This window comes from Dyadobacter luteus, assembly GCF_003383615.1.
Lineage (GTDB): Bacteria > Bacteroidota > Bacteroidia > Cytophagales > Spirosomataceae > Dyadobacter > Dyadobacter luteus.
On sequence record NZ_QNUL01000039.1, the window covers coordinates 1 to 44,668 of the forward strand.

31 protein-coding genes and 1 pseudogene are annotated in these 44,668 nt (G+C 44.4%); 11 read left to right on the forward strand and 21 right to left on the reverse strand.

The genetic code is table 11. The features are described 5' to 3' along the window. Window positions 1–65 precede the first annotated feature (65 nt). The 4 genes from DSL64_RS26800 to DSL64_RS26815 form a co-directional block, all read right to left on the reverse strand. Complete coding sequence (locus tag DSL64_RS26800) at window positions 66–2,429, reverse strand: TraG family conjugative transposon ATPase (RefSeq protein ID WP_115834042.1); 2,364 nt, start codon at window positions 2,427–2,429, stop codon at window positions 66–68. Between the two features lie 43 nt (window positions 2,430–2,472). Beyond that, window positions 2,473–2,787: a DUF4133 domain-containing protein gene (locus tag DSL64_RS26805; RefSeq protein ID WP_115834043.1), complete on the reverse strand. Its 315-nt coding sequence runs from the start codon at window positions 2,785–2,787 to the stop codon at window positions 2,473–2,475. Between the two features lie 68 nt (window positions 2,788–2,855). After that, window positions 2,856–3,125, reverse strand: coding sequence for a DUF4134 domain-containing protein (locus DSL64_RS26810; protein ID WP_374755848.1), 270 nt, complete (start codon window positions 3,123–3,125; stop codon window positions 2,856–2,858). Window positions 3,126–3,224: 99 nt separating this feature from the next. Further along, window positions 3,225–3,965 (reverse strand): hypothetical protein, encoded by a 741-nt coding sequence (locus DSL64_RS26815; protein ID WP_147300427.1) that lies wholly within the window; start codon window positions 3,963–3,965, stop codon window positions 3,225–3,227. 504 nt (window positions 3,966–4,469) lie between these two features. On the opposite strand from DSL64_RS26815, the pseudogene DSL64_RS29620 reads away from it, so the two are divergent. The 3 genes and pseudogenes from DSL64_RS29620 to DSL64_RS26830 form a co-directional block, all read left to right on the forward strand. Then, window positions 4,470–4,781, forward strand: a pseudogene (locus tag DSL64_RS29620) (DUF1016 N-terminal domain-containing protein); the annotation flags it as partial. A gap of 212 nt (window positions 4,782–4,993) precedes the next feature. After that, a complete protein-coding gene (locus DSL64_RS26825; protein WP_115834047.1) occupies window positions 4,994–5,902 on the forward strand; it encodes an Rpn family recombination-promoting nuclease/putative transposase in 909 nt (302 codons plus the stop codon). Window positions 5,903–6,229: 327 nt separating this feature from the next. Next, window positions 6,230–6,472 (forward strand): hypothetical protein, encoded by a 243-nt coding sequence (locus DSL64_RS26830; protein ID WP_115834048.1) that lies wholly within the window; start codon window positions 6,230–6,232, stop codon window positions 6,470–6,472. Between the two features lie 576 nt (window positions 6,473–7,048). Here DSL64_RS26830 and DSL64_RS29625 read toward each other — a convergent pair. The 9 genes from DSL64_RS29625 to DSL64_RS26875 form a co-directional block, all read right to left on the reverse strand. Continuing rightward, window positions 7,049–7,285 carry a T9SS type A sorting domain-containing protein gene (locus DSL64_RS29625; RefSeq protein WP_115834049.1) on the reverse strand — a complete coding sequence of 79 codons (237 nt, stop codon included), beginning with the start codon at window positions 7,283–7,285 and terminating at the stop codon, window positions 7,049–7,051. Beyond that, entirely contained in the window at window positions 7,254–9,548 is a 2,295-nt protein-coding gene (locus DSL64_RS26840; RefSeq protein ID WP_115834050.1) for a M12 family metallo-peptidase, read from the reverse strand. The genes DSL64_RS29625 and DSL64_RS26840 overlap by 32 nt, the downstream gene beginning before the upstream one ends. Window positions 9,549–9,627: 79 nt before the next feature. Next, window positions 9,628–10,053 (reverse strand): hypothetical protein, encoded by a 426-nt coding sequence (locus DSL64_RS26845; protein ID WP_147300428.1) that lies wholly within the window; start codon window positions 10,051–10,053, stop codon window positions 9,628–9,630. A 100-nt stretch (window positions 10,054–10,153) separates the two neighbouring features. After that, window positions 10,154–12,652 carry a zinc-dependent metalloprotease gene (locus tag DSL64_RS26850; RefSeq protein ID WP_115834052.1) on the reverse strand — a complete coding sequence of 833 codons (2,499 nt, stop codon included), beginning with the start codon at window positions 12,650–12,652 and terminating at the stop codon, window positions 10,154–10,156. A 108-nt stretch (window positions 12,653–12,760) separates the two neighbouring features. Next, the gene (locus DSL64_RS26855) at window positions 12,761–14,395 is read right to left on the reverse strand and encodes a T9SS type A sorting domain-containing protein (protein ID WP_115834053.1); all 1,635 of its coding nucleotides are present in this window, start codon (window positions 14,393–14,395) and stop codon (window positions 12,761–12,763) included. Between the two features lie 34 nt (window positions 14,396–14,429). Next, window positions 14,430–16,349, reverse strand: a complete 1,920-nt coding sequence (locus tag DSL64_RS26860; protein WP_115834054.1) for a phage tail-like protein — start codon at window positions 16,347–16,349, stop codon at window positions 14,430–14,432. Between the two features lie 120 nt (window positions 16,350–16,469). Further along, on the reverse strand, window positions 16,470–18,074 hold the full coding sequence (locus DSL64_RS26865; RefSeq protein WP_115834055.1) for a T9SS type A sorting domain-containing protein: 1,605 nt from the start codon (window positions 18,072–18,074) through the stop codon (window positions 16,470–16,472). Window positions 18,075–18,111: 37 nt separating this feature from the next. Next, window positions 18,112–20,049, reverse strand: coding sequence for a phage tail-like protein (locus tag DSL64_RS26870; protein WP_115834056.1), 1,938 nt, complete (start codon window positions 20,047–20,049; stop codon window positions 18,112–18,114). 92 nt (window positions 20,050–20,141) lie between these two features. Continuing rightward, complete coding sequence (locus DSL64_RS26875; RefSeq protein WP_115834057.1) at window positions 20,142–20,765, reverse strand: response regulator transcription factor; 624 nt, start codon at window positions 20,763–20,765, stop codon at window positions 20,142–20,144. Between the two features lie 269 nt (window positions 20,766–21,034). Between DSL64_RS26875 and DSL64_RS26880 the strand changes: the two genes are divergently transcribed. The 5 genes from DSL64_RS26880 (at window position 21,035) to DSL64_RS26900 (ending at window position 27,319) form a co-directional block, all read left to right on the forward strand. After that, on the forward strand, window positions 21,035–21,721 hold the full coding sequence (locus DSL64_RS26880) for a response regulator transcription factor (protein ID WP_115834058.1): 687 nt from the start codon (window positions 21,035–21,037) through the stop codon (window positions 21,719–21,721). A gap of 62 nt (window positions 21,722–21,783) precedes the next feature. After that, the gene (locus DSL64_RS26885) at window positions 21,784–23,859 is read left to right on the forward strand and encodes a sensor histidine kinase (protein ID WP_115834059.1); all 2,076 of its coding nucleotides are present in this window, start codon (window positions 21,784–21,786) and stop codon (window positions 23,857–23,859) included. Window positions 23,860–24,460: 601 nt separating this feature from the next. Next, complete coding sequence (locus DSL64_RS26890) at window positions 24,461–25,321, forward strand: COG1470 family protein (protein ID WP_115834060.1); 861 nt, start codon at window positions 24,461–24,463, stop codon at window positions 25,319–25,321. Window positions 25,322–25,326: 5 nt separating this feature from the next. Beyond that, window positions 25,327–26,334, forward strand: a complete 1,008-nt coding sequence (locus DSL64_RS26895; RefSeq protein WP_115834061.1) for an ABC transporter ATP-binding protein — start codon at window positions 25,327–25,329, stop codon at window positions 26,332–26,334. After that, the gene (locus DSL64_RS26900; RefSeq protein WP_115834062.1) at window positions 26,288–27,319 is read left to right on the forward strand and encodes an ABC transporter permease; all 1,032 of its coding nucleotides are present in this window, start codon (window positions 26,288–26,290) and stop codon (window positions 27,317–27,319) included. The genes DSL64_RS26895 and DSL64_RS26900 overlap by 47 nt, the downstream gene beginning before the upstream one ends. 1,021 nt (window positions 27,320–28,340) lie before the next feature. On the opposite strand, the gene DSL64_RS29375 is transcribed toward DSL64_RS26900, so the two are convergent. Beyond that, window positions 28,341–28,724, reverse strand: a complete 384-nt coding sequence (locus DSL64_RS29375; protein ID WP_229217243.1) for a helix-turn-helix domain-containing protein — start codon at window positions 28,722–28,724, stop codon at window positions 28,341–28,343. A 391-nt stretch (window positions 28,725–29,115) separates the two neighbouring features. Here DSL64_RS29375 and DSL64_RS26910 point away from each other — a divergent pair, with 391 nt between their 5' ends. Genes DSL64_RS26910 through DSL64_RS26920 form a run of 3 tightly spaced genes read left to right on the forward strand, consistent with a single transcriptional unit; the run spans window position 29,116 to window position 35,095 of the window. Further along, a complete protein-coding gene (locus DSL64_RS26910; RefSeq protein WP_115834063.1) occupies window positions 29,116–30,504 on the forward strand; it encodes a TlpA family protein disulfide reductase in 1,389 nt (462 codons plus the stop codon). Between the two features lie 23 nt (window positions 30,505–30,527). Further along, window positions 30,528–33,731, forward strand: a complete 3,204-nt coding sequence (locus DSL64_RS26915) for a SusC/RagA family TonB-linked outer membrane protein (protein ID WP_115834064.1) — start codon at window positions 30,528–30,530, stop codon at window positions 33,729–33,731. Window positions 33,732–33,742: 11 nt separating this feature from the next. Beyond that, window positions 33,743–35,095: a RagB/SusD family nutrient uptake outer membrane protein gene (locus DSL64_RS26920; RefSeq protein ID WP_115834065.1), complete on the forward strand. Its 1,353-nt coding sequence runs from the start codon at window positions 33,743–33,745 to the stop codon at window positions 35,093–35,095. Between the two features lie 55 nt (window positions 35,096–35,150). Here the strand turns inward: DSL64_RS26920 and DSL64_RS26925 are convergent, their stop codons facing one another. The 7 genes from DSL64_RS26925 to DSL64_RS26960 all read right to left on the reverse strand — a co-directional run bounded on the left by DSL64_RS26925 (window position 35,151) and on the right by DSL64_RS26960 (window position 44,270). Then, a complete protein-coding gene (locus tag DSL64_RS26925; protein WP_115834066.1) occupies window positions 35,151–35,411 on the reverse strand; it encodes a hypothetical protein in 261 nt (86 codons plus the stop codon). Between the two features lie 135 nt (window positions 35,412–35,546). Beyond that, window positions 35,547–35,978 (reverse strand): MauE/DoxX family redox-associated membrane protein, encoded by a 432-nt coding sequence (locus DSL64_RS26930; RefSeq protein ID WP_115834067.1) that lies wholly within the window; start codon window positions 35,976–35,978, stop codon window positions 35,547–35,549. A gap of 144 nt (window positions 35,979–36,122) precedes the next feature. Continuing rightward, window positions 36,123–36,677, reverse strand: coding sequence for a Crp/Fnr family transcriptional regulator (locus DSL64_RS26935; protein ID WP_115834068.1), 555 nt, complete (start codon window positions 36,675–36,677; stop codon window positions 36,123–36,125). An 18-nt stretch (window positions 36,678–36,695) separates the two neighbouring features. Then, window positions 36,696–37,898, reverse strand: a complete 1,203-nt coding sequence (locus tag DSL64_RS26940) for a hypothetical protein (RefSeq protein ID WP_115834069.1) — start codon at window positions 37,896–37,898, stop codon at window positions 36,696–36,698. A 1,185-nt stretch (window positions 37,899–39,083) separates the two neighbouring features. Then, the gene (locus tag DSL64_RS26950; RefSeq protein ID WP_158547986.1) at window positions 39,084–40,241 is read right to left on the reverse strand and encodes a sensor histidine kinase; all 1,158 of its coding nucleotides are present in this window, start codon (window positions 40,239–40,241) and stop codon (window positions 39,084–39,086) included. Further along, the gene (locus DSL64_RS26955; RefSeq protein ID WP_115834072.1) at window positions 40,234–41,061 is read right to left on the reverse strand and encodes a LytR/AlgR family response regulator transcription factor; all 828 of its coding nucleotides are present in this window, start codon (window positions 41,059–41,061) and stop codon (window positions 40,234–40,236) included. Before DSL64_RS26955 ends, DSL64_RS26950 begins: the two co-directional genes overlap by 8 nt. 89 nt (window positions 41,062–41,150) lie before the next feature. After that, complete coding sequence (locus DSL64_RS26960) at window positions 41,151–44,270, reverse strand: lantibiotic dehydratase (RefSeq protein WP_115834073.1); 3,120 nt, start codon at window positions 44,268–44,270, stop codon at window positions 41,151–41,153. Window positions 44,271–44,668: the final 398 nt, after the last annotated feature.

Sequence of the window (44,668 nt, forward strand, 5' to 3'; positions counted from 1 at the left end):
TCGGATGTTGATGGGCGTTCTAAACACTTGCCCAGTGGTTGCCAAACCACATTCACTATATGCCCTTATGGGCGCACTAAGTATTCCTCCATGGAGACCTCTGTGCGGTAGACCTTAGAGAGAACACCGCCCAGGCTGATGAAAACTTCCTTGTATTTTCGCAGTGGATCATTGGCCTTGTTAACTGAGAGCACCAGCGCCTTTTCTCTTTCTGTAAGCCCGAGAAGCTGCTGGATCTGATCGAATTTATTTTGATATTTGGATTGGTCCAGTAGAATTTTGCAGTCCGAATTGTTGACAATTGCGTCCTTGACGATAGGTGAGGAGATGATATCATCGACCTCCTGTGTGACCACAATGGCTTCTCCGAAGTATTTTCTAACTGTTTTAAAAATATACTTCAGATACTCGGCCATACCCTGTTTGGCAATCGCTTTCCAGGCTTCTTCCACAAGCAGAATTTTTCTGATCCCCTCAAGCTTTCTCATTTTGCTGATGAAAAGCTCCATGATGATGATTGTCACGATCGGAAACAAAATCCGGTGCTCTTTGATACTATCCAGCTCGAAGACTATAAAGCGCTGAGAAAGAAGATCCAGGTTCTGTTGTGCATTCAGAAGGTAGTCGAATTCGCCTCCTTTGTAGTAGGGCTTTAAAACGTACAGAAAGCTGTCAAGATCAAAGTCCTTTTCTTTGACCCGGTCACTTGCTATGATCTGGGCGAATTGATTTTGCAGAAATTCATAAAAAGTGTCAAAACACGCAAACACCCGCGGGTTGTTAGCCAGATAGATGTAGTAGGAGCTCAGCGCATTGGAAAGTGCGACATACTCGCTTTGGCGGAATGTTTCGTTGTCCTGTTTCCATAGCGCAACCAGAAGAGTTTTAATACTCTCCTTTTTTTCGGTGTCAAGCACCCTGTCATCCGGAATGTAGAATGGATTAAAACGGATCGGATTTTGCTCCTCATAGGTAAAATAGTAGCCGTCAACCATTTGACAAAGGCCCTGGTAGCTATGGCCGACATCGACGAGCACGATATGCGCTCCGGTTTCAAAGTAACTTCTGACCAAATGATTGGTAAAGAAGCTTTTTCCGGATCCTGAAGGTCCGAGTATAAATTTGTTCCGGTTTGTGCAGATGCCCATCCGGATGGGCTCATCTGAGATATCTACATGCATGGGTCTTCCCGTGAGCCTGTCGCCGAGCCTGACACCGACAGGGCTGATAGAGTCCCGGTAGCTGGATTCCAAATTAAAAAAACAGGCAGCCTGTTCGGCGAAGCAGTCAAAAGTTTCATTCAGCGGGAAATCACCAGCATTGCCCGGCATACACGCCCAGAAAAGCTGTGGGGCTGCCGTGATTTCAAGTCTGGCTGTAGCGTCAATCTGGGCCAGCGCTGAACTGGTCATGTTTCTGATCTCTCTTATTTCAGAGGGCTCATCAGTCCAGACCATCACATTGAAATGGGACTTGACCGGAAGGCGCTGGTCTTTGATTGCCTCATTTAAAAACTCGTTGGTTGCATCAAGGGCAAGACTGTTCTCGCGCGAGTGAAGTGAAAGCGACTGCAGTCTCAGCCGTTTGTTTTCAAGTTTTCTAAGCACCGCGTCAGTATCTTCGATGATCACTAGCTGATTGTAGATATGATTGCAGGGCAACAATTGGCCGAGCGGACTGGCAAAGCCGGTTGAAAACCCGGTCAGATCACTGCAATACTTCTCGTAATCACTGGCAGCACTGCATAAAGAAGGCAGATCTGCTGCATCGGCCAGAGCGTAAATCTGACAGATCTGCTCACCGATTTTGATTCCACTGTGAAAACTGATGTCTTTGACGATCGGACGCTTTTGATCAGCATGCAGATAGCAGTAACTTTCTATAAGCCCTGCCTGCTGCTGTGTGCTTAGCATCTGACTTTCTGTGAGCGGTATGATTTTAACAAAGCCTGAATCCTGCATGATTCTTACAAACTGACCGGCGTTGTCTTTGAATTCCTGCAGGCTTTGCTCTGAGAGCTGCTCCTTGGTAAAAAGGCCTGGTCTTAGAAGATTGGAAATCAGAGAACTCGGCGGCTTTCTGCCTGCCGGCTTTTTGGTCAGAAAAACATAGCAGCTATGCTCCAGAAAAGGCCTCTCGTGAAAGAAGCGTTCGCTGCTATGGGAGAGAAAACTCTCATCGCGTTTTTCGTAGTCGGCCTTGTATTTACTTTTTATAAACCAGTCTTGCTTGTGAACTACAGATCCGGCCGGCAGCATTCTGAGCGCTTTAACCCAGGTGCTGTGAAAGGCTGCATACTGCTGATCAGACATAGTGAATATTTCGGGCAGATCTACTTTGAAGGCCATGGTCATGTCTCCTTGTTTTGACAAAAAACACCCATCCGAGCTGTCGAGCACCGGCATAAGTTCGTCCATTAATTTGTGCATTGCATAGGATGGATTTATAGCTTTGATGATCAGTGTGATCCTATTATTTTGACTGAAATACTTTTCTTGAAACGGATCTGATATGCGAAGGTATCTTGCCTTTGGCCAGGTGTTTAATGAGCCCTTTCTCGCCAAACCGCGCATTAAGGTGATAGACAAAAGCGGCCATTAGTCCGCCTGCGGCAAGCGTGATAACCAGTGTTATGTAGGTATTGACGTTGAAGATGTACAATACTGCATAAATGGAAAGGTCTGCCAGTAAGGCAATGCCCATATAACCAATGTACTGAGCCCTGAGCCCTTTAAAGATTATACTTCTGTTAATACCCTTATTGATTTTGAATTGATCTTTTCGCATCGCTAGCGGATATTTTGACTGGTGAATGTGCCTGTAGCCGGCTGACTATGGGTGCTATACGTTAAGGTTTAAACTCCGAAGAAGGATTGAAGCACGGTAGCGACAACAACCAGAAAAATACAGCTTCCAAACCAGGCCGCAGCCACTTTACTTGTATCCTGATCTCCGGCGTTCCATTTCTGAAACACTTTTACTGCCCCCACCAGTCCCAGAACTGCTCCGATGGCATACATCAGATTCGTTCCTGGTTCAAAGTAAGATCTGACTTTGGTGTCTGCTTCAGCGATCCCGGCAGCGCCGTCCTGCGCTCTGGCAATCACTGTACTCATTAAGAGCATTGCGTTGACCAACAAATGTTTGCGTTTAAAGATTGTTATTTTTCTCATCGTGTTTATGATTTAAGTTGAACAATTAAAGGCTTGTATAAGGGCTGGTTTTTAAGAGTACGACTCATCGTCTGATGGAAGCTTTTGCTGATGCTGTCCATCGTTTATCTGCCAGATGTCTGCCCTTTCGTTACTATCGAGTCGTGAAAGGCCGTACTCTTCGCACAGCGCGTCTATGGCCGCATTCACCGAAAGCTGCAATGGCGTTGCTTGCAGCTGGTGATAGTCGACCGTAATCATTTGAAGAATTGTAATCAGATCTTCTCTTTCATAGCCGCGTTCACTGGCGGCTTTGATTGCTACTTTTAGTTTTTCGTTGATCTTTTCAGTGAGCTGCATCAAATGTTCATCTTCTTGTTCGCCGGGCTGCTCACTGTCTTGCTCAGGTGCTTGGAGCAGTTGGATGGATGGGTCAGGTGAAGACTGAAGATGAGCCGGATGCTGTTCATTTTTTTGCACGGCGCGTTCTGGTGCAGATTCCGGTGATATTCTCATCCAGCGGGTCAGATCATGACGGTAGAAGATAAAGCCTACTACAGAGTAGTAAATCAGAAGACAAACAGCGCTCAAAGCTGCGTAGAGCGACCAGGGATCGGATAGTGTAAACATCAGGTTTGCGGGGATAATAGTGATACAGATTGATATTTGATTCGTTTCAGAATCAATATTATTTTGTTTTGATGCAGCAAAGTAAACCAGAGGGTAGGGTAGCAGGAAAGTCCAACTTTTTCTGTACCCAAAAAGGACCCTGATTCTGAAAAGCTGTAGAAAGTAGCTGGTGTCCCTATACACAGGTCTTTAGTCCTGATTGTAGATGGTGGGGCCTGCTTTTAACCTATACAAAGAATAAATAAAATGTATGTTATTTATTATCAATAAATTAGGATATATAAAAATAAATCCGTCTTCTAGTCTCTTGAAAATATCTGGTATTGATAGGACTGTAATATATCATCTCGAACAAGCACGTAAAATGCGATATCAGGCTTCTGCTTCACTTTAGTTACTCACCATGGGGAGTCTACGTACAGGGTAAATTCTTAACTTAGCTTGTTGAATTGTTTTACCTTGCCTTACAACTGGTGAACTAATTTGCCAGCAGGATTTCGAATACATTGTATTCGCATTTGCTCAATTGGCCCACATCTTAGAAATTAAACAATGCAAGTAGTAGTTGATGTCCAGAATATTATACGTGAAGCGAGCTTATCAGAGTATAAACGTTACAATGGTAACTGCGTACTGGCTGATGCGGAACGTATAGTGGATGTGGGCCGGTAAGGTAACGCCCGTGCCGATTATGGGAAAGCGCTAATACAAACACTTTCTGAATCTTTGCAGTCTGAATTTGGCAAAGGATTTTCACGAAGGAATTTGGAACAAACGAGCACGTTTTATCTTCAATATCCAATTCCGCAGACACTGTCTGCGGAATTGGATATTGAAGATAGCCTGGATTCGATCAGAAAAACACCAGTTTTTAGATTGAGCTGGTCGCACTATTTAAATCTGATTTCCATAAAGAACATTGAACAAAGAAGGTTTTATGAAATCGAGTCAATCGAAAACAATTGGAGCATCAGAGAGTTAAAGAGGCAATACGACTAAATGTGAACAATAGCAGCGAGAAGAATGAATTTACAATCAAATCTGCAGTATCCATTCTCAAAATATATCTTCGAAGAATTTTTATGATGATATTAGATAGGTAGTAAAGCAACTCTTTACGACTATCTCAGGCATGAATGTATAAATAAGAGATTTGAACAAACGGCCATTCATCACATTACGGTAACAGGCAAAACGTATATCTTTGCCGCATGAGTGAATATAGATCAAAGCATGATACTTTTTTTCGGGCCATTATGGGCAACCAGCAGATTGCGCTGGATTATTTCCGCTCATGTTTGCCAGCAGCGATTTTTGAAAAGCTAAATCTGTCGACTTTAAGGCAGCTTCCTGACACATATGTTTCAAAAGAGCTGCAGACATCCATCTCAGATATCGTCTATGCTTGCCAAAGAGCAGATGGAGCAGGGGAAGTGAAAATCTCCCTTTTGATTGAACACAAAAGTTATGTCGATAAATATACCCCAATTCAAATCGGCAGCTATATTTTTTCAGGGCTGTTAAAACAAATTTCTGATGGTGAGAATCCGTCATTGATCATTCCGATTCTACTTTACCACGGTAAAAACCGGTGGGAATACAAAACCTTGTCCTCTCTGTTTTATGGTCTAGAGCCCGAACTGCTAGAATTTATTCCGAACTACCAGTACATTTTTCACAATCTGGGCGAAATTTCTGATGAGAAGATTCAGACTTTACAAAATAAATTTCTTGCAGCATCGCTACTGGCAATGAAATATAGTGTGCTCAAGGAACGATTGAGTGAATGGATCCCGACAATATTCGAGCTGGCAGTGGAGACAGAGAAGAACTTGCAAACAAGTTTGATTGTTTATATATTCGTAAATAGTGAGCTAAGCGAATATCAGATTATAGAGTTGGTCACTTCGCTACCGAACCAAATAAAAGAGACAGTTATGAGCACTTTAGATATTTTTGTTGAAAAAGGTCGCAAAGAAGGTGAACTAGGGAAGTCAAGAACCGCAGCTGAAAACCTGATCAAACTATCCTTGCTGACTGATCAGCAGATTGCTTCAGCTCTTGAGGTCACAACCGATTATGTGGCTGACATTCGCCGGCAATTGTCCCAACCGAAGTAGTGTTTGAACTATGTATTTTGACAGGCACTGGTCTGGCAGTTTGCTTAGAAATTGTTAAGCATCTTTTTTAATATAGGTGAAATTCCTGAGGAACAGATCCAGGCTTTACATAATAGATTTCTTTCAGCATCGCAGATGGCGGAAAATGCATTATCCCCTAAGGATCCCGTAGCGAGTCTATCCCGGCGATACCAGTTTTGGCAGCGCAGGATGTAGAAGGACTTGTCAATGAACATAATTGTTTACATACCAGTAAACGTTGGGCTAAGCAAACAGCAAATTCTAAAACTGATAACTTCGCTGCCAGAACAATAAAAGAGACAAGTTATGAGCACATCAGAGGTTTTGGTCGAAATAGCTTGCAAAGAAGGTTCTAGAGATGCTTTTAGCGAAGCTTATAGAAGGGGTTTTAGGGAAGGTTTTAAAGCAGGTTTAATAAGGGCCACTGAAAAAATAGTTAGAAATCTGATCAAACAAACCATTTTGACTGATGAGCAGATTGCTTTAGCTTTTGAGGTCACAACCGATTATGTGGCTGAGATTCGCCGGCAATTGTCTCAAGCCCATTAGCGATTTGAATTATGGATTCTTATAGCTAATGATCGGACAGTGTATTTAGTCCGTGTTAAGCCAACGACTTTGAATTGGCGATATCACATATAAGTTCGCATGCAGTATAGGGCCCACACTGAAAGTTGTAATTACCCCCTATATACTTGATCAAGACATTCCGTACAGCCTTCAATTCAGTAGCCATGCATTGTACTCTCGTTGCAATACTACCTTAGATTATATAGAATGTAAGTATCTGGATTAAGAAAGTGGAAATGCTATAAAAGGGGAGCATTAAAGTGCGTATTAGACTATCATGTGAATTCCCTAGCGCGGCGTATTCAATTGGTCTGGCCACAGGCTATCTTGGCTAGACAGGTGATAAAGTCCAGATCTTAGCAAGGTCTATTGGGCGCGATTTCGCAGAACTCCTTTGATTTGATTCTCGGTATTAAAATGGAAATATTTAGCCAATGAAGCAATACCAGATTGTGCATTTTGATAATATTTTTAAGATGAAAGAATTCTAGACTTGCTGATTGAAAAGTTTGCCGAAAGGGTCTTGTGTAATCGGCGATAGTAGACTTTCGACAACTACTGGGTGAGAATCAAGGTGTGGGTACTTTGTATTCCGGTAGTTAACTTAACTCTAACAAAATAAATCCCTCTTGCTAAATTCCTTACAGCAACGACATTTGAAGAAATAGGCAATTTTTGTGTATAGACAGCTATTCCTGCTAAATTTAAAACAGTGACTTCCTGGATTTTCGAAACAGGAATAGGTCTCCCATCAATATCGCTAATTGATACGGTCTTCAGCCGGATTAGGATGAATCATTAAAACTTTTCCATCAAAAGCTACACTTTGAATAAAACTGTATGCTAACGATCCATCGTGATCTATCATTCTAAGCCGATAGTAAGTTATACCTGAATGCTTGGCGGAATCAATAAACTGATATCGAGTGGGTTCTTTACTCGATCCTTGCGCACGTATGGTTCCTGCGGTTATCCAACTTTGTAAGTCCCTGCTATATTCAACCTCGAAAAGGGCTGAATTTGCCTCAGTGGCAGTTTCCCATTCCAGCCTGGTGATATCTTCCTGACGATGTGCCTTGAAATAGATCAGTTTTACAGGAAGCGCATCCTGTGTTTTAAACACCACCGCGAAATCTTTCACCTGACCTGTTTGCGGAATATGGCAACTGCTGGCCGGAACGACATGATCACTGATCACACGCATCCGCAAAAAGGTATTTTTTATTACCATGGAAGGTGTCGTAAAGTTGAGCCAGGAATTGGAATTCTGCTGATTAATAAGAAGACCTGTTACTTGCAGGCCTGGAGATTTGACTACCAGCTCATCTGCTTCATTGAACAATCCATCATTGTTGTAGTCAATATAAACTTTCACATGCTCACGAAGCTGACTGGACGTTCCAGTTACTCTGGATCCAACCCTAAAGGCAAAATCATAACTGGTCCCAGCTTGCAGGCCGACAATGTAACGACAACTCCGGTTAACATATTTAGGTATAGAATCTTCTTGCGTTGTAAAAATATACATCCCGTTTAAACCAACCATCTTGACGCCTCCCCCTCCTGAATCACCAGTGGGTGTCGAGCAGTTCTGCTGTGTCAGCTTAGCCTGGATACCTACCATAACATGATCGCTCTGCGACAGGCTATTACCCGAGCTAGTCAACTTTACATCGTACACCCCTGCTACGTTGTAGCGGACATTGACCAACGCCAGTGACGAACTGGCAGGGCTTCCTGCTTCAAATTCCCACTGTCGGTCCGAAGTTCCGTTAATCGAACGGTCTTGAAACGAGACTGTATATCCCACACAGGAACCGGCCGACTTGATCTCAAATGCCGGAGTAATCGCCGGTGAACAGCTGGCGATGCACGTAAGTGATGTGGCGGAAAGATAGTTATTAATCGACTCTTTCGAGCTTGTTGACCAGGTATTTGCGAGGCTCAAACCTGACGTCATAATATAACCTTTGACAGGCTCATCGTCGTCATGCTTTGCACCAAAATTATGCCCGAGCTCGTGAGCCAGTTTTTTAATAATAGTGGCGTCGGTATATTCTTGTCTGTCTCTCAATACGTGATAAACATTTGGCTTGTTACAAATCCCATTGGTTGCTACGCCTAACTCGCCCCAACCGTCGGCACCGATGTCGCGCGTAGTCCAAAATTGCCCGATGCTGTGTGCCATACCAAAGCCATTCTGACCGTAGGCCCATTGGCGAAACTGTGAGAGCGGCGATGACCCTGAGGAAACTGTATTAGGATAAAGCGGGTCAGTTGAGGGCGTCTGGCTGATATAGATGGCTACAATATTATATTCAATATTGTTCACAAATTCATGCCTGAACAGAGTTGCTACATTATTCATTATCGAAACAACGTAATTGCGCACCTGTGCTACACTACCGTGCTGGGCATACATCCCTGCATCAGCAGCAATCGCGAGCCGGATACTCAGGCAACTACCTGCCATGGTTCTCGAATCCGAACTTGATGTAATCAATTCTTGTGCACGGTCCTGCACATATTCTGAACCACATTTAAAGGATTCATTTTCGAGCACATCCGTAGCGTTGTAAATTACCAGTAAACCCGGATCTACTTTTATAAAATTGCCCGCTTGCTCTACATACCAGATCTGCTGATCATGGTGTAGTGCTGCAGAAAAGAAGTTGCTGTCGGCAGTAACCGTAATGCGCGATACGCCACCTGTTTGCTGTCCGGTAAAGGTCTTTACTGTAGGCTTGCCCGACTTAGATATTGCATTAGTACTCGCCACCGTCTCTGAGTAATCGTCAGTAAGCAGAGTTGTTTCCGTCAAGATAAATACTGCCGGAATTCCACCCGGAAGAACTAGTTGTAATCTGGGATGCTCATCTTCCAGAAGGTGCGAAAAGGATTGACCAGCCCCAATCCGGCTCAATTGATAGTTTTTGAATTTGAAATGAAGATCGATGTTTTCGATCTCAGACTTTTCAACGTCTGTAATTCTTGTTTGCGCCAACGATAGGTTACTTGTTAACCAGCAAACCATCAGTATAAGAACCTGTTTCATTACAATGGGTATTTTTGAATATGGCGAGCATTTCACTTTTGAAGAATGGTAAGGGATCGCGTTAATATCACTTCGCTGCTCAGTTTTGAATTGAAATGATCTTAGGCTCGTAATAACTCGATAAGCGCTGCATTAAGGGCACAGCAAATGCATACGCCCCATTTGATAGACGGATATCCGAAAGTTGGACCACATATTCCATTTTCGGAGGGTTTCCTTTTTTCGCCAACGGAAATGACCAAATATCGTAGTCATAACCCTCTATGTTCGGCAATAATAGACGCACAGCTTGCCAGGACAAATCTGAGGCAGTATCGGCACGTGCTATCTTTACGACAGCTCTTGATTTATAGTTCTGAAGGGAAATAGAAAATCGGATATTTTGACCTGATATCTGCACTGTAGTCGGCTTACCTAAGAGAAGTGGCACAGTCTCTACCAGATTCTGGGCATTGCAATTGAAAGAAGTCAGATAGAAAAGCACAGCTATAATGTAAAATTTCATGATATCTATTAAAATGAACGGAATTGTATTTGAGGTGAACTTTGACAGTAAGTATTTGCCAAAGCGTGGCTTTGAGATGAGCATAACAGGACTTTAAAAACTACTTGGAGATAATTAACTTGTGAGTGCTCTGTGTCCCATTAGTTGCCGACAGTTTAACAAAGTAAATTCCTTTTGTTAAATTACCCACGGCGATGCCTTTTGAAGAAAGAGGAAATTTTTGTGTATGGACAGTAATTCCAGCCAGGTTTGTAATAGAAACTTCCCGTATTTCAGAAGAGGGTATAGTCACACCATTTACATCACTGATGAATATGTAATCTTGGGCAGGATTAGGGAAAACAATCATGCCTTTTCTGTCAAAACGAATACTTTGTATGCTACTGAATGCAAACGATCCATCCTCGTCTATCATTCGGAGCCGATAATAAATCATACCGGCGTGTCTGGTGGTATCAATTAGCTGATATCTAACAGGCTTATTACTTGTGCTTTGAGCTCGGATCATCCCCGCGTTTTTCCAGTCTCGCAAGTCTGCACTATATTCTACCTCGAAGCGGTTTGAATTTACTTCACTGGCCGTTTCCCATTCCAGATGAGCTGCATTTTCCTGACGAATTACCTTAAAATAAACCAATTTTACAGCAAGTGCGTCTAGTGTTCTGAACACTACTGAAAAATCTTTGACCTGGCCCGTTTGCGGGCTATGACAACTATTTACGGGAACGACATTGTCGCTGATCACACGCATGCGTAAAAATGTGTTTTTGACCACCGTTGTCGGAGTAGTGAAGTTGAGCCAGGGTTTGGAATTGTTCTCATTGATCAAAATATTTGTCGACTGCAAATTGGGTGATTTTATAATAAGTTCATTTGATTCATTGAACAATCCATCATTGTTGTAGTCAATGTAAACCTTCACGTGCTCGCGAACCTGGCTGGTGGTATCCGTTGCTCTGGATCCTATCTTGACCAAAAAATCGTAGCTTGTCCCTGCTTGCAGCCCGATGATATATCTACACGATCTGTTCACATATTTAGGAATCGAATCTTCAGCTGTTGGGAATATATATGTCCCGTTCAATCCTACCATCCTGATCCCACCTCCTGCCGCACTTCCCGTAGGCAATGAGCAATTCTGCAATGTCAGCTTAGGACGCTCGCCTACAAGAACATAATCATTCTTAATGAGATTATTTCCGGAGCTGGTCAGCTTCACATCATATAATCCGGCTGCATCGTAACGGATTATTGGATTCATACCAATAGCCGTTGAAGGATTACCGCCATCCATCTCCCATAAGCTATTCGAACTTCCGTTGATTGACTTATCCTGAAACTGAACGGCGTTACCCACGCAGGCACCAGCCGATTTCAAATCAAATGCGGGCGTTACCGGTTGCGGGCAATTGGCAAGGCAGGCTGTCGCTGCGGAAACTAAATTATCGTTGATAGCTTGCCTTGATACTTCTGACCATTTAATTCCCGGGCTATAGCCGCCCGTCATGATATACCCCGCATAGTCAGTTCCTACGTCGTGGCTGGCACCAAAGTTATGTCCCATCTCATGGCTGATTCGTTTTTTGACGTCTTTTCCAAAATCATCTGTGAGTACATGATAGGCATTGGGTCTGTTACATATACCCGAGCTGGCCGAACTCATATCTCCCCACGCTACCGCACCCATATCTCTGGTTGTCCACAATTGTCCCATATTATGCAGCATATTAAACCCACTGTTTGTATAGGCCCAACGCCTGAATCCCGTAAGTACTCCAGTCCCTGCTGTCGTGTTTGGAAGAAGAGGGTCCTGGTCATATGTTTGACTTATGTATATAGCAACAATGTTGAATTCGATGTTATTGACAAATGTCTGTCTGTAAATGGCCGCTACCTCATTCATTGTGGAGAGTATACGATTTCGTACCGCTGATGCACTTCCGTATCGCTGAAACATCGATGCGTCCGCTGCTATAGCCAGCCGTACAAGCATACAGCTTCCAACCATGGTTCTTACTTGTGTATCGGACTGATTTGGTTGTAACTCTTGTGCTCGTTCTTCTACTGCTTCAGCACTGCATTTAAACACTTTATTTGTCAATACGTCTGCCGCATTGTAAGTTACCAGCAGATCGTTACTGCATTGAGTGAAATTTCTGGCTTGTTCGATATACCAGGATTGCTCCCCATTGTGCACAGATGCGTCGAAAAAGTCGTCGTCAATAGTTGCTGTAATAGTTGCTGTACCGTTCACCTCCTGCCCAACGAACGTCTTCACGGATGACCTGCTTGTTTTAGTGATTCGGTCGGCTCCTGCAACAGTCTCTACATAGTCATCAGCAAACAGTGTCACTTCTGATAACGTAAATACCTTCGGCTGGCTGCCAGGCAAGGTTACCTCTATTCTGGAGCTGTTGGCTTTTATCTGTCGCAGAAAGGATCGGTTTGTATCCGCCCGGCTGAGTTGATAACTTCTGAATTTGAAATGAAGGTCAATGCCTGAAACATCGGTCTTCCCTACAATTTTTAGCTGTAACTGCGCCTGAGAGTTGACTACAGTCATAAGAAATATTAAAAGCGTGTGTAAAGGTTGCTTCATAAAAGTAAATATTAAAAGGTGCTTACAGTTGGCAAAATTTTGGAAGATCTTAATAAAGATCCCCGTTCTGATTAAAACGGGGACTTAGGAACACTCGTAACTAGGATACTACATTTTAACGACCACTTTGTGTGTACTTAGTGTTCCATTTGCAAGGGTAACTGTAACAAGGTACGTTCCCGCTGGCCATTGTTCTACGTTTAGGCCATCGGATATAGTTGGGCCATATGTGTGCATTATCAGGCGTCCATACCTATCGATTACTGAAAGTTGTTCTATCTGCTCAGTTGCGACACCCTTTCCATTAGCATCTTTAAAATACAACCGTTCGGAAACCGGATTGGGGTAAACCACGAGCTGTAACCCTGACAGATTGAAAGAGACGCTCAGCACACGGCTATAGCTATACGTGCCATCACGATCGACCATTTTCAGCCGGTAATAGTTGATACCTGCCACAGGAGAAGCATCTACGAACGAGTAGGCATTCGTTTCTTCTCCACGGTTCACCGCGAGCTGCTGGCCAAGAAGCTGCCAGCTTTTCGCATCCGTGCTATGCTCAACCTCGAAGCGGTCTGTATTGGTTTCTTCAGTTGTGTTCCATGTTAGCAGAGCCGTTGTCGCTTCTTTGACTATTTTGAAAACAGCAAGTATAACAGGTAGCGAACGCTGGTTCGTTTTTGTGAAATACGAGCTGGATGCAGCATTAGAACCAGGGATAGATACATCGGAAAGGTCCTGTAACGAAGAGCCGGGAACAGGGGATGCAGCTGTATTTGTTGTCAGCGAAGCAGCAAGTCCTGCCTTTTCGGTTCCGCCTGACCATGCGGCGCCCTGATACTGTGTTACGAAATGGGGGGAGGATGAACTGAAAGGCGATGTATCATTAGCTGTGTAGTGCTGAAAAGCAACTGCCGCATTCGCAGGCTCATCCGCGTACAGATGCCAGCTACGGTCGATCCCACCATGAAGCAAACCTTCATTGGAGCTACTGGCACCATAGTCCTGCACACTGGCGTGATAGGTTCCGCTGCCAGTTACCTTCGCCGGTGTATAACTCCCGGCCACTATACCGATAGGGAAAACAAAGCCAGCCGACGCATCCTGTTTGACCATGTGGCTCAGGATATTATTGTTGGTAATTACCATGCGTTCGGGACGAAAGCCGCTAAGAGTGGCATCGCTGTCGAAAATCAGGTTTCCTTCCACATTCCTTCCAAGCGTAATATTAGCATTGTCCACTGCTAGCTGCAAGTCCCGCCCGATGTATATGCTGCTGTTGTCTGTTACAGGTGTAAAACCTAGCCAGTTGATAATATCTTGCGGTACACTTAGCTCTGCGAGCACCATGCCCAATCCGTTATGGTGCCTGATATTTACATCTATAGCATTCATGCTTCCATTGCCATCCACATAAGTCGGGCTTGATGTCCCTCCGGCAGCGGACGGGTTATAGAATCTGATCATTCCTATGCCGCTGATGACTGCGGCAGGGTCAATGATGACATTTTTACTGTAAATTTCCCAAGTTCCGTTGATCTGATAGGTTCCCGGGCCAATGTAAATTGTTTCGCTAACGTCTGCATGTGTTCCGCCGGCTTGTACATTCAAGGTCATAAGGCCACCATAGACCGATTCCGAACCGGGCGCCTGAGCGAGGCTTTTTACGGTACATAACGTTGTCAAACCAAAAACATAATGCAGCAAACATACGTATCTCCCAATCCACTTTATGGTTTTCATCTTCGGGTGTAATAATGTGAGAAAATTAGGACCGCTATTTGGAAATGTTTCCGCTTATCCTTTGCGATAAGCCCTGCCGTTCGCGCAGCTGCTCGACTTGCCTGATTAAATCCTGAATTGAGGATGTTGCCTCCGACCAGTTCTTCACTTCGTCTTTTAATGCTCCTATTTCTTTGGTTTGCTGTTCTATGATTGCCTGTTGCTCCTGAATCGCCTTGACTAACACCGGTACGAGCTCTGTATATCTGATCCCCATATACTCATTGCTATTCTTGTCATACTCCGTTTTGTCCACCACTTCCGGCACCACTTCAAGTACATCTTGGGCAATTAATCCCAGCGATGTATAGCTATTGCCTTTGTAGTTGTAGACAGATGGTTTAAGTGCCATTACCGATTTTAGACCATACGGTATCGGAAGTATATTCGATTTGGCTCGTCTGTCCGAGGTCGCAGACCACGATGTAGCGCCATTAGACAACTGTGCACCGGTACCCGGGCTTGCGTTACCGGATGTAACTGTCAAAAACCTCACCCCACCAGAAAATCTCCCCGCAAGTTGGTTGGACGAGGTCGTATTACACCCACTACCCATGGCCAACGAGTTGTGGTGCTCGGCGAAAACATTGTTGCCACTACCAAAAGCGAGGCTATTATTACCATTGACAGTATTTCCATTCCCAAATGCAGCTGACCGAAGTCCGTGCTGTCCAATTGTATTCTCGAATCCCCAAACAGCGGAGTTAACTGCGGAAGAATTAATGCTATTTGAGTTTCCCCATCCGCCTGAACTATTACCGTTGATCGTATTTCCGTTACCCCAAACCGCGCCGTACTGACTACTCAGAGAATTACCTGTTCCCCAGGCTGCAGCGGATCCGGAAGCGTTGTAGACTGTGTTTTTAAAACCCCAAACCGCCGAGTTTGTCGCATCTGATTGTATTGTGTTTTCATTTCCCCATCCCGCGGACCGATTACCATTTACCGTATTGAGATAGCCCCATATCCCTCCGTGCTCACTTGCTATTGTGTTTGTGCTTCCCCATGCTGCTGATGATCCTGCCGCATTGGTAACGGTGTTCTGATACCCCCAAGCTGCTGAGTTTGATGCGTCAGAAAATATTCTGTTGCCATTACCCCAAATTGCTGACTGGGTCCCCCATAAACTGTTTTCATAACCCCAAACGGCACTCCTGTGGGCATTCTCATAAGTGTTATTGGACCTTCCCCACACACCGGTCGTTGCAGATCTTACTGTATTTTCTCCACCCCACACACCGGAACGGTATGCACCGGAGGTCAACTGGTTTTTATAACCGGATACGAAAGAATTCTGTGCATTGGTGACATTACCATTGCCGACGGTAAGACTAAAACGACCAGTAGCGCTACCGTTGCCGATGTTGACACTTCCCAAATGATAGATGTGATCTGTCACCGACTCGGATTCTGTCCCCGTCGCTTTGTTCCACCAGGGCTCTACTTTGACTGGCTTAGTCACATAGGAACTACCATTCCATGTCCAGGTCTGCCCATTCTCGGTTACATACAGTGCGCATGTGTTTCTTGGGTCATTTGGTGAAAATATTCCGCCAGAATTATTGGGATTATCAAATGCATCTGTGTCATCATCACCATCACCAACCAATACAACACCGCAAAAATCGGTTGTTGAGCACAAACTGTTCCACTGTGCATTATTGTAGGTAAACACGCAACCTTCTGTAATGTTGTAAACGACAAGCCCTTCGGTCGGGGATGAAATGGCATTCATCTGGGAAGTGCTCATCCGTGGCAGAAGCAACCCTCGAGAGTTACTTTCTAATTCGAGAATGGCATTGGGCGAGGGGGCCGGGCTTGAGCCGACGACAGAGCCGTCTTTAATTTTAGTTTGAGCGTAAAGTGCTGTGCTCAGCAAAGATGCTCCTAGCAATGTAAGGACACTTTTTTTCATAGCATTTAATTTGAGTATGGATAATTTTTATTAGTTCAGTTGATAGTAGAACAACAGCAGGAGGGGTATTTTCTAAAATAATAAAGCCCCGCTGCAATCCTGCAGACAGGGCTTTTTATCTTATCTGTTAACGATCACTTTGTGTGTGCTTAGTGTTCCGTCAGTCAGCGAGATGGCAACCACGTACATTCCTGTCGGCAGTTGTCTCACATCAAGTCCGTCGGATGAAACAGGGCCAGTCGAGTTGATCACAATAACTCCCTGTGCATTGGCTACCGATAGCCTCGCCACATTATCAGCTGCCAAAGTCCTGCCGCTGGCATCCTTAAGAAAAAACCTTTCCGAGACGGGGTTGGGGTAAACTACGAGCTGTAACCCCGACACGATGAAAGAGGCGCTCTGCACACGGCTATAGCTATACGTGCCGTCACGATCGATCATTTTCAGCCGGTAATAGTTGACGCCTGCCATAGGAGAAGTGTCTACGAACGAGTAGGCATTTGTTTCTTTTCCACGGTTCACCGCGAGCTGCTGGCCAAGAAGCTGCCAGCTTTTCGCATCCGTGCTACGCTCGATACCGAAACGGTCTGCATTGGTTTCTTCCGTTGTACTCCAAGCCAGAAGAGCAGCTTGTGCTTCTTTGCTTACTTTAAAAACAGCCAGTGTAACGGGCAGCGAACTCTGGTTTGTTTTTGTGAAATACGAGCTGGCTGAAGCATCAGAACCCGGGATAGCTACGCCGGAAAGGTCTTGTAACGAAGAGCCCGGAACGGGGGATGCAGCTGTATTTGTTGTCAGCGAAGCAGCAAGTCCTGCCTTCTCTGTTCCGCCTGACCATGCGGCTCCCTGGTACTGCGTTACGAAATGGGGATTGGATGAGCTGAAAGGCGATGTATCATTGGCTGTATAGTGCTGAAAAGCAACTGTTGCATTCTCAGGCTCATCTGCGTACAGGTGCCAGCTACGGTCGATCCCACCATGAAGCAAACCTTCATTGGAGGTGCTGGCACTATAATCCTGCACACTGGCGTGGTAATTCCCGCTGCCAGTCACCTGAGCAGGGGTATAATTGCCGTCCGATATTCCGATAGGGAAGACAAAGCCCGAAGACGCATTTTGTTTCACCATATGGCTTTGGATGCTGTTGTTGGTAATCACCATCCTGAAGGGTCTGTAATTGCTAATCGTGGCGTCGCTGTCAAAGACAAAGTCACCCGTCACTCCCGCAGTCGCATCCAGCCATACATCGGCACCATCCCGGTTAAGATTGAAGTCCTTGCCGATCTTAAACGTGCTCACCGCAGTATTGTCCGACCAGCCCGCTGAGGCAAGACTTGACGGCAGTGCCACATTCTTGATTTCCATGCCCGATGCGTTGTCATGTACGATATTGACATCGACAAACAGATTGTTGTTACCGTCGATCACAGTAGGGCCACTGGTGCCACCTTCGTCTTCGGGGTTATGGAAGATGATCTGCCCTGTGCCGCCGATTTTGGCAGCCGGACTGATCCAGACGTATTTGCTATAGACATGCCAGATTCCGTCTACGGTAATATCTGCATCAGGGCCGATGTAGAGCGTCTCTGCAAGCGATGTCCGTGTACCTCCAATGTACCGAGTGCTGTTTTCTGTATTACTACTCCCCGGCGACTGCGCCAACGAAGTTGCACTCAGAAGCATCAGTATCCATAAACGGAGTGTTGATTTGATGATTCTATACATATGAAAAGCTTGAATTTAAGTTTGGTAAGCCAATGTGTTATTTCCTACTCTGGATAAGATTTTCCAGCTTTTCAATTCTCGCTTTCAATTCGGCATTTTCTTTTGCCAGCGCCTGGATCGCGATCAAATTAATGCCATCGAAATCGGCCTGGTTGATGCTGTCGTCTACACCGATGGTACCGAGCTCATCTTTACCAAAGGCCTCATAGAAATCCTCAGCCATAGGCCCGTAGTGACGATGCTTGGCCTTGTCCTGACCAATGTAGTTCCAAGAGGTGAGTTGCAGTCCTTCCACTTTCTTGAGAATTTCCTTCTGATCTACAGGAAGGAAATTCTCCTTCACAGTTTTACTCGAAAGGGTTGACCATGCGTTGTCACCTGTACCAAGTTTTACGCCGACAGCTGTAGCCGCAGAGCTAAGACTGGTAAGAAACTGATATCCTCCGGAAAACCGTGCTCTAAACTGATAATTTTCTGTACTGGAAACATTTGAGCCCATCACTAATGAAAATGGGTGATAAGCATTGGTTGAGTTCCCCATAGAGATTGCATCGTTTGCGTCTGTTCCGGTTAGTGCTTCGTTACCGAAAGCCAGTGAACGATTTCCCCTTGCAATAGATCCGCTACCGAATGCAGTTGCAGTCACCCCGAAGGCTTTTGATTCGTAGCCAAAAGCGGTACCCCAATTACCACTCGCGAGGCTTCCTCCTCCAAAGGCGGTAGAGCTTTCTCCGCTGGCGGTAGTATTATACCCAAAAGCAGTTGCTCTTAGTCCACTTGCGGTTGTATTTCCTCCAAACGCAGTAGAGGTAATTCCACTCGCCAACGTTTCGCCACCAAATGCTGTACTTTTTTCTGCCCTGGCTACGTTCTTCCATCCAAAAGCGGTAGCAGACATATCACGTGCTTCAGTTAACCAGCCAAATGCCGTCGAGGAAGGCCCACTCGCTGTCGTCTCATTACCGAAAGCAGTTGATCTGAAATTACTCGCTGTAGTTGAAAATCCGAAAGCAGTAGCATTATCTCCGGAAGCGGTCGATTGCTTTCCAAAAGCTGTGGAATTATCGCCAGTTGCCTTAGTACCTGCTCCAAACGCTTGAGCATCTGTTGCATTAAGCCCGGTGATTGATCCATAACCTATGGCTATCCCACGGGTTCCTCTTGCTTCGGTCTGATAACCCATGGCCAGCGAGTTATCGCCTTTTGCCTGGGTAGCATTTCCAAATGCAGTGCTTCTGTCACCCGTTGCGGAAGTCTCGGATCCGAATGCACTTGAGTTAATTCCCGAGGCCACATTTTTACCACCTGCTGTGAAAGCATTTATTCCAGAAGCGGTATTGCGGTTACCAAAAGCAACGCTTCGCAGTCCACTAGCAACGGTACTATCACCGAAGGCAGCAGAGTTCTCTGCAGATGCTGTAACATTAAAACCAACACCTATGGAATTTCTCCCAACGTTACCTTTTTGTTCTCTTCCTGCGCGTATCGCACCTTCAGCATCCAGTGTTGCATTTCCGTAGCTGGCATCCTTGCCCACGGCTACGTTGGCCATCTGGTAAATGTTTTGGGTGTTGGTCGTCGCAGCCTGATTGTTGGCCTGGTTGTACCAGGGTTCCACGTAGGAGCCAGACGAAGATTGATTTTTCGTTGCTACCCAGCCGGCGCCATCCCAATAATATACACCTATTCCGCCTGTGATGATAGGATAGGCCGTCGTTGCGGTTATAGATGCGTTTGTATTATAGACGGTATAGCCGCCAGTGGGGGAGGCTGTGCCATTAAGCCCCCAGGTGGTAGTGGCAGAGAGCGATACACGTGGCAAAAGCAGTGCGCGGTTATTACTTTCAAGGTCAAGTAGGGCACCCGCCGCAGGCGCGTTGCCCGATGGGATGGTTCCGTCCTTAATTTTGTCTTGTGCAGCTACAGAGCCAGCCAGAAGCATTGCTGCAAGCGTAATTTGGATACTTGTTTTCATTTGGACTTGTTTGTTTAGATAAGTGTATGGTTTAAAAGACTATGAGTGTCAATAGATGTAGAAAAGACAAGAGGACTTTTTATAATCTTCTTTCACGCGAGCACTGATCCAAGCTCGACAATGTTATCAACATTTAGTTTTCGGTAGATAATGGATTTAAACGTACTGACGGTAGACATTTGTAATCCCAGTTTTTGGGAGATGGCTGTCGTGCTGGCTCCGTTAGCTAGAAGCAGTGCCACTTCGTTTTGCCTGGGTGTAAGTTTAGGTCTGAACGTGTTTACAGCCTTAAAACCTTTCTTCTGAAAAAGCAACTTTAAAAGAAGATGTACATCCACATTCTCCAGATAAAACTGTCCGGTAAGAACAGTTTCTATGCAATTGAGTAGAACCTTGATATCACTAATAGCAGGAAGAAATCCCTGCGCTCCATGTTTGAGATAATGAATGCCGTCTTCGAATGTGGCACCCATGTCATATACGATTAGACGACTGTTGCTAAAACTGGCTTTCAGCTCCATAATATGCCTAAACTTATCTGTGTAGATACCAAGATCCGCAAATACCAGGCCATAGCTGGAATTGACCTGTTGTCCTTGATAATGCCCCAGATTCTCAAATTCACTCACGAGTAAATTCTCAATACTTTTTTCAAGAAAAGCTTTTATTCCGAATCTGACAATTGGATCAGGGGCAAGAACGGCTACCTTCAACATATGGGTGAGAGAGCTATAGTTTTTTTGATGATAAGTGATGTGAATGTCTCGAAAACATCAAACGGGAAATCTTTTCGATTCACAGTTCAAAGGTTGTAGTAATTGCGGATTCGATAAAATTTTTACTACCAACTGTATCAATCTTTGCTATGTCTGCAGTATCAATTAGCAAAAATTTGCTAATTTTTATGTCGCTATACTATAGTTGTAGTTACTATAACAGTAACAATTCGTATAATGTCTAGAGATTTTACGATGAACTTCTTATTATGTTGAATTATAGAAATTATTCTACAAGTAGTCGGTACAAGAATACTACCGCCATCATATTCGATGACCACAGGATGTTTGCAGAGTCGCTTGCTTTGCTGGTAGAGCGAATGGATTATTTTGATTCGGTTCATACTTTCAGCGAGGAGAAGGAGCTGTTCCGCTTTTTGCTCAATAATGAAAGTCAGAGAGAAACATTTTTTTTCGTCGATTTCTATCTACTTGACAAACATTGTATACCGCTAATTAATGAAGCCAAGCGCATCAATAAGCGGATTCGGACGGTTATAGTAAGCAGCGTGATGAATGCGGCCACTATAAAGTATATTGACTCTAATAAACCGGACGGCTTTCTGAGTAAACTAGCTGGATTCGACGAAGTTTTGGCTTGTGTAACTGTCTTACGGGACGGTCAACGATATATAAGCCCAGTAATCGAAAAAGTTTTAGAGGATGCTTCAGAACATGCTCCGGTACACTTCAGCAAGAGGGAAGTAGAATTACTTCAATATTTTTACCAGGGGCACTCAATTATGTCTACGGCTGAACGAGTCTCCCTGAGTATGCACACGATTGTAGCCCATCGACGCAGGATGATGGAAAAAGTCAAATGTAAATCGATGGCAGAACTTCTTACATTCTGCAGAAAGAACGGTATCGTTGGTGATTCTGAAACAGCCCGATAAAACTTTGAGCAGGGATTAACCTGATCAAGGTTTAATAATTTTCCGTTCTAGATCAAATTGTAATGCGCTATTTCATAGATTCTATTTGCAAGAAGGTGGTCAGAGATTTGGGCAAACGATTTTTGTTTTCCCTGTTTTTACTCCCTGCGCTACCGGCGAGCTCTCAAATAAGCGAACATCTATACAAGAGTCTTCCGGACTCAATTCGTCCACAAGATCCCCGACATCTGACCACTGGTGAAGTCAAAAGAATCCTTGATAATACTTTTCTTGTTAAAAGTTTGACCAGTAAAGAGATTGCTGAAGTAGATTCAATCTGTCTTCGCTTCGCCTCCAAGTACATAAACATTAAAACTGAGCCTGCCAGAAGGGACTACCTTTTCAGTGTCTGTCAGTACCTTTCACAAGGGATTAACTATCATGCAGGTAGGTACAGCCTGAGAGGAAATGGGAAATTATACCAATACCCGTTTAGTAAATTTGCTATGCAATACAGTGATCTGTTCATAGATCTTTATGGTGAAGGGCTTTATTTTGACGCCGGTAAGCTGACACAGATTTTAAGCAACAAGGCTAATTTTTATGTTCAGTCAGATGCATTCAAAGACGCTTATGACACGCATATATCAGCCTTGGAAGTTGGGAAAAAGTTTGTAAAGTCTTCCGTGCCTGCCAAGTATGTGCAACTGGCTCGCTTTTTCGAATATTTTGACCGCCCTTATCAGACTCTTGCCTATTGTGACAGTGCTTCTAAGACATTAGTCTCTTTAGAAACAGTTCCGCGCAGACCATCACTTGAGGGATTTCTAATTCGGGTGAGGCAAATCGCCAATTTCTCTTTGTATCTTGATAAATATGATGAAAAATTTGCCAACGAGATAAAAGCCTTACACAATTCAGCACTGGCATTGAGGCCACGTCAAGAGCGCTACCTGTCGGTATCCTATACTTTATTAGCCGGTCTGGCTTATTATGATAAACAATACAAAAGATCCCTGGCATACCTAGATTCAGCTGAAACTACTTTCCCGCAAACTGAGCTTCTGGACGTTTGGGAAATGAACCTAGTGTACAAAGGGCTTAGCCTAAGACATCTGAAAAGATTCCAAGAAAGTAATGACGTATTCAGTAAGCTGGATTTGGATGACATTAAGAAGCCGGTAGTGGCTGAAGTGTTAAACACGCTGTATGAGGAGGAATTAGCATCTGGTAATTTCCAAAGAGCCCTGCAACACAGAGAGAGATTATTTAAATTACACGAAAAAAAACATAAAATGGATCTTGAAGGCAAAGCCCTGGAAATGGAGCAACTCTTCAAGATAAGACAGAAAGAACAGGAAATTTCTCAGCTGAATGTTTTACAGAATCGGAATAAGACAATCTTCGGATTCGCAGTTCTGATAGTTGCGTTGGTAATTATAAATTTCATATCAATCTACAGACGCTCTGTATTTAAGACACAGAGTCTTGTTAAACAGTTAGAGACTACCACACAATTGCAGGTAATGCACCTTGAATTGGCTCGTCAAGAAGAAAGAAAGCTACTTGGCCAAGATCTGCACAACGGTTTCTCATCAGCTTTGGCAGGAGTGAAACATCAGTTGGACTTAGCCATTATGGATGCTGCTAGCAAGAATGAGCAGGAATTGTTAAACCGTATATCCCATCAGGTGAGTGATATTTACGAAATGTCAAGATCTACCAGTCACAATTGGTATCATGGATTCGGACATAATTCTGAAAAGTCTTTTGCAGTACAGATTCAGAATCTGGCAGACAGTGCGCTACCTGATACGAGTTACAATAAAAGCATCCTAGTGGAAGATAACGAATTATCCGGAATGAATCTACAGCTGCGCATCGATTTGTTGCGGATTACCCAGGAATTACTGACCAATATTGTTAAGCATGCAAAGGCTAGGAGTGTCACTATTTTAGTCTGTAAAGATCTTGATTTTTTAATCTTGAATATAATCGATGATGGAGTAGGCTTTAACTTAGAAAAAGCCCAGTCAGCCAGTAAAGGAATTGGATTACGTTCTTTGCGCGAAAAACTTCAAAAATTGAATGGTGTCATGCAGGTAGCGACTACTAAGAAAGGAACGGACATTCTCATTAAAATTCCATTTGCAGATTAAGCGAAAACCTAGCCCGACGAATGTCGTAATCTATGTAAGTGCCACGCAGCTTCTAATGATTTGTGCTTGAATCTGCTCTTAGAAACATTTTTGCTCTCAGCTTGCAGACCTTAGAGGCATCCTGAGATGAATTACAAGAATATCTGCAGATTGTGCGTCACCAGTTTTCAATAGGTGAAGGTGCCTGGCTTATCAACTGCATCTTTGTTGATTGCCGACTAGTGTTACAGTTTTACGGATACGGGTCTGTAGTTTTTATAGTTGATCGTAGAGATGTTCGGCGTATTTTGATTGTTTGTCGCTTTATTTCTTAAATAAGCTTGTAAGTAACTGAAAGCAAGAAGGTCAATCTCCAGACGATCTATTTTATTAAACGGACACGAAAATAGCCTAAGCTCGAAATAACAGGGGCCTTATGGGGTGAGGGGACAGAAGGTGCGGTCTGAGACGCGTGAAAAATGCTGCAAAAAAAATCTCTTCGTTTTTTTGAAATTTTATCATTTTTTTAAATTTGTGCCCAAAATTTAAGGCTAAACCTCGAATAGAGGCAGCCAAACCATTTTTTAATAAATTAAACTTAATAAATTTTGTTTATTAGATCATGTCAGTTTTTTATCCAATTATCAAAAAGTACAATGTACATTTTTACGGTTTGTTAGTGTTGTTTTTGTCCGGACTGCTAACCACCACCCACTTATCCGCCCAAAATCCCAACAAGTCCGGCCCGAAATCCTCCTTCAAATCCAGTCTTGTTAATGTGGAGGCTACTGCCAGTGAAACGTTTCGGTACAACACTGTGCTGCTCAACGGAACCCCCGAAGCAAAAATTTACGAATTGCAGGCTCAGCTTCCCGACGGATGGGCGGTTACATTCAGGACTATGGGAAGCCAGGTTACCTCTGTGAATGTCGAAGCCGGAAAATCCCAGGAGGTCACTGTGGAATTAAACGCGCGTCCAGATTCAAAACCGTCCAAATATAATATATTGGTAACGGCTACATCGGCAAGTGATAATTTGAAACTTGACCTGCAAGCCGTACTGAAAGGCGCCTACGGTATAGAGCTCACTACCCCAACAGGGCGGTTAAGCGACGAGCTTACAGAGGACAGTATGAAAGAAATTCATCTGATCGTCAGAAATACCGCAACGCTTCCGCTGGAGAACGTGGAACTATCTGCACAGGCCCCGTCGCACTGGGAGGTAAGTTTTGAGCCTTCTAAGATCGACCGGCTCGATCCGTTTAAAACAGTTGACGTGAAGGCAAACGTGAAAGTGCCGGATAAAACTATTGCTGGCGATTATGTCACAACTTTCACAGCTAAAAATACCAGTGCCGCGGCTAACGCAACTTTTAGAATAACTATAAAAACGTCGGTACTTTCAGGCTGGATCGGTATTCTGGTGATACTGGTGGCGATCGGTCTTGTATATTATTTAATTCGTAAATACGGAAGACGATAAGTAGTATGGAGAAGCCTATCATTGAATTGAGGGGTTTGACAAAATGCTATGGTGCTCTGAAAGCTGTTGACGACCTGAATCTGACTATTAGAAAGGGTGAAATTTTCGGCTTGCTGGGACCCAATGGAGCCGGTAAAACCACGACCATTCTGATGATGCTGGGGCTTACTGAGCCTACGGCAGGCACAGCAATGGTTTGCGGCTACAATGCCACCACCAACCCCATTGCTGTAAAGAAAAAAGTCGGTTATATGCCCGACAGCGTCGGTTTTTATGATAGCATGACAGCTCTGGAAAACCTGGCTTACATTGGCAGACTCAATGGCATCCCGGAATCTGAAATCAAAGACCGGGCCTTTGAAATGATGAAAATCATCGGTCTGGCCGATGCTGTCGATAAAAAGACATCCGCTTTTTCCAGGGGGATGAAACAAAGGCTGGGCTTGGCCGATGTACTGATCAAGCAACCCGATGTGATTATTCTGGACGAGCCCACCCTCGGTATTGATCCTAGTGGTGTGAAAGAATTTCTTGCGCTCATTCATCAATTAAGCCGGCAGCATGGACTTACCGTGCTGCTCTCGTCGCACCATCTGCATCAGGTACAGCAGGTTTGCGACCGAGTCGGGATATTTGTAGGAGGTAAAATGCTTGTGGAAGGCAGTGTCGATAAGCTTTCGCGCAATCTTTTTACGAATGAAAACTACGTGGTCAGCATCACTTTAAGAGAAGCGCCTCCGGCCCGATGGGAAGCAGAGGATGCTCTGCGGCAGCTGGGCAATGTGCAACAAATAACGGTGACCGACCGAGTGGTGGAAATTTCCTGCCTTAGAGATATTACGCCTGATCTTGTGCGGTTCTTTGTACATAAAGGTCTGGATGTGATGGGAGTCCATAAAAAAGAATATGGGCTTGATGATATTTATGAAAAATATTTTGAGAACAACTTAGCAGAAAATAATACTCATGAAAAACCTGGCCGTACTTTCCAAAGGTCTTTCTTTAAAAAATAAAGATTACAATATCGCTTCCGGGAACCATGTGTCTCCGTCAGGCCCGTTCAGGGTCATGATTGGAAAAGAAATAGCGGACCACATACGGAGTTGGCGATTTATCGTTTTGCTGTTGTTGATCGGACTTACTTTTTTTGGTGCTATGCACATATCGCTGAGCAATATCAAAACGGCCGTCTCCAACATCCAGGACCCCGACCGCCTGTTTTTATACTTGAAACTTCTCACCACAACGGATGGTACTTTACCGCCTTTCCATGTACTACTGAGCTTTCTGGGGCCACTGCTGGGTATCAGTCTGGGATTCGACACGATCAATTCTGAGCAAAACGCAGGTACGCTCACGCGGCTGATGGCTCAACCGGTTTACAGGGATAATTTGATATTATCGAAATTCGTAAGCGCTATGATCATTGTGAGCTGCCTGTTTGTATCGCTTGCACTGCTCATGATCGGTGCGGGGCTGCTAATCACCGGGGTCGACATTGCACCGCAAGAAGTACTGCGTATTTTCAGCTTCATTTTTTTAAGTATCGTTTACGTAGGCTTTTGGCTTAGTTTATCCATTCTGCTTTCTATCCGTTTCAAACAGACGGCCACCTCCGCACTTACTGCTATTGGTCTTTGGCTTTTCCTAACCGTGTTTTACAAACTGCTCGTTAATCTTGTGATCAAAGCAATGATCCCCGACCCCGCATTCCTTTCCCAGGAGCAGGTTTTCGCTTACAATGGATTGATGGGCAGTATACTGCGTCTGGAACCCAGCCAGCTCTATACCGATGCCACGACCACACTGCTGATGCCGTCCGTCCGCAGCTTAGGTCCTTTGACAGTGGAGCAAATGGCCTTGGCCATTCCGTCTCCACTCCCTTTCAAAGAAAGCCTGATGATCATTTGGCCTCAGTTGAGCGGCTTGCTGGCAGCCACTGTTTTTTGTTTTGCGCTCTCTTACTATCTTTTCATGCGCAGGGAGATCAGGTGCTGATCACAGCTTATTCTCGTGTTTGTTTACGCATCAAGTTATTTTCAAAGTAATATGATAGATAAGATCCCGTAATTACATCCCATGGGCAGAAACATTTGATAAAGTCCGAAAACTATTTTATGGTCAGTTCAGGTAAATGGATCACAAGTTCCACTGCGTTGATCTGTTATGGATTTTTTATTTTGCAGGCTCTGTAACGTTAACGGTCAGACTACATTCGATCCAGAGTTTGTATGATTCTTTGGAGCGTCTCAGTGTCGATTTAGACACAGCGCCCTGAAAACAACAGGGTGAGCCTGACTGAGTTTTTAACAACCTGGTAAAATAGGTATGGTTGTCAAAACCCAGCGAAACGTAGATTTATGAAATGTTCTGGTTTGACTATTCGAGAAGATTCTTTACTTCTGTTATCAGGTAACCGTTTATGAGGTCAAGGGTGGTTTTTTTCTGTCTCGTGTTTGAGTAAATCAATGTGGGCAATGCAAAGGTGTGGTCAATTTTTCTACAATGAAATTCTCTTGGTAAGACCTGAGTTTCGCTTTTTTTTGCCTTCACAGTAGGACACAAAAATGTTTTTAAATCTAGTCAAGATAATGCCTGTCAGTTCAGCCGGATTGATAAATTACCTCTTATGGTAGCGTTGGGCGCCATTAAGCATCGCCTTCAAACGGCTTACTATGATTATCTGCCAGAACATGCGATTGTGGTATAGGTTGAAAAGAAAAGACACAGATCAGGCCGTTGATTGTCCCCAGTCCCTATTGCGCCGGGGCGGGCACAACTTAGCTGGTCTGTGGGAGCAGACAGCCGTAGTCCTTTGCACCATCGCAATACGTCAGAGTGTAGTATTACCTCTCAACCCATACCAGTTGTACCTTTAACGTTGGGTAGTTTTTTTCGATTTGCAACTACCGAAATCGGTTAATCTGCTAAGATGAGTTTACTGACTTTTGGATTATGGACATACAATACAATCCGTGTAACAGCTACTTAAAAGGATTTATCTCAAGGTAACAGTTAATCAAATTGGTTCTTGGGGAAGAAAATCTTTGGGCGAGCAGTTGAAAATTTTTGCAATGTGGTTTAGGTGATATAAATTGTATTTTGCCCTATACTTGGGACTTTCAATCTGTCCTATATAGCCTGCAGAGACACCCATTCGCTCCGCAAGAGCTTCTTGTGAAATACTGTTAGCTTCCCTTAACTGCCGGACCTTTTCTATAACATAGAGGTCGACTTTCTTTGTTGTTTCCGCATCATCCATAGAAATCGCAAGTTCGGGGCGAAAAAAAGTAAGTATACTTATACATGTATAAGTATTTATCTGTATATTTGTGGCGGTAGGATCGGTTACACAGGAAATTGATTCTACCAACGCGATACTTCTCAAAGAAATTTGAAGCATTCGCTTAGTGTCTGACATTAGAGAACTGGTAATTTTTGCAACAAGACAATAGTCAGAATAGCTCAAGACGTATTCGTGGGTTTGCTTGCAACTGCATGGTATACCAGTACCTCTAATGAAATAAGCCAAGTTCCACGTCTTTTATAGGCTCCCCTACCACCGCACATCAGGGAACTGACTTAGAGTTAATTTTTGTCTTACGCTTCTGTACCTACGGAAGCACAAACTGATTAACGCGTATGATTGCCATTATTACCCTTGTAATTTGTCCGCCGGACTAATCCTAATTCGTATACATAATCTGACCGTCAATTGACGGTTACTGCATTGTCGTTTTCACCTTTTGAAAACGAGCAGAATTCCTATTGTTTACACTCCAATACTAGTTGCAATGAACTCACGTTTTTGCTCCCCAGGCAAACTATTACCTTACCTATTTTATCTTTTACTGTCTTATGTGCTGATGATGTGCTGGCGGCCGGTGTCAGCGCAGACGGTGAAGGGGCCTGTCCGCCAGATAGCAATCGGCGATACTGTCCCGGACTTAATTATTAGTAATATCCTGAACTATAAATCGCCCACTGCCAAACTAACTGACTTTAAAGGCAAGCTGTTAATCCTGGACTTCTGGGCTACCTGGTGCCAACCCTGCGTGGCTATGATACCCAGAATGGACTCGCTGGAAAAGCGCTTCGGTGATAAAGTTACGCTTCTTCCGGTCACTTACCAGACCGAAAAAGAGGTATCATTATTCCGAGCAAAATATAATGCCCGGAAAGGTGCCCGTATACAAGGACCGGAAGTAGTGGCTGACAGCAAGCTCAGTAAATTATTTGAGCATTCGGGTGTACCACATTATGTCTGGATTGATTCTGATGGTGTGCTGCGTGCTGTCACGGGTAAAGAAGAGATCACCGCAGAGCGGCTTGAGGCGTTTCTTTCCGGAAATGCTAGACAAATGGCTATTAAAAAAGATGTGAAGGATTTGGCTTACAATGGGCTGACAACACCATTACATAAATTATTACAGCCTGATGCAAATCCTGCTTTTAAAAATGTCCGTTACCGCGCGCTTCACTCTGGCTATGTGGAGGGTTTACCCGGTCTTACTGTTCTTAAACAGCCAGGTGACAGTATTGATCACTGGCGCGTGACATTCACTAACATCACTCCATTCCATTTGTTCTCAATGGCCTACGGAGAGGGTAAGCGTTTTATCGCGCCACATTCTGTTGATCTTCAGACCAGGGACAGTCTGAAGTTTATCAATGGACTGAAGGGAGCTGCAGTCCGGGAATGGATACCTAAGAACACGATGTGTTACGAGCTTATTATACCTGCTGAAAAGGCTTCTGGCGGTTTTAAAATGTTCCGCGATGACTTAAAGCAACTGTTTCCTGAATACGAAGCGTTGATTGAAACCCGCACAATGCCGGTACTCGCACTCGTGCGAACCTCTGAGCTCGAAAAATTCAAATCAAAATCTGACCGCTTTTCTGAGAAGTATGAAAACTTCACTTACAGTTTACGTCACGGTAAGCTATCAGTCTTTGCGATGGGACTTGAAAACAGTTATATGAGGTCTTCAAAGCTACCGATCGTAGATCAAACCGGCTACGTTGGACGTGCTGATCTTGATTTAGATCTGGACTTCAACGATCTGGCCTCCGTTCGAAAGGCCCTCTCTGCATATGATCTGGCTCTCGAGCGAAAATTAACCGAAACCCAGGTTCTTGTGATCAGAGACCGTAAGCCTCTCAGCGTTATTCCCACTCACTAACACGTTTTAACACTCCTATAACTATGAGAATAATTTTAATCTTCCTTTTTGTGGGATTTGCCCAGGCAGCCAGCGCGCAGTTGCTGCTGCAAGGGCGGGTAGTCTCACTGCCCGACAGTAGTGCGCTGGCCGGAGCAGTTATTAAGGTGAAGGGAATGAATCAGGGGGCCACCACCGATGAATCAGGACGTTTCACATTAAGTGTGGACCAGGCAATGCCAAGTCTTCAAATCTCTTACATTGGCTTTGAGTCTTTAGAGCTGTCCTTACAAATGCCTGTTTCTTCGCCGGTGACGATTGGACTTCGGCCTGATGCGAACCAGTTAGGGGAAGTGGTGATCTCTACCGGATTTGAAAAGATACCCAAGGAAAGGGCAACAGGTTCTTTCGCCACAGTAGACAATGCGCTCTTAAACCGAAGGGTGAGCACAGACATTGGAAGTAGGCTGGATGATGTGGCAGCTGGCCTGATAAACAACCGCGGGAAAGGCAGCGCACAGGGCCTTCTGATCAGAGGGCAAAGTACGATTAATTCGAGTACGCGTCCACTGATCATCATCGACAACTTTCCATATGAAGGGGACCTGAACAGTATCAATCCAAACGACATAGAAAATGTAACTGTTCTGAAGGATGCAGCGGCCGCATCCATCTGGGGTTCCAGGGCTGGAAATGGTGTAATTGTTCTTACAACCAAAAAGGGTAGCGCATCAAAATCTCCGCAGATCACTATTAACAGCAACGTGACTATTGCTGCAAGACCTGATATGTTTTACCAGCCGCGGATGAGCACGGCAGATTATATTGACAATGAGCGCTTTTTGTTTGAAAGTGGAAGGTACAATTCTGCCGAGAGAAATGCTGCAAAGTATCCTTTTACACCGGTCGTAGAGCTACTGATGGCACAGCGCGATAAACTGATCACGCAAGAGCAAGCGCAGGCCGAAATTGATCTTTTGAAAAGCCGTGACATCAGAAACGAGTATGGAAAGTATATGTATCAGCGTAGTGTCAGCCAGCAGTATTCTGTGTCGGTAAACGGGGGAGGGGATACCCACCGCTATTTTGTGTCCGCGGGATTTGACAAAAACCGCCCCAGTGAGGTTTCCAATACCTATCAGCGCTTTACGGTTAATGCAAACAATTCATTTCATATCTCACCTAAGTTGGAGGTTTCAGCTGGGTTATATTTTAGTGAGTCCAAAAACAGAAATGGTAATCCTGGCCCGCTTGTATATACCAATCCTCTGACAGGCTCGCTGGTAACACAGATGTATCCTTACGCGAGCCTTGCCGCAGAAAATGGTGATCCCCTTGCCGTAATAAAGGATTACCGTCTTTCCTTCTTACAACAGGCCCAGACAGCAGGGCTTTTAGACTGGCACTACAGACCACTGGCGGAAATGGCGACTGCAGATAACACTACCCGCTTAACTGACTACAGGATTAATCTGACTGCTGATTACAAACTTTTTAGCGGATTGTCTTTATCCATGCTTTATCAGTACGGTAAAGGCATTAGCTCCACGATGAATCATTTCAGCGAGCACAGCTATACAGCCCGCACCCTGGTGAATCAGTTGTCGTCGGTAGACAGCAATGGAGTCGTCAAACAGAACCTGGCGCCAGGCGGGATTCTCGACCGAAACGAGAATGCATACACATCTCATAACCTGCGGGGACAACTTCATTATTCGCACAATTTTGGTAGTTCGGGTGAGCTAGTAGCCATTGCAGGGGCGGAGCTTAGGGACTATTCCACCCAAGGCGGTACAAGCCGCTACTATGGCTACAATGATAGTTACGCTTCTGCAAGACCGGTTGATTACATCACTGCTTATCGCTCTTACGTAAATCCGGCTTCAACCATGCGCGTGCCGTATATGGACAGCAGGTCCGGATCCTCGGACCGCTATCTTTCGTATTTTGTGAACGGTTCGTATACACTAAAAGGGAAGTATATTCTTTCAGCCAGTGGACGTATGGATCAGAGCAATCTGTTTGGCGTAGAAACCAATGACAAAAGGGTTCCGCTTTACTCAGCCGGCGTGGCGTGGAGACTTTCTCAGGAGCGCTTCTTTCAGCTGGGATGGCTGTCGTCTTTGAAGCTCAGATCCACTTTTGGATACAGCGGCAACAGCAATAAAAATGTCTCTGCATTTACTACGGCATTTTTTGAGGGAACCGACTATTATACCCGCGAGCCATACGCAATCATTACCAATCCGCCCAATGAAAGACTTCGCTGGGAAAAGGTGCAAACGCTGAATCTGGGGCTTGATTTTGAAACCCGGGGCCGGCGGCTCACAGGTAGCATCGAGTACTACTTCAAAAAGGGTATTGATCTGATTGGAAGCATGCCGTATCCTGGAAGCTCAGGTGTAAAAACCTTTACCGGTAACTATGCATCCACTGCCGGTAGGGGTCTGGATATGACGTTGACAGCGAAGATTTTTGATAAGAGCTTTAAATGGCAGAGCGATCTGCTTTTAAGTCACACGACCGACAAGGTGACCCGGTACGAAGTCAGAGCACTCGCTACAGCCTATTTGGGAAATGCAGATGGTACCTCTGTCTATCCCTTGCAAGGAAGACCTCTTTACGCGTTGTATAGTCTGGAGTGGGCAGGGCTTGATCCTTCTACAGGAGATCCGCAAGGTTATCTGAATGGTGAAGTAAGCAAAGATTACCTCGCGATTTTAAGAACGGATCCCGATAAGCTGCATTACCATGGTCCTGCCAGACCAACGACATTCGGGGCATTTAGAAATACATTCTCATATAAATCGTTTGGACTGTCGTTCAATTTGAGCTATCGGCTCGGACACTATTTTCGACAGAGATCTGTCTCCTACACGGATGTGAATAACAGTGTGGTCACGCATAGTGATTACGGGCTGCGGTGGCAAAAAGCCGGCGACGAGCTACTGGGCAGTGTCCCTTCCAGACCATCAGCCGTCGACGCAAACAGGGATGGTTTCTATGCTTATTCGCAGATTTTGGTCCAAAAGGCAGACAATATCCGTCTGCAGGATATCACTTTGAGCTACGATTTAACACGTAATGCATCTGCAAATCTGCCTTTCCGAAATGCACGGCTTTACGTTTATGCAAACAATATTGCCAAGATATGGAAAGCCTACAAAGGCAGTCTGGATCCTGATTATGCCCAGGCCATGTACGCTCCTGCAAAAAGTATCAGTGTTGGAATCAAAGTTGACCTTTAAGGAAATTACCAATGAAAAAAAGACCTATTTACATAATTTTGATTCTGGCTCTGAGCATTTTGGGGTTTGGCTGCCAGGACGATTTTCTGGAAGAGAAGCCCAGAAAATCACTCTTGGTCCCTCAGACGCTGGCTGATTATCAGGCGCTTTTGGGCAATGGCTTTCAGCTAATGAACACCTCGCCCTATCACACTGTGCTATCAGACGGTGATTTTACTTTGACTGACGCTTTTCTGGCCAATCAGAATCAGCTGAACCGCAGCACATATTTGTGGAGTTCAGATGAACAACGCACCTTTCCTGGATGGGACACACCTTATAAGCAAATTTTCACTGCAAATGTAGTGCTCGATGGGCTGATGAAAATGGATGAAGCTACCATGCAAACTGCAACCTACGATCAGCTGAAAGGCGGAGCCCTGTTTTACAGATCTCTGGCCTTCTACAATTTAGCACAGCAGTTTTCCACGGCCTATGATCCTAAGGGCGCTAATAACGGCCCTGGCATTGTGTTGCCTTTGAGAGCGGATATAAATCAGACGCTGCCAAGAGCCAGCATCAGACAGACCTATGATCAGATCATAGGGGACCTTAAGCTCGCCTCAGAGCTTTTAGAAAATGAACCGGTTTATCTTTCCAGACCTAGTAAAGCAGCTGCGTTCGCACTGCTTTCCAGGGTGTATCTAGCCATGCAAGATTACCCTGAGTCGCTTTCTTATGCCGAGCTGTGCTTGAAGCTCAAAAGTGAATTGCTAGATTACAATACCCTATCCACCACTGCTAATGCACCTTTCCCGCTCCCTTTCAGCGTGCCGAATCCGGAAATCCTTTATTTTTCTGAGATGCCAACATCACTTTTGGGAAATCCGGCGGTGCGTGTTGATTCGGACTTGTTTGATCAATATCAAAAGGGCGATTTAAGAAAGGTACTTTATTTTTCAGGTAGTCAGAACTTTAAAGGAAGCTATACAGGAACACTTTATCCATTTTCAGGAATCAGTGTAGATGAAGTCTATTTGAACAAAGCCGAGTGTTTGGCAAGGCTACAACAGATGGGTCCTGCTATGGATGTGCTTAACAAATTACTGCAGAAAAGGTGGAGAATGGGAGATTTTAAAGCCGTATCTGCTGCAACTGAGCAGCAGGCTGTCAGCCTTATTTTGGCTGAGAGAAGAAAGCAGCTAATTGGCAGAGGACTCCGCTGGACGGATTTGAAACGGCTCAATCAAGATCCTGAGTATGCTGTAACACTATCACGCACTATTGCAGGTGAGAAGATCACACTTTTACCGAATGCTTCGCAGTATCAATTCAAGATCCCGCAAGACCAGATTTCATTCGGAACAGTTGAGCAGAATCCTTAACATAGCAGGGGAAGAGGTAATTTCGTACCGCTGGAGACAGCGGTACGAAAAGCACTTAGATCAGCGTGGCATCCCCTGACTGCGAGGCGATAACCGCACCATTCTCATCGCGTGTCTGAGAACATTCATTGTCTGGATTCGCATCACAACGTAAGGTTTGTCCTGATGGAACAGGTTGCCAGTTTTCAGGCTGGCCTTCGGCTGCAGCATTATAGAAAACAGTGTTCACAGCAGAGCTTGAATTGTTTGCTACTGCAAGACCGCCGCCCAACATCAGGGCTGCTAAAAACAGATAATTCACTTTTAACGTTTTCATAAGAATGAAATTTAAGTGTTTAAAAATAGGAATAATTACTTGTAGCCTACTCTGTTTTCAGGTTTTCAGCATATACTTCCCTGGCGTATCGAGGGCAAACATCTGGTCTGTGCCTGACACGTCTAAGTTTTTCTATCATGATCTGTCAACCGGTAGACTCAGAGCGTCATTCAGGTTAGCAGCAAGAATAGCTATTGACAAAAAGAAAAGGTTGAAGACCAGGTGTGAGCCGAAGCTCATCGATTTGAGCACACCACCACAGCTGCATGGTACCCGGTCAAAAAAACCAATGACAACCAAACCTATATACACTGTGAAAGCAAGCATCAACAATGAAGACATATATAACCCAAGGCTGCGGGAGCTGCCAAAAATCATAAGACCAACAGCTAACAGTTCACTAGCGGGGATTAACCAGACCAGGTAAGCGACGGTCCATTTGGGAATATTCTGGTTCGCAAGTTGACTATGAAAGGTATCAAGATCCATAAGCTTGGAGAGTGCCGTGTAAAGAAAGAGCACTGTCAGTAGAAAGGTGATTGCTTTGACCAGGTTACGAGTATGCATCACATTGTTGTTTTTGTGTTTGGTAATGTTTTGCCTTGTGCGGTGGGCTAACTTTCTGACATAAAGCTAGATGTTGGAAATTTGGCCGCGTGTCCTAAACAGGAGCGTCAATTAAATTTCTTTTGCTAACAGCAACCAAATTTTTCAAAGATTTGCTTTAATCTTGCTAAGCCTGCTGCGGGATATGTCTAGGTAGCTGGCGATATCCTTGTGAAGGAGACGATGAGATGGGAATAGCCGGGTGAATTCCAGGTAAGCTTCGCCTATGGGTAATGAGCATAGGAAAGCGCGCTGCTCGGAAAGGTTCCTGTCATTGAGAAGAATCCTGCTTGCCAGTTTTGCCGTTTCAGCAAAGCGGTCGTACAAGAATATAATGCTCGCGTAGCTCATGGTACTGACTGTGCTGTTTTCCAGAAGTACGATGCGATCTGCTCTGATGTGTGCTGCACGGTCATATGACAGTAGCATCAATTCGCCCTGTTTCCAAAAGCGGGTAATATGTTCTTTTCCGTATTGATCATCATAACAGCCTTTGGCCAGTCCTTTTTCAAGGAGCCATATAGAAGCGATTGTATTAGACTGAGTAAGTGTATCAGTTTTTCTGACTGCTTTTGTGACAATAACTTCAGCCAGCGACTTTTTGAATTCGTCTGATAGCGGGTAGATCGCCTCCAGGTATTTAATTAGTTGGGTTTTCATAGAAATAGGAGTTTTGATTCAGTATTCGCGGATCCAGTCGATGACAGAATTAAGGATTTTAATGACAGCGACTTTATCTTTTTCTTCGAAGGAATAAGTTTTTGTTCTCATGCTGTCCCAGGAGATTTCAGCCGTTTTGGGCGTCGATAAAAATGGTGTTATACTCTGGAAAACTGCATTCATAGATTTGGCTTTCAGAATTCTTAGCGAGTCCAGGGCCCGGAGAATAATACCGATTTGATCCACAGAAAGAAGTACCATCACCTTGATAGGTTCTGTCTTCTCTTTAGGGGGTGGGGCTACCGGAGCTTGCGGCAATGGAATCACGTCCCATTGCGATTTCTTTTCCAGATAGATAATTTCCTGGGCAAACCAGTTACCTATCACCTTGTCTACGTCCAGATCATAGCGTGTCATGCGGGCGCCCGGCTTTCGGTGCAATTGGTTGAATTCCTTGTAAAACAAAAGTAGTTGTGTAAGCTTCTCACGTATCGACCCTGAACCATTGATGCGTTGGGCCAGCTTTTGAGTATAGTAGTTCATGAATGATCTGCTGTTAAAATTCAGATAAACAAGCAGCTCGATCAGCGAATCATGCGTTCTAAGCTCTGTTTCAGTGTCACATATTTTCTCGATTCCTTTTACCAGCTCTCTTTTGTAGAAAAGTTCTTTGAATGTGACCGGCCTGCGTTCGCTATCAGCAGCAGGATACCCGATCGACCGGAATACGATGTCTGTCAGTGTCTTGTTACCCACTCTTGCCACCAGCATCGGCTGGACGATGTCAATTCTTTGGCTGAGTTCTGCTTTGGAAACCGACAGATAGGCTGCCGGCACTGTTTCATCGAGTGGAATGTAATCCTGAAAACGGCGTTCAATAAACTTTAAAAGATCGTGGATCATCTCACTGATGGCATGCATGGTTTGCGCAGCACTGCTGTAAGCAGTCCCGTTACTGTCGATGTTGCCACAGGCTTTTTCGAGTAAAGACACCAGATTGCTGTGCTGCTGTTTGACCAGGTGCTGGACTTTTCTTTTACTGGAAAGATTCAGGCTTTGATGGCTTAGAAATGAAATATGCCGGGCTTTTTCTTCTTGCGCCTTTGAGAGCAGGGTTTGATGGTGCTTCAGGGTTAAAGGGTGCACCTCGCTTTTGGAAGAATTCAGCGCAAGCGAGATGATAAAATCTAGCCATTCAAGGTTGTGGTGTTTATTAGTCATTGCAACGTCAAGTTTTAAACCATTAACTTTTATTTATGTACAGAAGGGTTTGTATACTGATCTATTGTTTTGACTGCCAGGGTTCTGTCAGAAAAAAGCAGCTACCTTGATGGCAGCTGCTTTTTTCTGAGGCGCGGTTCGGCCCTTAGGTTTGAAGCCGTGTGTCGCAGATCATGCCGCTGGTAGTCATCGATTTATCCTGCGTCTGCTTGGTGTTTGTGCTCCAAATACCTGCCCTGTAGTATTGGACTGGTGTAGGTTGGAGGGCAAGTTGCCGCTGTGTGCTCATAATTGGTTTGTTTAAAATGAATGAAAATTTGAACTCCGGCAAAGCAATCGCTCTGGGCCGAAAAAATGAAACTTATGTGTCGTAGGGTAGCCGTATAGCAATAAGCGTAGCAAAATGTGGGATAAGCGGGCACTTTCGAATTCATTCGTCACAAAACGTGGATTTTAAGCTAGTGGAGCCCATTCTTCGGTGACTTTGTATGGCAAAGCTAGGTGGGCAGCCTTCTTTCTTACAAACAAAATGAACCAGGAAAGAAAAATTCGGAGAGGGGACATTCGCAGATCGTGCAGAAGAGCACTTGTAGACTAGTTTCTTATTTTACAGAAGCAGCAGGTCTAGAATCCTGAGCTTACTGCGGGAGGGATAAGCGCTTTTTTTGCGTAGTCAGTTTCGGTTTGAATTCTTTGTGTTCTACTAAAAAGAGCTTAAAAGGTCCGTGTCAACGTACTAACCTTTGGTGTGCTCGTTTTATCAAATGGAGACGTAGTACATATTGAATCTTGTCGTGCTATTTTTATTGAACTGTGCCGTGCTATTTTTATTAAACAGTGTTGTGCTATTTCTATTAAATCGTGTCACGATCTGGTTAAGATTGCCATGTTCCTTCGTGCTTTTGGTCCAGCGGGTAAGGAAACTAAGAGAGCGATATTGGCTTATTGAGCAGGAAATGTCCAGGCGTAATGACGCAAAGCCGCTAGTCAAGCAGTCAAAACAGGTGGCTCAAAATATAAATAATTTTTGGGGTAAGTTGTTGATAATCATTTTTTTTGTGATTGTTGCAAAGTAAAAAAGTCGCTGCAGAATAAATCAATCCTGCGGTAGTGTAATCTAAGCCTGGCCTGCAGACAGTGAATATGCCAGTAGACCAGGGTAGTTGCAGAAGAATCAAAGAGTTGCTATGACTCCGGGTGAGAATCGGTGAGGGGTAAAATCAGTTCTACGGTGTAGGTAGAATCAGTTCTTTGGTGATAAAAACTATAATTGTTTTTACAGATTAATTCAAGTCGTTCTCTGATGATTCGATGGCCTAATCCAGAATTTTTTTTAAACCTTTTTTCGTCTTCAGGTTCAGCTATACTGTTGATGCAGACAAAGCGTAACCGCTGGCCGATCACTTCGAGCTTCAGTGTTATGTAGCACTCCTTTTCACTGCTTAAATATAAACCGTGTTTCAAAGCGTTTTCTACAAGCGTAAAAAGTATCATCGAGGGGATGTAGCTATCTTTGGGCAAAGGACTCTCTATCTGAAGACTTACTTTCAAACGTTGGCTGAACCTATTGGCTTCCAGGTCCAGTAACTTGGTCAGCGCTGTCCATTCCTGCTTAAATACAACAAAATCAGACTGCGATTGATATAATGTGAAGCTGAGAACGTTTGTCAGGTTTTCAACGTAATTGGCCAGTTTTTCGCTAACATCCGTGAGCTGATCTTTCAGGCTCATTAGGTTGTTGATTAAAAAATGCGGGGCAACCTGTGATCGGAGCGCCACCAATTGGAGGGAAAGCTTCTCTGCCTTCAATTCACTTTTGGCAACCTGCTGTTTGAAGGTGTATTTGATTCCTTTGATAGCCAAAGGCAGAATCAAAAGCTCGATTTCTCTGATATCATAGGAAATCGAAAGCCAAATATTTGTGTAGCTGTCGTCTGCGAAAGGATGCAGATAAACCGTACCAAAGTGCTGAAAACTTGTAGATATATTAGCAAGTCCGTAAAGACTGTCGGCAGCGTAAAAAACGAGCACATTGAAAATATGCATCAGGGCGGTCAGTACTACCCCCGTTGCCACCCACAACCAGGTTTCTGAGAACAGATGCTTGATTCTGGAATAAACAAGTGCGGTGATATAATATACCGGAATAAAACGCAGATAGTAGAGTGCATATGAGATGACCACCTGCGGACTGAAGGTAAGTTTGTCCTTTGAGCCAATGAAATAACTCAGATGAAACAGTACAAAAAAGATCCAAAACAGGATATGGTTTTTTGTCCTTTGAAATGCGGTCTGTTGTTTGATCAGGTATGCTTTTAAAAAGTCCGAGCGGTTTTTATCCATGTATTTGTCCGAGTTTTCTGTATACTTTGTGTTTAAAACGTTTTGAAATTTTTGCATTATCACTTATTTCTGAAAAAAGTATAGTGTTACCGTAAGATCTAACTACAGACTCACTGTTTACTATATACGATCTGTGAGTCTGAATGAAATCGTAGGGCAGTGATTCTAAGACCTGCTTGAGTTTTCTGCGGATCACATATGTGCCCGCTTTTGTAAACAGTTTTAGGTAGTTACCTTCACTTCTGATCATATATAGGTCGCTATACTTGATAAAGACAACATCTTTCTCTACTTTGATCATCATTTTTGTTTTCTCAAATCTGGCTCTTAATCCGTTGACGACAGTGGGATTTTCTTCCATTGGCCGGCGCTCAGGTGCAGTTGCTACCGGCATCACAGCTAGCGGGGCAATGCTTGACTCTATTGGCATAGCCTTGGCCAGGTAACTAAGTCTGACTTTGTTGACAGCCTTGAACAGCTCCCGAAACTGAATTGGTTTGTCAAGAAAATCCTGAACATGGTATTGGTAGCCTTGCCAGGCGTGTTGCTTGTGAGCCGTGACGATTATGATTGCCGCAGATATAGGCCCTAGTACATCGAGCAATTCTATGCCGGATATATCTGGCATTTCAATGTCAAGAAAAATGATATGCGGTTTCAGGGAGGTGATCATCTGCGGTGCCCGGATTGGGTTTATGCAGCTTTGGGGCAAATCCATAAACTCAATTTTAGCGATATGCTGCTTAATTTGATTATGAACTGAAATCTGGTCGTCGATGATCAACGACCTTAAAAGGACATCAGGAAAGCTACTGTTCATGTGTGTTTTTTTGTTGGAAGTGTTTATTAGTAAACAGTACGTTTATCTGCAAGTGCGGTTGCGAAATGTGAATGTATAGATACTAAAAGTTACTTGCTAGAGCTTTTAGGAATATTTTTACCCTTCAGGTAGGTTTTCATCGTAGTGGTATAGTACTTCTTTAAATAATGATAGCAGACCAATTCCTGTTCGCGCTGATGGGTGTAAAACCAGCGGTTAAGAAACATATGGACCAGATCGGGTGCATTGGCGGTAAATTGGCTTTTCTTAACACCTGGGTTTTTCAGCAGTATCCGTATGTGTTTGGAGCGTTCTTGGAATATCTTCGATGCAAAAGGCTCACCCAAAAGTTGACGGCTTTTAAGCGTCTGGCTGATTTTTTGCGAGTGACTGCGGTAGTGAAGATTCATAGATGCGATCAGCTTTACAGGCTGATCAAATTCGGCAGCTAAATGTTTGCTTGCCTGGCTGACCAATAGAAGTTTCTGCTCAATGGAAAGGGCAAGGTCATCAAGCAGTAGGTCTGTACCTAAAAGTGCCAATAGCCAGCGGAGGTCAGCATCTGGCGCAGGTCCTGTCAAGCACTGAGAAACAGCCATGCTGTCAATGTAAAAAAAAGATTCAATCTGATCGTAGGGCGGCTGGTAGCGCTCTATTTCTCTTTGATAGGTATCTGTGCTTATGCTCTGAACCGTGCCATCAGCCAGTTTTACAGCCAGCAGTTGATGCAATTCTTTGAGCAGCGGTATCCAGAAGTCTTTTTGATTTGAATGAAACCGGAACCGCAGGTGCGGTGATGGGTCTTGATAGCGAACAAAGAACCACTTATCAATCAGACCCTGTTGGAGCATTTTCTGACATAAATTTCTCAGAAGATAGCCAATCAGCTTATCGGACAGCCTGGATGAGCAGTAAATTTTAACATAAAGCCATTGGCTGGTCAGTATAAAGCTTCTTTCTGACTGCAGCAGAGTCGGCTTTATTTTGCGCTCTTTCTTTGGCTGTGGACTGCTATCATCACACCTACAGGTGAGCGGTATAATAATCTCATTTACATAATGGTTTGCCTTAGAGCCCAGAAGACCGTTGCCAGACCCGCCTAGGAATTCAGTGATCCGAAGACGGCCATTTTTTTTGAGCAGATCCATCAGCAGTGACAAGGAAAGTTCACTTTCTGAATCGATCAGAAGCTGCTGATCCTCAGATCCTGTGGTGAAATAGCGGGGTATGCCCATTTTCTCGCAGATTGGTTTCCATATTTTGACGAGCTGGCCCTCGCTGGCAAGTGTTACATTTTCAAGCTGCTCGTAGCTAATTTGCCAGCTTGCTTTGCTAAGAATCAGATTGCCCCTGACAAGTCTTGGAAGAAAGACCGCGTCTGAAAGGTGAGCCCAGTTCCAATTGAAAACCGTAATGTGGCGTGTGGCCAGATCGCATAGAAATTTGTACACGGGCAGACCCGATCCGAAATGGTGCGCATTGTAGAGCACGGGCTGAATCTGTTTTCTTAGCTTGCTACTGTACAATGTAAGCGATTTTCCGTCTGGTGAGCTCACGTCAAGATCCTGGGCCCTGATGATTCTATCGGAGTTCTTCACACTACCGGCCATGTAAGTGATCTCATAGCTGGTCAGGTCAGGACGCTGCAAAATATTTGATGCACCAGGTGAAGGCAGATGGGCAATGTCTGCAAAAATAACCTGATCGTTGGCTTTTTGACGCAACGATTCTGCGCTCTGAATCCTTGTGGTTAGCCCATCGTCTCCCATGCAGAACCTTGCCAGTAGCGGCCAGGCAGCATAGGTTGTAAATGCACTAAGTTCAAAACTGAACTGCTGCCGGTCAAAGCTGGCAGGATTCTCACTGTGGATTCTGCCCATTGCCATCAAAGGGATACTAGTGCTTGGGACTTGCGGCGAGGGTGTGATTTTACGGATCATTTCGTCTGTGAGTTCAACTGTCATCTGCCGCGGGCTGCTAACTTTTGAGTACAGTTCGTTTATCAGTTGCTGTAACTTATCAGGCTTTTTGGCTTTTACAGGCCCTGGAGCTCTATGCAAGTAATCTAACAGGGGAAGAATATGACTGCTTTCATCGTTTAGTTTGCCATAACCCGTCCCGTAATCGTAGTCGAGCGCGGTCAGAAGTGGCACTTTGCGCTGACCATAGCGCTGATGCAGTCTTGATGCGAAATCATCAAGATCCTTGTTGGGTTTGGGATTTAGCAGCGGAAGAAGCTTTTCTAACTGGTGAGCTATTTTTTCGGTACTGCTGTAGCTGAGCTGATTTTGCTTTGTTGTAAACCGAGCTGTGGTGTGGACAAGCTGAGAAGGAAGCTTGCCTGGGCCTGTAATTCTTTGCAATGTAGATTGTACTTTTTCCAGCTGAAGATCTGAAAGGTAGTCCTGAAGTTTCTTTAAATGTTTATGGTATTTTGTCTGCTTTAAAACGATGTGACTTTCCAGATAATCAAGGTAGGTGGGCCCGATTACATTACGCTGCAGGCTGGTGAGCAGTATCTGAGCGTCAATCAGTCTGGTTAGGTAAGCTTTGGCTTGTCTTCTTGTGATACCCAAATCTTGCAGGTGACCGATGACTTGCTGATAGGGTAAGCCAGACGTGCAGACATCAAGCACACTTTCTAAAAGGAAATTTCGCTCTGCCTGCGTGAGTTGAAAGTCTGTCTTTGCATTTTCAGTTTTGCTTGTAACAAGGCGGATTACGTTTGCTGTCTGGTAAACAGAGCTGTTTGTAATAAGATTTAGCTTTGAGACCAATGCAGCATCAGAGAGGAGTTTATCCTGAAGCACTTGCAGTACGCCTCCGTCAAGCTGATGGTAGAGACTGACCGAGTCAGTCTGATCGAAAGTGATGGCGGTGCTACTGGTAAGCTCACTGACAAAATAGCCAGCAAATAAACCGAACGGTGTAGCTCTACTACACGTTCTGATCAGGTACTTGTAAAGTGTAATAGCGATTTTTTTCTCACCCGGCGCCGGTTCACCTTTAAGAAATGGCAGGCACTGCGCATAAAAAGTGGGAGAGCAGATTTCTAGCCCGCGGCGCAGAAAAGGATCAGAAAAAAAATCTCTTAAATTTTTGAAGAAGGAGCCCGGGTCACTTTGAACGTTTTGGTGAAATAGCTGAAGTGTTTCAAACGGCAACAGAGCACGTCTGAACACCACAAAATCATCTGGTGTCAGTTTCATTAGCTGGCTTTGATTAAAGGAATGTCTGCCGGCAAATATCTGCTCCACCTTAAGCCCCGGCAAATTAATGTGATCAGCTGACGGACTTGTGTTTTTAGCGCATGCAAAACTGCTGTGAACGGGCAGTACAGGGACGTCTAAGTATATGTGAAAGTGTTTTACAGTTTGGTTCACTAGGCAAATACTTGCCTTATTGGTCACTGTGAAGAGGCGTTTCGTTTTGTAATCGGGGGGCTCGCCAGATGTAGCAAGCGATTTAGCCCCTCCATAAGCTGTCACTGTCCGGTTTTGTATAGAGTATCTAAATGGGGTAATTGGATTACTTTATGAACTGTGTTAAAAGTCAAGGATAACTCCGTAAAATTGGACAATAATTTGGATCAAATTCCTGATCAAAC

What these genes read in the sequence shown, in the direction of transcription:
- DSL64_RS26830 (WP_115834048.1), top strand. Translation starts at nt 6,230, where the DNA reads ATGAGCACATCAGAGGTTTTGGTCGAAATAGCTTGCAAAGAAGGTTCT.
- DSL64_RS26855 (WP_115834053.1), bottom strand. Translation starts at nt 14,395, where the DNA reads ATGAAAACCATAAAGTGGATTGGGAGATACGTATGTTTGCTGCATTAT.
- DSL64_RS26920 (WP_115834065.1), top strand. Translation starts at nt 33,743, where the DNA reads ATGAAAAAAAGACCTATTTACATAATTTTGATTCTGGCTCTGAGCATT.
- DSL64_RS29375 (WP_229217243.1), bottom strand. Translation starts at nt 28,724, where the DNA reads ATGCTTCAAATTTCTTTGAGAAGTATCGCGTTGGTAGAATCAATTTCC.
- DSL64_RS26950 (WP_158547986.1), bottom strand. Translation starts at nt 40,241, where the DNA reads ATGGATAAAAACCGCTCGGACTTTTTAAAAGCATACCTGATCAAACAA.
- DSL64_RS26925 (WP_115834066.1), bottom strand. Translation starts at nt 35,411, where the DNA reads ATGAAAACGTTAAAAGTGAATTATCTGTTTTTAGCAGCCCTGATGTTG.
- DSL64_RS26880 (WP_115834058.1), top strand. Translation starts at nt 21,035, where the DNA reads ATGTTGAATTATAGAAATTATTCTACAAGTAGTCGGTACAAGAATACT.
- DSL64_RS26845 (WP_147300428.1), bottom strand. Translation starts at nt 10,053, where the DNA reads ATGAAATTTTACATTATAGCTGTGCTTTTCTATCTGACTTCTTTCAAT.
- DSL64_RS26900 (WP_115834062.1), top strand. Translation starts at nt 26,288, where the DNA reads ATGAAAAACCTGGCCGTACTTTCCAAAGGTCTTTCTTTAAAAAATAAA.
- DSL64_RS26805 (WP_115834043.1), bottom strand. Translation starts at nt 2,787, where the DNA reads ATGCGAAAAGATCAATTCAAAATCAATAAGGGTATTAACAGAAGTATA.
- DSL64_RS26955 (WP_115834072.1), bottom strand. Translation starts at nt 41,061, where the DNA reads ATGAACAGTAGCTTTCCTGATGTCCTTTTAAGGTCGTTGATCATCGAC.
- DSL64_RS26840 (WP_115834050.1), bottom strand. Translation starts at nt 9,548, where the DNA reads ATGAAACAGGTTCTTATACTGATGGTTTGCTGGTTAACAAGTAACCTA.
- DSL64_RS26810 (WP_374755848.1), bottom strand. Translation starts at nt 3,125, where the DNA reads ATGCTCTTAATGAGTACAGTGATTGCCAGAGCGCAGGACGGCGCTGCC.
- DSL64_RS26940 (WP_115834069.1), bottom strand. Translation starts at nt 37,898, where the DNA reads ATGACTAATAAACACCACAACCTTGAATGGCTAGATTTTATCATCTCG.
- DSL64_RS26800 (WP_115834042.1), bottom strand. Translation starts at nt 2,429, where the DNA reads ATGCACAAATTAATGGACGAACTTATGCCGGTGCTCGACAGCTCGGAT.
- DSL64_RS26865 (WP_115834055.1), bottom strand. Translation starts at nt 18,074, where the DNA reads ATGTATAGAATCATCAAATCAACACTCCGTTTATGGATACTGATGCTT.
- DSL64_RS26875 (WP_115834057.1), bottom strand. Translation starts at nt 20,765, where the DNA reads ATGTTGAAGGTAGCCGTTCTTGCCCCTGATCCAATTGTCAGATTCGGA.
- DSL64_RS26915 (WP_115834064.1), top strand. Translation starts at nt 30,528, where the DNA reads ATGAGAATAATTTTAATCTTCCTTTTTGTGGGATTTGCCCAGGCAGCC.
- DSL64_RS26935 (WP_115834068.1), bottom strand. Translation starts at nt 36,677, where the DNA reads ATGAAAACCCAACTAATTAAATACCTGGAGGCGATCTACCCGCTATCA.
- DSL64_RS26890 (WP_115834060.1), top strand. Translation starts at nt 24,461, where the DNA reads ATGTCAGTTTTTTATCCAATTATCAAAAAGTACAATGTACATTTTTAC.
- DSL64_RS26930 (WP_115834067.1), bottom strand. Translation starts at nt 35,978, where the DNA reads ATGCATACTCGTAACCTGGTCAAAGCAATCACCTTTCTACTGACAGTG.
- DSL64_RS26885 (WP_115834059.1), top strand. Translation starts at nt 21,784, where the DNA reads ATGCGCTATTTCATAGATTCTATTTGCAAGAAGGTGGTCAGAGATTTG.
- DSL64_RS26860 (WP_115834054.1), bottom strand. Translation starts at nt 16,349, where the DNA reads ATGAAAAAAAGTGTCCTTACATTGCTAGGAGCATCTTTGCTGAGCACA.
- DSL64_RS26825 (WP_115834047.1), top strand. Translation starts at nt 4,994, where the DNA reads ATGAGTGAATATAGATCAAAGCATGATACTTTTTTTCGGGCCATTATG.
- DSL64_RS26960 (WP_115834073.1), bottom strand. Translation starts at nt 44,270, where the DNA reads ATGAAACTGACACCAGATGATTTTGTGGTGTTCAGACGTGCTCTGTTG.
- DSL64_RS26910 (WP_115834063.1), top strand. Translation starts at nt 29,116, where the DNA reads ATGAACTCACGTTTTTGCTCCCCAGGCAAACTATTACCTTACCTATTT.
- DSL64_RS26870 (WP_115834056.1), bottom strand. Translation starts at nt 20,049, where the DNA reads ATGAAAACAAGTATCCAAATTACGCTTGCAGCAATGCTTCTGGCTGGC.
- DSL64_RS26895 (WP_115834061.1), top strand. Translation starts at nt 25,327, where the DNA reads ATGGAGAAGCCTATCATTGAATTGAGGGGTTTGACAAAATGCTATGGT.
- DSL64_RS26850 (WP_115834052.1), bottom strand. Translation starts at nt 12,652, where the DNA reads ATGAAGCAACCTTTACACACGCTTTTAATATTTCTTATGACTGTAGTC.